Raw genomic sequence first — 57,671 nt, 5'->3', positions numbered from 1 at the left:
TCAAGTGGACCATGACCGACAGGTCCTTCAAGCCAAATTGAATTCATTGCAACAGATGCAAGCAGACTATACGGGTTACTATCAAGGCGTCCGAGCCGTTATGAACCAGCGTGACCACTTAGCTGGTATTGAGGGGACGGTTGCCGATTTAATTCAAGTGCCAGACGCGTATCAAGAGGCCATTGAGCTTGCTTTGGGGGCTGCCCTGCAACAGATTGTTGTGAGGGATGATCAAGCAGCCAAAGCGGCCATTGACTACCTCCGCCAGACTCGGTCGGGTCGGGCAACCTTCCTGCCCCGGCCCAATATAAAGGGCCGGTCGCTAGCCAGTCACTTGCTGGCGAAGGCGCAAGGGCAGGCAGGATTGATTGGTGTAGCCAGTGATTTAGTTCAAGCAGCGACCGAAAACCAGGCCATTGTCAAACAGCTCTTGGGAACGACCCTCGTTATGACCGATTTGCCGGCAGCCCAGGCTTTATCGAAGCGGCTCAACCAACAAGTGAAATTGGTCACCCTGACAGGTGATGTCATTCTACCAGGGGGATCGGTGACCGGTGGGCGTGATCATAAGGCTCGCCAGACCATGTTGGCCCGGCAAACACAAGTTAAGACTCTTGAGGCGGCCTACCAAGACAAGCAAGCCGTTCATCAAGACTTACAGACGAGTCTGAACAAGGACCAAGTGGCTTTACAAGCAATAGCCCAAGACCTGGTCAACCAGCGTCAGGCCTATCAGGCACTTAGCGAGCAATTTGAAGAGGCCAACCACCACTATCAAGGCTTAGTTCGTCAAGTCCAACAAAAAGAAAGGCAATTGATGGTCCTGGAAGATGAATGGACTTCCTTGCACTCGACTTACCAGGAGAGTCAACAGGAAGAAGGTCAGATCCAATCAGACTTAGACCAAATCCAGGCCCAGATTGACCACCTGAAGTCCAGTATGGAAGCACTCCAGCTCGATCAAAGCGACCGTCAGACTCGCAGTCAAGAACTTCAAGCAGAATTGAATCGAGTCGGCACCCATCGCCAAGTTTTACAGGTCGAAATCAAGCAGAAACTAAGAGATCAAAAAACCTTCCGAGACCAGCTAGCAGCACTGGACCAATTGATGGCAGACCATGCGAATCAAGTCCGACTCAACCAAGAAACGGTCCAGTCTCTGGAGTCCGATTTGGCTGGTGTTTTGGACCAGATTGAAGGATTAACCCAGGCCAACCAGGCCAGTCAAGACCGGTTGAAAGAAGCCAAGGCCCAGCGCCAGGCGATCAACCAGTCCCTGCGTGAAGTCCAAGCTCAAGCTTTAGACTTAGACAAGCACCTCCAAGGACTTTATCAGAAGGAGGCTAAGGCCCAAGCCCTCATCGAAAAGTATGACCGCTTGTTGGACCAAGACCTATCCTATCTCAGCGAGACCCATTCGCTTTCTTATGAGGCGGCTGTGGCTAAGGTTCAAGAATTCGGGGGTCTGGAGACTTCACTGGATCATGTGAAGAAACTGAAGCAGGCGATCGACCAATTAGGTCCGATTAATTTGGCAGCGATTGAAGACTATCAAGCCCTTAAAGACCGCTATGACCGGTTAACCGACCAAGAGAAGGACCTGGTTCAAGCCATGGACCAATTGCAAGCGACGATTGAAGAGATGGATCAAGAAGTGGCCAGCCGGTTTAAGGCAACCTTTGACCAGATCAATGACCAATTTCAGAAGACCTTTGTGCAATTGTTTGGTGGAGGACGGGCGCGCTTGGAATTGATCGACCCGGACCAGCTATTGGAAACAGGGGTGGATATTATTGCCCAACCTCCCGGTAAGCGGCAGCAGCACCTAGCTCTGCTTTCAGGCGGGGAGCGGGCCTTGACTGCCATTAGTCTCCTCTTTGCGATTTTGGAGACCAAGGCCGTTCCCTTTGTGGTGCTCGATGAGGTCGAAGCAGCCTTGGATGATGCCAATGTCTACCGGTATGGTCGTTACATCCAGACCTTTACCCAGGCCACTCAATTCATTGTGATTACCCACCGTAAGGGGACCATGGAATATGCGGATGTTTTATATGGGGTGACCATGGAGCAGACCGGTATTTCCAAACTAGCCAGCGTCCAACTGAATGAAGCCAGTGCCATGGCCCAAGGCGACGGATAGGTAACCGCCTCGAATGTCCACCAGTGGACCCAGAGGCTATCCCAGGGGTCATGCTGCAATCTCGATCGGCGTATCATGAGATACGCCTTTTTTGCTTATAAATGTGTTATAATAGATAGAGTAGTGAAGTGTTTAATAAAGGATCGATCAGATGATTAAATTAATCGCAACGGATCTGGATGGCACCCTCTTGGACCGTCATAAGCAGATCCCTCCAGCTAATTTACAAGCCATTGAATATGCCAGACAGAAGGGGGTCCAAGTGGTCTTATGTACGGGTCGTCCCTACCGGGCAGTGGAACACCTGCTGGACCAGGTGAGGCGGAATCCAAGCCATGAGGATTATTTGATTCTCTTCAACGGGGCTATGATCCGCCGGGCCAGTGATGGGGCCATCCTTCACCAGGCAAGCCTAGACCTGGAGGACCTTAAGCGTTGGCAAGTAGTACTCGATGCCTTAGCCTTGCCCTTAAATGTTATTGACCAAGACTGGGTCTATGAGCCCTTGACCTACCCACCAGGTCGTGAGTCTTTCTATGTCTCCAAGGTGACCCAGGCACCCAGCCAAAGGGTTGATTTTAAAGCTTTTCCACCCGATCAAACCTTTCTCAAGTTTGTGATCACCATTGATTCAGACTACCTGCAAGACCAGATGCAAAAGCTGCCTGAAGACTTAACTGCGGATTATAGTGTCTGCTTGTCCCACCCCTTCCAGCTTGAAGTGATGGCCAAGGGAGTCGACAAGGGGCAGGCCTTGAGACACTTGGGGCAAACCCTGGATATTTCCTTAGACCAGATGATGGCTATTGGGGACCAGATGAATGACTTAACCATGATGACCCAAGCAGGTGTTGGGGTGGCGATGGGCAATGCCGTCAGTGAACTGAAACAAGTTGCCGATTATGTGACAGGGGACCATAACCAAGATGGGGTGGCCCAGGCGATCTATCATTATCTCGATTAAGGAGTGAGACCATGGGATTATTTGACCGAATTAAGCGTGCTTTTACAGGGGAAGACAAGGTGGTCAAGGATCAAGACCTCGACCCGAAAGAAGCGATTGTCCTTGACAAGTATGAGCGCGGAATGGAGAAGACCCGCAAGTCCTTCTCTGAACGGATGAGTGACTTATTTACAGGCTGGCGGGAAATTGACGAAGACTTCTACGATGACCTGGAAGAAGCCTTGATTAGTGCCGATGTCGGCTTTGCCATGACCATGGCCTTGACCGATGCTATTCAAGAAGCGGTTGAAGAACGCAATGTCTATCAACCTGAGGCTGTTAAGCAAGTCATGCTGGAAGAGATGGTGGCGATATATGAGAAGGATGGGCAAGCGAGCCCTGCCCTGATCGAAAATCCGGATGGTCCTACTGTGATCTTGTTTGTCGGTGTCAATGGGGTTGGTAAGACCACCTCTGTTGGTAAGATCGGCTACAGCCTACAGCAGGCTGGCCATAAAGTCTTGATGGCAGCCGGTGACACCTTCCGGGCAGGAGCAGTCGAGCAGTTAAATGTTTGGGGACAACGATTAGATATTCCAGTCGTGACCGGAAGAGACCAGGGGGACCCCGCTTCAGTAGTCTATGATGCGGTCAAGAAGGCCAACGCTGAAGGCTATGACTACCTCTTGGTGGATACTGCCGGCCGCTTACATTCTAAGGCGAATTTGATGGCTGAACTAGCCAAGATGAAGCGGATTATTGAACGGGAGAATCCGAATGGCGTGCAAGAAGTTCTCCTCGTCTTGGATGCGACAACAGGGCAGAATGCCTTAATCCAAGCCAAGCAATTTAATGAAGCGACTGAGATTACCGGTCTGGTCTTGACGAAGTTAGACGGAACAGCCAAGGGTGGGGTGGTCCTATCCATCCGGCATGAATTAGATATTCCTGTTAAGTATATTGGCTTAGGGGAACAAGCCAGCGACCTGCAAGTGTTTGATGCAGAACATTACATGTATTCCCTTATCCGGGATCTCTTAGAAAAATAATAAAATGAGACCGTATTAGTGATTGAAAATACCACGATTTCAAGTTAAGATTAGGGATAAATCGTAGAGACACCAGTGGATGGTGCAGATTGAATGACTATGAATAATAGAGGGAGCCGACAAGATGAGTGAATTAGGAACGCGATTAAGAGAAGCGCGAGTGAATAAGGGTTACACCCTCAATACCCTTCAACAAATGACAAAAATTCAAAAGAAATACCTCCAAGCTTTAGAAGAGGGGAATTATGAGGAGGTACCGGGGAATTTCTATGTCCGGGCCTTTGTCAAGCAGTATGCGGATATGGTGGGCCTTGACGGCGACCTCTTGTTGCGTGAATATGCCGATGAATTAGAATTTCTAAATGCTCAAGACAAGAGGACCCAAGCGCCAGCTGACCAACCCCTCCCCAGTCGCGTGGCCATGCGGCATAGTGGTGAAGGGGATAACCGGTTGGAGATGATTCTTTCTTATATCCCGCTCTTTATCTTGACAGTGATTATCCTCTTAATTATCGTGATTCTAGCCTTTGCGATTCGTAAGGCTAATCAAGGGGACGTGGATTCGGATAACCAGCCAGTGACGGTCGCAACCAGCATTGTGGAATCAGTTGAACCGTCTTCCTTGGTTGAAGACTCTAACCAAGACGAGTCCGACCAAACAGAAAAAACGACCACCAGCCAAGAGATGATGGAAGGCATGGAACGGGTCGGGGATGCCATGATTCGCTTGGTTTCTGAACCAGGAAGCCTGAAGACTTATGAATTACAGGAGGATCCTGACCAGTACACCTTCGCGCTCGAGGCGGATGCCTTTGTTTGGTTCGGTGTCTACGAAGATGGCGTCATGGTGGTTGACCAAGCAGTGAATGCGGGCGAAAAATTTGAATACACACCAAGTAAACAAGCGCAAGAGATCCGACTCGATATGGGCTACCCTCAAGGTGGCAAATATAGCGTCAATGGTAAGACCTTACAAGTGGATTCTGCGGTTCCACTTTCACTTAAATTCGTTCGTACAAGTGGCGAAGACAGCCAATCGACAACGAAAGAAAGTCTGGATTTAGAAGAGACTACGACTACTGGTTACCAAGGGCCAGCAGTCTATGCGCCAGAAAGTGGGAATTAAGCCGTGAATATTGCCAATCAATTGACCTGCTTGCGAATCGCCATGATCCCTGTCTTCGTTCTCTTGATGTCCCTGCCCTTGGAATGGGGGACACTTGATCTTTTAGGTTCGCAGATTCCAGTTGCCTGGTTTGTGGCCGGCTTAGTCTTTGCCCTGGCTTCATTGACCGATTACTTAGATGGTTATCTGGCGCGGAAGCTGAATCTGGTTACCCCATTTGGGGTCTTTGCTGATCCGATGGCGGATAAGTTATTGGTCCTTGCTGCCTTGATTTTACTGGTTCAAGCCCAGGTGATTCCTGCTTGGATGGTGATTATCATTATCAGTCGCGAGCTCTTGGTCACTGGCCTCCGGGTCCTCTTGGCACGGGAGAACGGTCAAGTTCTGGCGGCAGCTTGGCCAGGTAAGGTTAAGACTTTCACCCAGATGTTTGCTATTCTCTTCTTTCTATGGAATGATTTAGGCTTTGCTTGGTTACCTTTCTCCATAGCCAAAGTCTTACTCTGGGTCTGCTTGGCCTTTACAATTTATTCAGGCGTTCTTTACTTCTACCATGGGCGCTTTGTCTTTAGGTCAAAAGCTTAAATTGTCTGCAATCTCGGTCTAGCTGGGATTGCTTTTCTTTTGCAACGATTAGCGCTTATTCGCTAGCAAGTGTGTACTTACTTAAGGAGGATTAGGATGCGAGCAGAAATCATTGCGGTGGGGAGTGAACTATTAAGGGGTCAAATAATGAATACGGATGCTTATGAGATTGCTAGACGGCTCAGCCAACTTGGCATCGACTGTCTCAACCAACAAGTCGTCGGCGATGACCGTCAAGCGATCAGCCAAGCCTTGAGTCTGGCCCACCAGCGAGCAGACTTGGTGATCTTAACCGGTGGTTTGGGACCAACCTTGGATGACTTGACCAAGGAGGTCCTGGCTGACTATCTCGGTGTGGACTTAGTCGTAAATACTTCTCAATGGGACTATATCCAATCCTATCTCAAGCAAAGAGGGCGTCTACCTAATGACCGTGACCAGCGCCAGGCCTGGACTTTTGCCGGGGGACACTGCTTCACAACCCAGCAGGGTTTAGCTTGTGGCAGCCTCTATCAGGCCGGGGCGACGACTTTCATCTGCTTGCCGGGACCTCCCCAAGAATTAATCAGTCTCCTTGACCTTTCGGTCATTCCTTACCTGCAAGACCAAGTCGACCTGGAGGAGACCCAGGCGATCTTAACTTTGAATTTTGCTGGACTGGGGGAGAGTCAGGTGATGCAGGCTTTGAGACCTTGGAGTGAGCATATAGACAATCCAGTTCTGGGGATTTATGCCAAGCCCTTGCATATTCAAGTGACCCTCCGAGCCAAGGGAACCAGTCAAGCTGCTTGTCAGCAGGTAAACCAGAGGCTTGCCCAGGAGATTATTCAAGCACTCCAACCCTATTATCTGGGGCAGGGGGACCAAGTGAGTCTGGCTTCCCATGTCTTGGCCCGCTTTAAAGATCGAGAATGGACCTTGGCTACCTGTGAGAGCTTAACGGGGGGCGGCTTGGCCAGTGAATTGACCGCTGTTGCGGGTGCGTCGCAAGTGGTAAAGGCGGGTTTTGTCGTTTATCAAGTCGCAAGTAAAGTTGATCTATTAGGGATTGACCCTGACTTGATCGAACAAGAATCGGTCTATAGCCATGCTTGTGCCCAAGCCATGGCGCAAAAGGCCTTAAATCAAGCGGGAACCGATTATGCGGTAAGCTTAACGGGCGTGGCGGGTCCAGGTCCCGACCAAGGCCATCCAGCTGGAGAAGTCTATATTGCTATCGCCAGCCGCCATCAACCCGTCCAATCCCAGGTCTATCTTTTTCCAGCTAGGTCGCGGGCTTATATTCGTCAAATGTCCGTCCAGCAGGCCCTTTGGCAGCTGATTCAAGTTCTCGGGTCCAGCTGTGAAGAATAATCGAACAATCGTTCGCTTATTGCTTGAAATCTTGATTCTGACCTGATAAACTAAACCATGTACAAGAATGGAGGATGAATATGGTAGATGAGAATCGTCAAAAAGCGCTGGATAAGGCGCTAAAAGATATTGAAAAGAATTATGGTAAGGGCGCGATTATGCGGCTAGGTGACCAGACGACCCTTGATATTGCCACGGTTCCTTCAGGGTCTTTGGCCTTGGATGTGGCCCTGGGTATTGGCGGTTACCCCCGTGGCCGGATTATTGAATGTTATGGACCTGAATCTTCAGGTAAGACGACGGTTGCCTTACACGCGATTGCCTCTGTTCAAAAGCAGGGTGGGATTGCGGCCTTTATTGATGCGGAGCATGCCCTAGATCCAAAATACGCGGCTAATTTAGGGGTGAATATTAACGACCTTCTGCTCTCCCAACCGGATACGGGGGAACAGGGCTTAGAGATTGCGGATGCTTTGGTCTCTTCAGGGGCTGTGGACATTATTGTGGTGGACTCTGTTGCGGCTCTTGTCCCACGTTCGGAAATTGAAGGGGATATGGGGGCTTCGCATGTCGGTTTACAAGCCCGCTTGATGTCTCAAGCCATGCGGAAGTTATCTGGTTCAATTAGTAAGACCAAGACCATCGCCTTCTTTATCAACCAAATTCGTGAGAAGGTAGGGGTGATGTTTGGAAATCCAGAGACCACGCCGGGTGGACGGGCCTTGAAGTTCTATTCATCCATTCGTCTAGAGGTTCGCCGTGTGGAGACCCTCAAGAATAAGGGGGAAGCCTACGGGAACCGGACCAAGATTAAGATTGTCAAGAATAAGATGGCTCCTCCTTTCAAGGAAGCCTTGGTGGATATTGTCTATGGTGAGGGTATCTCGCAAACGGGCGAATTAATCGATATGGCCGCTGATGTGGATATTATTAATAAGGCAGGTTCTTGGTACTCTTACCAGGACGAGCGAATCGGTCAAGGACGGGAGAATGTCAAGGAATACCTGGATGACCATCCAAATCTCCGTCAAGAGATTGAGCGCTTAGTCCGCCAGCACTACCAAATGCCCCTTGAGGACGACGAATCGCCACAGCCGGCTCAAGCCGAACAATTATCCATGACCGACGACTAAGAGAATTAGCCTCTTTATCAGAAACGACCAGATAGTTAAACAAAAAAGAAAGACCGAATGAACTTTCCTAACCAGTTAGGAGGTCCTGTTAAGGTGGAAGGACTTGCGTGACGGGACTGAGCAATGCCTGCGACAGGGGCTTTTGCTATGGGATGGTACAATCGGTCTTTTTAATTTGGCGTGCCTGTCAAGCGGAGACTTTTAAGTTCGTTTATCCATCCAACACTCACTGGCTATCCCAAGAGGCATCCCATCTCATTCGTTCAATTCTTGAAACTAAGGGTGGTTGACACTTTAGCTTTTTAAAAAAATTCCTGTTCAAGCATGCAAATGACTGGTCAAGGGTGTAGAATGAAGGCATGGAGGTGTAAAAATGATTTCAATTGACTCGCTACAAGTTGCTTATGGAGATAAGGAAGTCTTGAATATTAACCAGCCCATTCGCTTTAAGTCAGGGGAGAAGATTGGGATTATCGGATCCAATGGGGCCGGTAAGTCAACGCTCATTAAGGCCATCTTAGGCCTCATTCCTTACAAAGGACACATTCAAAGAGACGTTCATCACTCCCAGATGGCCGTTCATATGCAATTTAATAATTATTCGACCAGTGTCAAAACCCGCGATATTATTCAAATGGTGGCCAACAGCAAGATTGAAGAAGACCCCAAGCTGCAGGAACTCATTGACTTCTTTGATTTTTCCAAGTTATTAAATAAGACATTTAAGCAACTATCAGGGGGTGAGAAGCAGAAATTAACGCTGATTCTGGTGATGTGGCAGGACGCTCCCTTAACTATCTTCGATGAGGTGACCACAGGCTTAGACTTTGTGACCCGGCAGATGCTGATGGATAAGATCGTGGACTACTACCACGATAAGACGACTACGGTTCTCCTGGTCAGTCATTATTATGAAGAGTTAGAAAATATCTGTGACCAATTGCTTTATTTACACCAAGGAGATGTCCTCTTCTACGGCAATAAGAAAGACCTCTTCCAGACCTATTGTACCCCTTCTGTCATCTTGATGGATGACAATGAGACCACCCAACAACTAGTCGGTCCTAAGGACCGGATTACCAGCATGCCAAATAAATTAGCAGCTGGAATCAACGACAAAAATCAAGAGAAACAATTGGTCGAGGCCTTGATTGATGCTGACCAGGCCTTTGAAAGGGTTAATGATTCTATTGAACTGACGGTCTTAAATGCCTTAGAAAAGGAGGGCTATCATGAATAAGCATATCTTCAATTATGAAATGAAATTGGTCCTGACCAATTATTCCTGTGTCTTTTTTGGCCTCGTCTTTCCCTTATTGATGGGGGCTTTAGTGGTGATGATGCTTAATGTCCAAGTGCCTGAACCTTTTCGAGAGCCAGCCAAGCAGAGTGTCTTATTCACGATGAATATTATTTCGCCTCTGTCCATCTTTTTAGTCGGTCACGCCACGATAACGGCTAAGGATATGGAAGAGGGGGTCTATGACCGGTTGGAGCTCTTCTCGATCAAGCAATTTACCCTGGCGCGCTACAAATTTCTGGCCTATTTCTTGTTTTTCCTCGTCTGTAATTTGATCTATTTCACGGTCATGGTGTGGGTCTTTGATATTCCGGCATCTGTCATTGAAATCTTACGCCATCTTGGCTATGTGACCCTCTTAAATATCGGCTGTTTCTTTATCGCTTATGCTATCTGCCTCTTTACCAAGAAATACTCCATCTCCTTTGCTATCACGATGGCCATTTATTTCGCCATCATGATCTTTAGCGGTATGATGGGGATTCGGGTAGAAGATATGCCTGAAGGACTCCAGAAGATTGTTTCGATCTTACCAACGAGTCATTTCTCGTCCTACGACTATCTCAAGGAAATTCAAACAGGGACGATTAACGCCTCTTTCCTCATTGGACTCCTGGTCTTGGTTGGCTTGTCCATGGCCTTGATGGCCTTAGCCATCTTCAAACAGCGTCGTAAAAATGCCTAGTTACAAGGCTTCACCAGGTTGGCACTTCCAATCGGGCTTGGTGGCCTTGTTAGAGGGCAAAGAAGGCTTTTCGCTTTTAATCCTCTTTTGCGAATAAGGAAGAATTATTTGACACATCTTCGTAATAAACGTATTATTAAGGGTGTGGATTACCACATTCATTATATTTGTTTATAATTAATTTAAAATATAGATACGGAGGTGACTCTAATGGACTTAATGTCTTTCGCCTTCGCTATCGTTGCTTTAATCCTAGGATTTGGTATTGGCTATTTTGTAAGAAAGAAATCAGACGAGAAGAATTTAGCAGGAGCTAAAGCAAATGCTGAAGCCATTGTTGAAGATGCGATTTCTCAAGCCCAAACGCTCAAGCGAGAAGCTTTGTTTGAAGCGAAGGAAGAAAATATTCAGTACCGAAATGAAATTGAATTGGAACTAAAAGATCGACGGCAAGAAGCCACGCGATTTGAGAACCGTCTGATTCAAAAAGAAGAGAATCTAGAGAAGAAGAGTAATACCCTAGATAATCGTGAAAGTCTCTTAGAAACGAAGGAAGCCGATTTCCTGAAGCGGCAGGACCAATTAGCCGAGGAAGAAGGCCGGATTGCCCAATTAATTGAAGAGCAAGAGGCTGCCCTGGTGAAGACGTCCATGTTATCACGTGAGGATGCCAAGGAAATTATTTTGAAGCAAACAGAAGAATCCTTGTCAAATGAGATCGCTGTGATGGTGCGTGATGCGGATCAGAAGGCCAAGGAAGAGGCCGATCGGAATGCCAAGAACGTCATTCTGCAAGCCATCCAGCGCAGTGCAACCGATCTGGTGGCGGATAATTCGGTCTCAGTCGTGCATTTGCCTAATGATGATATGAAGGGTCGAATTATCGGTCGTGAAGGACGTAATATTCGCTCACTTGAGAGTCTGACAGGAATTGATTTGATTGTGGATGATACTCCTGAAACAGTCGTGATCAGTGGTTTTGATCCTATTCGGCGACAAATTGCGAAACTTGCCTTAGAGAAGTTAATCCAAGATGGTCGTATTCACCCCGCACGCATTGAAGAAATGGTTGAACGTGCGCGTAAGGAAATGGATGAGAAGATCCGTGAAGTGGGTGAAGAAGCGGTCTTTGAAGTAGGCATTCATTCGATCCATCCTGACTTGATTAAGATCATTGGCCGCTTGGCTTATCGGACTTCTTATGGCCAGAATGTTCTCAATCACTCAATTGAAGTTGCTAAATTGGCAGGTGTCATGGCCGGTGAATTGAACGAGAATGTAGCGCTTGCTAAGCGTGCAGGCTTACTGCATGACATCGGTAAGGCCCTTGACCAAGAGATCGAAGGATCTCACGTTGAGATTGGGGCTGAAATTGCGAACCGGTATAAGGAATCCGCCCTGGTGGTAAATGCGATTGCTTCCCACCATGGGGACACTCGACCAACTTCTGTGATTGCTGAATTGGTTGCAGCAGCGGATGCCTTGTCAGCAGCTCGACCAGGTGCACGGAGTGAATCACTCGAGAATTACATTCGTCGACTTCAACAATTGGAAGAAATTGCTAACGATCATCAAGGGGTTACCCAATCTTATGCGATCCAAGCTGGACGTGAAGTTCGGGTCATTGTTGCACCCGACAAGATCAATGATGCGCAAGCAGCCGTCCTCGCACGCGATGTGAAGAAGCGGATCGAAGAGGAAATGCAATATCCAGGTAATATTAAAGTAACGGTAATACGCGAAACGCGAGCAGTTGAATATGCTAAATAAAGAAAAAACTAGGACGGATGTCCTAGTTTTTTTTGTATAGGCCCTATTCCCCCGCATAAGTATATTGGTATTCGTAAACTCTCAGCAAATTATTCTTAGGATCGGTCTTGACCTTGAAGACAAAATGGTGATCACGGTGGTCTTTAGACCGTGTTCGGGGCAGGATGAAGTAATTCAGTTGGCCAGCTGCCATGGTTCGAAGGAGGTCATCTTCAATAAAAACGAGGGGAACGGAAAGGGTAGAGTAGCGGTAATAATCTTCTTCAAATTGGCGGTAATTATCGCTGAAATAGTCAAATTGAATCGTATTCTGTTGAAAATGGTGGGCTTCCATGCGCTGACTCCTTTCCCTGGTTACTCTGGATGTAATGATATTGTATAACGAACAAACGTTCGTGTCAATTCGCGATGAATATTGATTTCTAGTAAGCTTTTTATTTGTAAGCGGATTCAGTAAATGTTATCATTAAATTGTTATAAGAATCTCATGATGATTAAAGGGAAGGAGGGCAGTAAATGGCTTAAATAGATTGATCGAATCATAGTTTATAGGTTCTTACTATTTAAAAAAATGAATTGTTTTTTTATGAAAAAGATGATGTTAAAGATAGCCATGAATTAATTAAGGGGGAAGATTATGTTAAATAAGACAAAAGAATCGGATCCGAAATTATATCAGATTGTAATGAATGAGCTTGCGCGTCAGAAGGAAAATATTGAAATGATTGCCTCAGAGAGTACTGTCCCCATTGAAATTATGGAATTGTCAGGATCTATCTTTACGAATAAGACTTTAGAGGGATATCCAGGCAAACGTTATCAGCAGGGAAGTGAAAATGCAGATGATCTAGAGCTTGAAGCAATCAAGCGAGCTAAAGAATTATTTAATTGTGAACATGCTAATATCCAACCCTATTCAGGAACGACAGCCAATTATTCTGTATATGCCAGTATTTTAGAAGCTGGAGATACTGTTTTATCAATGCAATTAGATCAGGGAGGACATTTGTCACACGGATCTAAGGCAAATTTTATGCATAATTTTTTTAATTTCGTTCATTATCCTTTAAGCGAACAAACCGAGCAAATAGACTATGACCAGCTTGAAGTCTTAGCAAAAGAACATCAACCTAAATTAATTATTGCGGGTGGGTCTGCTTATCCTCGGTTAATTGATTATGAAAGAATATCACAGATTGCTAAAGAAACGGGTGCTTACTTTATGGTTGATGCTGCCCATATAATTGGACTCGTTGCTGCTGGTGTTATTCCTTCACCTGTCCCTTACGCCGATTTTGTTACCGCATCAACAACTAAGACTTTCTCTGGACCTCGTTCAGGTATTATTTTATGTAAGGAGGAGCATGCTAAGAAAGTTGATCGAGGTGTATTTCCTGGAGCGCTAGGATCCATGCATCTTCATACAATGGCTGCTAAATGCTGGTTGTTTAATTACTGTAAAACAGATCATTATCAATCAATTATGTCTCAAGTACTCAAGAACGCTAAAGCTTTAGGTGAACGACTTGAAGAATTAGATTTTCGTCTTGTTGGTGGTGGAACAGATACACATTTATTACTGGTAGACTTACGATCAAAAAATATTTCAGGTAAAGAATTAGATGAGACATTAAATCGGATTGGCATCACAGTTAATAAGAACCAAATTCCATCAGATCCTTTGGGACCTAATGAAACGAGTGGTATCCGAATTGGAGTAACAGCGACCACTCAAAGAGGTATGAAAGAAAATGAAATGAGAGATATTGCAGATATTTTCAATCAAGCAACCATTCATTTTAAAGAGGATACAAAATTAGAAGAATTAGAAGAGAGAGTCAAAGATCTTTCGAGTCGATTCCCACTTTATTCTGAAGATGACTTAAAGTATCTAATGCAGTAAGTGATTAAAAGAAAGGAGATACTATGTTAGAAGCAAATATTATTGAAAGTAGAGGACTTCAGCTCTTATCCATCCTTGAGAGACCAGAACCTCAAAAAGATAACAAGACACTTGTCTTTTTCTGCCATGGCTTTGTGGGTCATAAAATCACGCCTCATCGTATGATACCGAAAATCCATCATCAACTCGTTGATAGAGGTTACACTGTTTGTCGAACAGATTGTGTTGGTTCAGGTGATAGTCAGGGTGATTATTCATATATGACGATACCCGGACAAGTCGAAGATTATTTAGCAGTGATTAATAGTTTAAAATCTCAAGTCAAATGGGAGAAGTTGATTTTACTAGGATATAGTATGGGTGGAACGACTTCAACCCTTTTAAGTCATCATGTTAAACCAGATGGATTAGTTTTATGGTCCCCTGTATCAAATCCACTGTGGAATTTTCATCACATTTTAGGATCAGATCTCTTTCAGGCTGGAATGTCCGGTCAAGACATTTCGATTGACGCAGATGAAGTCAGCCCAAACTTTTTTGAGAATATTGATGAGCTGTTACCTTTAGAGATTATCAAGCAAGCAGAGTTTCCAATTCGAATTATTCATGGTACTTGTGATGAAGATGTCTTGCCAATTAACGGTTGGCTATACAATTTCTATGCTAAGGATGGTAAGGTCCACTTCGTTGAAGGAGCAGGGCATACATATGAAAAGATTCAATATCAGAAGGAGCTTTTTGACTATACGATGAAGTTTATACAGGAAATATAGATAAGGAGCGATAGAAATGAATGCAACATTAGAAAATATTGCTAGCAAGATATGGGACATGCCGTTAATTTTTCTAATATTGGGTGTTAGTGTGTATTTTTCTATTTTAATGAAGTTTCCACAATTTACTCAATTTAAGGAAATGTTTCGGTTATTGAAAGAAAGAGGAGAATCAGAGCAGGGTCTATCTCCATTCCAATCTTTTATATTTACTGCTGCTCGGACCGTAGGTGTAGGGAATATAGCGGGTATGGCTACCGGTATTTATTTTGGTGGACCAGGAGCTATTTTTTGGCTATGGGTTCTTGCACTATTCGGTTCGAGTGTTGCTATTATTGAAGGGACTCTGGCCCAAACCTACAAAAAAGTGATCAATAATGAATATAAGAGTGGACCTGCTAACTATATGGCGGAAGGTTTTTCAAACCCCAAAATTGGTAAGGTTTTTGCGATTCTCTATTCAATTATTACCACCATTTCTTTAACGTTTTTGATGTCTGGGGTTCAATCTTATTATATCGTCGAGGGATTGCATGAAGCATTTAAAATACCAACCCTTCCATTAGCGATTGTATTTACAGTTATTTTAGGGATTGTCATCTTTGGTGGATTAAAGAGGATGGGAAGAACAGCACAAAAAATTTCACCGATTGCTGGTTTACTTTATGTTGTAATGTCACTTATTGTGATCTTGCTAAATATTACAAAACTTCCTGAAGTTGTGGGACTGATTTTCCGGTCAGCATTTGGTAATGACGCAATTTTTGGTGCCATGCTAGGAAGTGCTTTACAGTGGGGGATTCGTCGAGGTGTCCATGCAAATGAGATTGGAATTGGAACATCAGCAATTACTTCTGCTACTTCACAGGTTAAACACCCTGCCCAACAAGGATTGCTTGGTGGAATGAGTGTTTATATTGGAACACTCTTTGTCTGCACAACTACGACTTTTATGATTTTAATGACTGGAACATATAACGTTGTGAATCCTTCAGGACAGGTTGTTTTTGAAGGGGTTAAAGGTTTAAAATATGGAAATCCATTTGTGGCTGAAGCAATCCAGTCGGTCATCCCTATTCCAAATATTGGGAATATCTTTGTAGCACTCGCGATCTTAGTTTTTGCCTTCGTGGCTTTGACAGCTTTTTATCTTTATGCGGAAAGTAGTTTCTCATATATCATTGGGGATAATAAGACTGCCTTTACCATTCTAAAAATTTGTTTCTTAGGCGCTGTATTTGGAGGGACACTAGTCGTCTCCGATACAATATGGGCCCTCGCCGATATTGGGAATGGTTTGATGGCCTGGACAAATATTTTGGCACTCCTATTTGTAGGACATAAGGGAGCCAAAATTGTTGGTGATTATATAACAAAGCGAAGACAAGGAGAATCCGAGCCAGAATTTGATCCTGATCAAGTCGGAATTGATTCGGACACCGTCATTTGGAAGAAAGAGAACTCTAGATAGTTTCTTATTAGGATAAAATAATATCAAATGAGAGTACGCTATGGGTTAATCAAAAGTTGTAAAAAAGTTTAAAATAAATGAGTTAATCATTATATGAAATTGATCTAGAGACCAAAACACCGAATGTGTGATCCTAGGAAGTCAAAAGGGTATTCTTACCTATAGCCAATGATGCTTATGATGTAGATGGTAGGGACCTCCTGGTACCACCTCGCTTTGGGTGGACCTTCTTCAGTGAACCAACATTCGGTGTGTCTTGTTCTTAAAAATTTAAATTTTAAAATATCCCTAAAAGCAAAACGAAACCCCTCCCAGCTTGGAGAGGGGTTCTATTTGATGGTTGGAATGATTCACCCACCTGTTGAATGTTGCTTCCTGTTATATACTCATTTGCTAGCCCGCCTTGATTGGGGGAAGGCAGAGAGTTTTAGAGGAGGTTGGCGGTTTTGAGTTTTTCTATGACTTGGGTCACATGATGGTTAGTGCGGACGGTCATCTGGGGATTCTGCCGGGCTAAATAACCGAGACCAGTGGTCACCACATGGCCGAGGTAGTCCATCTGAGTGAACTTGGCCAGGGCAACCAGGGGACCGACCAGGTCTTCCAAACTATCAGGCGGGGTGGAGGCTTGGTTAAGGACCGTCTCCTTGGCTGAGCAAGTGAAGGATACGATCAATTTCTTGCCCACCAGGGGACCTCTCCCTTGTTCGATCCCATGTGAGAAACCAAATTGGAAGACTTCTTCAAGCCACCGCTGGAGGTCGGAAGGGATTCCATACCAGAAGATAGGAAATTGTAAGATTAAGTAGTCCGTTTGTGTCAGCCGGGCTTGTTCTCTGGCACGGTCGATTTGATAATCAGGGTATTCCTGAGCGAGGCAGACACAGTCTAAGTCTGGTATTTGTTGGCAGAGTCCCTGGACAATGGCTAAAGTAGCCTTGGAATCTTCCATTAGGTAGGGGTGTCCGACGATGAGTAAGCCTTTTGACATGGGGTGCTCCTTTCATAAATCCCGCCTGACTCACAAAAAGGAGGAGGAGTACAGCTGGCAACTCCTCCTGGTACAATGGACCGGTTGATTAAATCAGATCAGATGCGTGTAATGCGCGGTCAATCTATAATTCTTTCGGTTCGTATTCGACTTCGCCTTCTTCAGAAATCTCAAAATCCGATTGTTCAAATTGGTTGAAATGGTTGGTCGTGGTTCCAACATTAATCTCGAGGTATTGTGTGTCATCTGAATAGGTAAAGACAAATTGTAAACTCTTTAATAAGTAAGTCTCCTTATCAAAGGAAATGAACATCCCTTTCGAGAGTTGATCGGGTGAGATCCCTGTGACTGAGAGGTCGTAATGGGGCTGCATGGCTGAGAAGAGGTCAACGTCCTGGTTATTATTAACGATAATGTAGAGGTCGTCATGCTCATAGACTGAGAAATCATCCGAGATAGCAACAATTGTGTCAATTAATCGGTGGAAATCAGGGTCCATTTGGTAATTTCTACTTCCATCCGTGTAATCTTCCTTTTTTTGCCAATCGGGATTGTCTGAATCGCGTGTATAGAGGGCTTTAACGTTCGTTGGGAGTAAGAGGTCTTGAGTGAACTTATTTTGTTCATTTTCTTCTTGGATTTTGAAAATGTAACCACCTTGGAGGTTCAAATGATCATCGTAGAGCAAATCCATGAACGCGTTGGCGACTTTTTGTTTTTTAGCTTCACCATTTTCTACCTTAATGGTTAGTTTATTTTCGAGTGTGACAGACCGAACCTCCTGGTTCGCTGCCTGGACTTCCTTCATTAGGTCGGCCATGGGCAGGTCACTTTCAGGCAGGTCGACATCTATATTCTTCTGGTCTGTCGCTTCTTGGCTTGTTGATTCTTCAACCGCTGCTTCCTGCTGAGCATGGGCCAGGGTGTGACCACTTAAACTAGCAAGTAGGGTCAGAATGGTGAGGGATTTCAAGAGTTTTAGTTTTTTCATGGCGAGGGCCTCCTTTAGGATAGGATCGGTGAATCAGTGCTTAAGGTCCGGATTTGGGCCATCTATTCTTGACTCGTTTCTTCTTGACTGGCTTCTTGATCAGCTTCTTCTTGATCTGTTTCTTCTAGACTTGATTCTTCTTGGTCCACTTCTTCTTGATCTATTTCTTCTTGACCAGGTTCCGATTGGTCCATTTGATAATCGGAGGCGTTCAGTTTGTCCCATTCACTCATGATGGCAACGGCCGACATCTCTAGACTGGAACTGCCATCGTCATAGGTCATGACGAACATGAGGTCTTCGAATAAGAGGGTGTCTTTATTAATGGAGAGGAAGACTCCTTGATGGAAGGCCTCTGGCTCCATTCCAGTTAATTGAAGGTCAAAGTGGGGTTGGAGGACGTGGAAGAGGTCTGCATCCTGGTCTTTAGTAATTAAGATGTAAGAGTTGGCATCTTCATAGAGGGTATAGTAGGACTCTAATTCTAAGAGGTCTGCTAAGAGGTGATGATAATTAGGGGTCAGGAAGTATTGGTCTTGGTCTGTGTATTCAGTGCTGTCTTTCTCCCATTCTTCTTCATTAAAGCGGGTGTAGATTGTCTTCTCGTTGGTTGGCATCAGTTGCTCCCGGATCATTTGCTCGCCATTTTGATCATAAAGTGAGTAAATATAGGCACCATCTACTTGGCCCTCCTCACCATAAATGGCTTCCATGACCGCTTTTTGATTGAAGAGATCTTCTTCCCCTTCCTGGGAAACTTTGGAATCTAATTCAATTTCTTGAACTACAGACTGAACAGACTGGTTGGCTTGAATGATATCATCCATGAGGTCTTCCAGTGAGGCCTCACTTTCGATCAGGTCCAAGCCTTCCTCATTGGTGACTGAGGTGTCTTCAGTAGCTTGATCTTCTTGAGCATGGGTCAAGGGAGGGCAGAGGAAATTAGCGAACAGGGCGGCGAGGGTCAATTTCTTGAGAAAAGTCATCTTGTTCATTATGTCCACTCCTTTATATTGAACTTAATGTCAGTTTAATGGAAGATTTTACGGGATACAATTGATATGCTTAAAAGCGGAAACGGTGTTACAAACTAAAGGCCAAAAAGACCGAATGGGTTACTCCCCATTCGGTCTTTGTTGCTAGTCCAAGCGTCGATCCTGCCTAATTAGAAGGGTGTCCAAGATCGCTTTTATTTAAAAACAGGATTCAGCCTTATTCAATGAATTGCTTCCCTTGAGGGAAATATTAAAGTAAGTCTTGACCCGTTAAGGCACGTCCGGTCCATAATTTCAAGACGTCGACACCTGGTGCCATGATTTGGCTGGCATAGGCATCACGAAGGAGGCGTTCAATGGCATTGGCCTTGTTATAAGACTTGCCACCTCCGACCCGCATGGCAATCCGTGCCGCCTCGATGGCACCTTCAGAAGCGAAGACGCGGGCTGAAAAGACTCTTGGAACAGCATCTTCATCACCATTGACAATCGCTTCGGCAGCATCGCGGGTTGCTGCCCGAGCTGCATTCGCAAGGTTGTAGATGTCAGCCAGGTGAATTTGGACTGTTTCTAAGTTTGCTAGCGATTTACCATCTGGATACTTGCGGCTGGTGGTGTGGTGGCTGGCTTCTTGGAAGAGACTCATGCTGAGGCCAGAGTAGACCGCTGCTAATCCCAGAACGAAAGGCACTGCGACATCGGTGAAGACTTGGTCTTGACCAGAGCCAGGGGCACCGACCCGCCATGAGTGATCAAGGATGGTGTCAACATTCATTGGAGCAGAGGCATTTCCACGCATACCCAAACCGTTCCATTCAGCCATTTCGAAGCTCACGCCCTCTGATTCGATTGGAACCACCCAGTTATCAATGGCGCCTTCTTGTTCAGCAGGAGCTAGCACTAAATAGTAAGAGGCATTCTCAGCGGAGGTAACCATGGATTTGCGGCCAGTTAAGTGGACTTTCCCTTCTAAGAATTCGGCTTTCATTTCAGGAATATAGAAGTGAGTTCCAGTTCCTGCTTCACTATAAGCTAGGGCTAAGAAGTGGTTGTTGTCCATTACGTCGCGGCAGATCTTCTCAACCAGTTCATCGCTGCCATTATTGACAACAACATTTAAGGCCACGTTGTGCATCATATAGCAGAGCCCCACACTTGCGGAGGCTTGTGAGAAGGCCATGCAGACTTCAGCATGTTCCTTGTAGGTTAAGCCCTTGCCACCGAACTGAGTCGGAACGAAGAGTTGTAAGAATCCTGCCTTGCCAATTTCAGCGAAGACTTCCTTGGGAAACTCTTTGCTTTCATCAATTTCCTTGGCAATCGGATCAATATGTTCCTGGGCAAAGGCTAAGGCTTCTTGATAAATGGTGGTCATATAACATACTCCTTTTCATAATAATAGCGATAATCTGAGGTCGACTACATGGCAATCTTAGCATATCGATCAGGGTCCAACAACGCTTTCATTTATAGGGAATAATAAGAAATTGATTCACTTTTTATCAATTATCACTATAAGGTACGGTCAATATGTGGTCTTAATTAGAGGTTAATGGCTACATCATTAGATCCGGCCTTGTTCTTGAATAAGAAATAGATAAATAAAAATTTTTAATAAGTATCAAAGTCATCCAGCTTAGCGAGTCAACTTCTTGAAGGCCATTTAGGATTGTGCTAAATTCAAGTCAGCATGTCAGAATTTAGGAGGAAAATATGGAAAAAGTGACGATCGGTGCAGTGATCTACTCACCTCAGGTAAAAGTTGTATGGGACATTATTGCAGATTACTTCCGTCAGGAGGGAATGGAGCTCGACTTGATCTTCTTCAGTAATTATAAAGACCAAGTGGACTATCTCTTAGAAGGCAAGATTGATATTGCCTGGAATTCACCCCTTGCTTATGTGATGTCCGACATTCGTTCAAATGGGAAACTGGGTTATTCCTATATGCGGGATACAGACCAAGACCGTCACTCTGTCCTGGTCGTGAAGAAAGACCAAGGCATTCAAGCGGTTGCCGATTTGAAGGGCAAGAAGATTGGCTTCGGAGCTTTTGATTCACCTCAGGCGCGCTTGATTCCGATTCATTTCTTGAAGGACAATGGCCTTGAATTCGACCAAGACTATCAAGAAGAACGCTTTGACATTGGGGTTGGTCTCCATGGGGACCACGTCGGAGGCGAGAAGGATGCCTTTGAGGCTTTGAAGGCTGGCGACCTGGATGCAAGTTGGATGTTAGACTTGAACTGGGAAGCTTGGGTAGCCGATGGTACAATTGATCCCAATGTTTATGAAGTCCTAGCGGAGACCCCAAACTTTGACCACTGTATCTTCACTCTGCGTGAAGGGTTCGACCCAGAAGTCTTGAAAGAATGGGAAAGACTCTTGGACAAGATGGATTACAACAATCCAGACCACAAGGAAATGATGGACTTAGAAGGCTTAAAGAAATGGGTACCTGGCCGGTTAGAAGGCTTCAAACAGCTGCAAGAAGCGGTGGCTTACTTAAACTATAGCGAAGAATAGTAACTTGAGCAGACTGGATCCAGCTTGTGGGTCCAGTTTTTTCTTAGGAGGATGACCATGGAATCGAGATTTTTGACGTCGTTAATTGGCAGCTGGCCCCGGTCAAGGCAGGTCTTAGTTGCCAATAAGAAGTATCGTAATGGGCAATTAGAAGAGGCGGCCTACCGGGACTTGATCAAGAAGGAGACTGAACACCTGGTCCGCATGCAAGAAGCAGCGGGGATCGATTGGATTACCTGCGGGGAATTGACCCGAGACAACTATGTCTCCTTCGTCTCCGATAAGTTAGACGGGGTGACCTGCTTGAGTATGGCGGAGATGCTAGACTATGTGGAAGATAAGGCAGCCTTTGAAGAGATCTTAACCATTCTGGATGTGCCGGCCTTAAGTATTAAGAATGCGATCTGTAATGGCAAGGTCCGCTACCAGAAGGGGATTGCGGTCGATGAGGCTAGACTGCTGAAAGAATTGACCGACCAACCGATTAAGATTACCCTACCAGGGCCCTACCTGATGACACGGTCAATGTGGTTACCGAATCTTTCGGGTCAGTACTACGCCAACAAGGAAGCCCTCGCCCAGGATGTGCTAGCGGTCCTCAAGCAAGAAGTGGACCACTTGTGTGAAATCGGGGTCGACCTGGTTCAATTTGATGAACCGGTCCTAACCGAAGTGGTCTTCTCGCAAGGAAAGACCCGGACCTTTATGTGTGCGGCGCTTTCCGAAAAGAAGGATCCCAGTGAAGAGTTGGCCTTTGCGACAGCCATCTTGAAGGACCTCTTTGCTTATATCAAGGACAAGCCCATTAAGGCCGGCCTCCACATCTGTCGGGGAAATTGGAGCCGGGATGAGAGCATCCTTTTAACCGGGTCCTATACTCCTCTCATCGACTTACTCCACCAAGTGGATGCGGATGTCTATTTCCTAGAATTCTCTACTCCACGAGCGGGTGAAATTGCCTCTCTCTATCAAGATCCAGCGATGAAGGAGAAGATTCTCGGCTTGGGTGTCATGAATCCACGATTGGATGAGACAGAAAGTCTCGATCAGATTCTCAACCAGGTCCATAAGGCCTTAGCCTTCACCAGTCCTGACAAGGTCTGGTTAAATCCTGATTGTGGCTTTGCCACCTTTGCCAACCGGGCGGTGAATTCGGAGGAATTCATTGCCAACAAGTTGGAGACCCTCCACCAAGCCAGCCAAACCCTAAGAGAAGAGTATGATGCATGTTAGAAGAATCAACCTATTACCACTACCAATACCGGGTTATTTCAACGGACTTAAAGGAAATCAAGCATTACGCGGATAAGTTCCAGGTCTCCGTCACGGAAGAGGTCTCCTTTGATATTGACCGCCACCAGGCGACCAGCTTGGATCATTTCCATATTGCTATTTCCTCTTCGATTCTCAAGGCCATCATTGCCTATGACCAAGCCCATTTAAGAGACATTCAAAAGATCGAAGGTGTTTTTCAATTTCAGCTCACCGACCCCTTGTCCTATCTAGGGGTGGTTGGGATGCAAGGGAATCCTAAGATTGACCGAGTTTCGGCCAAGATCTTCTTGGAATGTGATGGCTTGATTGAAGATGCTGAAGCCTATGCCATGGAAGCCTTGGGCGGTTCGGTTGTCTACCAGAGTGTCAACCAGGCGCTTGACTTTGACTTTGTCTTTGAAGCCATCCTCTAGTAGCGGACCGAAGGAAGGCTTAGGAATCATTAACAAGAAATAAAGACCGAATGCTTCATCAGGAATGGGCGGAGTGCCTATATTTTTCCTCGATGGTGCATTTGGTTTTTTAATTTAGCGATTCCATCTTCAAGGAAGACTGTCTGTTTATTATCCCAGGGGACCGGCTTATCTTTTGCATGATTTTTTGGTAAAATAGAGGCTAACGACGATTAGTGGATTAGAAAGAGGAAACCATGAGACTACTATTTATTGGGGATATTGTAGGGGAGGCAGGTCTTCAGGCCTTGCGTCACCACTTGCCAGGCATCAAGCGCCAGTACAAACCGCAAGTCACGATTGCTAATGGGGAGAATGTGACCCAAGGGCGAGGGATTAGCGAAAAGCATTATAAAGACCTGTTACAGCAGGGGATTGATGTGATCACCTTAGGCAACCACGCCTTCGACCAGCGGCAGCTCTTTGACTATATTCACCAGGCCCATTGTCTGGTACGCCCCTTGAACTTACCAGAAGCCACACCTGGCCAGGGTGTGCATTATCTCAAGGTCAATGAGGTCGAATTAGCGGTGGTCAATGTCTTGGGCAATGCCTTCATGACGGCGACTGTCTTGCCATTTCCTAACTTAAAGGACCAGATCCAAGCCATCCGGGACCGGACACCGAATATCTTAATTGACTTTCACGGGGAATCGACCAGTGAGAAGCAGGCCTTTGCTTATTGGTTGGATGGACAGGTGTCGGCTGTGGTCGGTACCCATACGCATGTCCAGACCCACGATGAGCGGATCCTCCCTCAAAAGACGGCCTTTATCAGTGATGTCGGTATGACAGGTGCTTGGGATTCGATTATTGGCTTCCAGGTGGAGACCGTCCTCAAACGCTTCACCAGTCAACTACCGACCCGGTTGGAAGTGGCCAAGACAAAGCCTTTGGTCTTGAATGCGGTGGTCATCGAAGTGGACCAGGCAACGGGTCGGGCTAAACGGATCGACCTGGTGCGTGAGATCGGATAGGAAGGAGAATTAAGATGGCTAAGCGCAGCGATACACCTATGATGCAGCAATATTATCAGATTAAGGATCAATACCCTGATGCCATCCTTTTCTACCGTCTGGGAGACTTCTATGAGATGTTTGAAGAGGATGCCCTGGTGGCTTCCAAGGAATTAGAGATTACCTTAACCTCCCGCAACAAGAAGGCCGACCATCCAGTAGCCATGTGTGGCGTTCCTTATCACTCTGCCACGGACTATATTCGCCGCTTAATTCAAGCGGGCTATAAGGTCGCGATCTGTGAGCAGCTGGAAGACCCCAAGGTTACTAAGGGCATGGTCAAGCGGGATGTGGTCCGGGTGATCACACCAGGAACGGTCCTAGAAGATACAGCCCTGGACCAAAAGAAGAGTAACTACCTGGCTGCCCTCAGTAAGCAGGAGGGGACCTACACTCTCGTTTATACGGATATTTCAACCGGTAAGACCCGGCTAACCCATACAGATGACTGGACCCAATTTGTCAGTGAATTGCAGACCATCCAGGCCAGTGAGTGGCTCTATGACCCTAGTGATTTGAATGGGTTGACCCAGCAAGAATTTGAAGGCCTGCAAGCCAGTCTCACCAGCTACCAGTCTGCATTTAACGCCCAAGCCGACTCTTCTCATCATTTCTTCCGCTTGGAGGATGCCAAACCCCACGAAGCAGGCCTGCTGGATTATTTATCGCAGTATCTATGGGCCACCCAGAAGCAGTCCCTGGATTATTTGCAGGAAGTCGACCGGTATGAATTGAGCCAGTACCTGCAGATGAATCTTTATACCAAGACCCAGCTCGAATTAACCGAATCCTTGCGGACCAAGCGGCGCAAGGGGTCGCTCTTGTGGCTGATCGACCAGACCCAAACCGCAATGGGCGGCCGGCTACTCCACCAGTGGTTGGATAAGCCCCTCTTGCGCAAGGCCCCCTTGCTGGACCGGCACCGTAAGGTCAAGGCTATGATTGACCATTACTTTGACCGGGTCAACCTGGTTGAGACGCTGAAGTCGGTCTATGACTTAGAGCGTCTTGTCACTAAGATCAGTTTGAAGACGGTCAATGCCCGTGAATTGGACCAGTTAAGGGCGACCCTGCGGCAAATTCCGGCCCTCAACCAGTCGCTGAACCGGATGAACCAGGAGGAAGACGGCCTCTTTGAAGGCCTCCCGACTTTTACGGACCTTCTCGACCGAATTGACCAGGTCTTGGTTGAAGAGCCACCAATCAGTGTGGCAGAAGGACGGTTGATTAAGCCAGGCTACCATGAGACCTTAGACCAATACCGGCAAGCGCTGGACCAGGGCCAGACCTGGCTCTTAGACCTCCAGGCTAGAGAGCGCGAGCGCACAGGGTTAAAGACCCTGAAAGTTGGCTATAATAAGGTGTTTGGCTATTATATTGAAGTCAGCCGGATCCAGGCTAAGGACCTAGAGGATGACCGTTATATCCGCAAGCAGACCCTGACCAATAATGAACGGTTTATCACCGAAGAATTAAAAGAGATTGAGACCAAGATTCTGACCGCCCAAGACCAGGCGACCGCCTTGGAATACCAGCTCTTTGTGGACTTGCGCGACCAAGTCAATCAGTATGGTCAGTCCCTCCAGGACTTGGCGCAAAGGGTGGCAGAATTGGATGTCTTGGCCAGCTTTGCGGCCCTAAGTGAGGCCGACCAATTTGTTCAAGCCGAGATTGTGGACCAGGCCAAGGACTGGCACATCGAAGCCTCCCGCCATCCCGTCTTAGAGAAGGTCTTAGGCAGCCAGAAGTTTGTCGCTAATGATGTCGTGATTCAGCCGGACCAGTTTGTTCTCTTACTGACCGGACCTAACATGTCTGGTAAGTCAACCTATATGCGGCAGATTGCCTTCTGCGTGATCTTGAACCAGATTGGGTGTTTTGTTCCCGCCAAATCAGCCAGCTTACCGCTGGTGGACCAGATCTTTACCCGGATTGGAGCTTCGGATGATTTGACCAGTGGCCAATCCACCTTCATGGTAGAGATGGTGGAGACCAATTATGCCCTGCAGCATGCTACTGAGCGTAGCTTAATCCTCTTTGATGAGATCGGGCGGGGGACTGCGACCTTCGATGGCATGGCCTTGGCCGAAGCGATTCTCTACCATCTCTGTCAAAAAGTGCAAGCGGCAACGATCTTTTCCACCCACTACCATGAGTTAGTCGACTTGACCGACCGGTTAGATGCCTTGCGTAATATCCATGTCGGGGCGATTGAAGAATATGGTCAGCTAGTCTTCCTCTATAAGATCCTGCAGGGGCCGGCGGATAAGTCTTATGGCTTACATGTGGCCCGCTTGGCTGGCTTGCCTGATGACTTGATCAACCACAGTCAAGAAGTCCTCAATGAATTGGAGAGTCAGGCGCAGAACTTGAGAAAGCCCAACAACCAGGCGATTCCTCTCTTCAATCTGCCGGCTCAACCTGCTAAGGCTAGCCCTTCCCAGGTGGAGGCAGACCTGGAAGCGGCAGACTTAAACACCATGACCCCCTTAGATGCCTTAAACTTCCTCGCCCAATTAAAGGGTCAACTTAAGTCACAAGACAAGGAGTGATCAGAATGGGACAGATTAAACAGATGTCGACTGAATTGGCGAACCAGATTGCTGCTGGTGAAGTAGTGGAGCGTCCCGCCTCAGTGGTCAAGGAATTAGTTGAGAATGCGATTGATGCCCAGGCAGATACCATTCAAATCGAAGTGGTGGAAGCGGGGATCCAGAAGATCTCTGTGACCGACAATGGCTGGGGCATGGACCGGGAAGACCTGGAGCTGGCCTTCTTGCCTCATGCCACCTCCAAACTCTTTAACCGGCATGACCTCTTTAATATCCATTCCTTAGGCTTTCGTGGGGAAGCCCTGGCTTCGATTGCTTCTGTCGCCAAGGTCCAAATCGATTCCACCCTCAACCGCGACGGCACTGTCAATGAAGTGGGTTATCAGATGAGCCTTCAGGAAGGGCAAGACCCTGTTATCCGGACTTGTCCGCCTCGACCTGGGACCCATATTGAGGTGACCTCGCTCTTTTACAATACACCGGCTCGGTTGAAGCATCTGGCCTCTTTGCGAACGGAGATGCGGCATATTCTGACTGTGGTCCAGGACTTAGCTTTGGCCCATCCCCAGATTGCCTTTCAATTAATGGCCGACCAGAAAGTAGTCTTGAGGACCAGTGGCAAGAAGGCCTTATTAGAGACCATTGCCAACCTCTACCAACCGGCCTTGGCCCGCCAGTTGATCGCGATCTCTGGCCAGAGTCGCAACTTTAACCTGTCCGGCTACCTGTCGCCACCACAAGTTACCCGAACGTCCAGGGCCTGGATCCACTGGATGGTCAATGGGCGATCCATTAAGAGTCCCGTCCTCACCAATGTCTTATTGAAGGCCTATGGCCGGCAGTTAATGGTGGGGCGGTTTCCCATTGCCTTTCTCGTCATTGAAGTGGATCCACGCCTGGTCGATGTCAACGTCCATCCGACCAAGCAGACAGTCCGGATGAGTCTAGAAGAAGAGTTAGCTGATCTGGTGGTGGAGGAGGTGCAGGCCGGACTCTCCCAAGTCAATACCGTCCCTGAAGCGGGGGAAAGTCTGCTGAAAGAAGGCCAACTAGGACCCAGTTTAGAGACCAGTCCGCCAGCTGGGGCCAGTCCTACTTGGACCCGGTACCGACCCCAGCGGGGGGCTTCCTTGAGTCAACCTGGACCTGGTTCCCTCTTTGAGCAAGAAGGTCCGCATCCCACCACACAAGATGGTATGATTAGAGAAGCAACCCAACCCCTTCAGCAGTCAGACCCGGTTCCAAAGGCGAAGCCGGTCGGGATTGACTTTAGGAGCTTGCGCTATGTGGGCCAAATTCATGGGACCTACCTGGTGGCAGAAAGTCCGGAGGGTTTCTACCTCATTGACCAACATGCTGCCCAGGAGCGCCTGCGGTACGAACGCTTGATGGCTGAGGACACCCTCGTCACCCAACAGCAGACCCTCTTGGTGCCCCTGGTTTTTGAATTCGATGCTCGGATGGTTCAATTATTGGAAGACCACCAGGATCGGTTAGAGGCCTTGGGGATTGACTTACAAGCCTTTGGGCCCCGAACTTACCAGCTCAATGCTTATCCCATTTGGTTAGAAGTCGATGAGTTGGACCATTTGATTCCTGACTTGATTGAACGGATGGACCGCGAGCCAAACTTGACGATCAACCAGCTGCGTGAAGCTTCGATTGTTATGCAGTCTTGCAGGGGAGCCATCAAAGCCAACCAGGCCCTGAGCCGTGAAGAAGCGACGACTTTGATTGAAGCCATGCAGACCCTGGAAGACCCCTACCACTGTCCCCATGGACGACCTGTTTTTGTTGCCTTTAACCAGGAAACGATTGAGAAATTATTTAAGCGAATCATGGATAGTCACCAAGGAGGAAATTATTATGAGTAAGAAAGATTACCAAGAACAAATCAAGGCCTTAGATCCAGAACAATACCGCATCACCCAAGAAGCAGGAACGGAATGTGCTTTTACAGGGGAATATGATAACTTCTATGAAAAGGGCCTTTATGTCGATGTGGTCAGTGGGGAACCCCTCTTCTCAAGTAGCCACAAGTATGATGCCGGTTGCGGTTGGCCAGCCTTTACCCGACCCATTGCGGCAGATACCTTGACGGAGCATGACGACCATTCCTTAATGCGCAAGCGGATTGAAGTGCGGTCTAAGGACAGTGAATCCCATCTGGGTCACGTCTTCCCCGATGGCCCACAAGATCAAGGCGGCTTACGCTATTGTATTAATTCCAAGGCCTTGCGCTTTATTCCTTATGAGGAGATGGAGGCTGAAGGTTACGGTCAATACAAGGATTTGGTGGAATAAATGTATGACTATCTAAGAGGCCAACTCAGCCAGATTCACCCTAATTATCTGGTCGTCGAAGTGCAAGGGATTGGCTATCAGATTTGGACAGCCAATCCTTTTCGCTGGCAGGACCAGATTAAGACGGAGGTGACGATCTACCTTGAATTAGTGGTGCGGGAGGATTCCTTCAAACTCTATGGCTTTATTAATGACCAGGAGAAGGACCTCTTTAACCGGTTGAATAAGGTCTCAGGAATTGGACCCAAGTCCGCCTTGGCGATTCTAGCCCATGAAGACCCTCAAGGCTTGATCCAAGCCGTTGAGTCGGGCGATGCCAAGTACTTGATGAAGTTCCCGGGGGTCGGTAAGAAGACGGCTCAACAGATGATTCTCGACTTGCAAGGCAAATTAGCCATCGATGTCGAGGAGGCCCAACCAGTTCAACCAGCCAACCAACCGATCCTGGAAGAGATTAAGCAAGCCTTACTGGGTCTTGGCTATTCGCAACGGGAAGTAGACCGGATTCTGCCAACCATTCAAGAAGCCAAGCCAGTTAAGACCCAAGAAGGGTTGAGTCTGGCCTTCAAGCTCTTAAGAAAGTAAAAAAACAAGAAAAAGGAAGGTGATTACATGGAAAAGGACCGATTGGTAGACGGTGACTATCAAGCAGAAGATGAGCTGGGGGGGCTGTCCCTAAGACCCCACTACCTGCAGGAGTACATTGGCCAGGACAAGATCAAGCAAGAACTGACCATTTACATCCAAGCGGCCCGTAAGCGGCAAGAAGCCCTCGACCATGTCCTCCTCTATGGACCACCTGGACTGGGTAAGACGACCATGGCCTTGGTGATTGCTAATGAATTGGGTGTCAAGATTCAGACCACCTCCGGTCCAGCCATTGAGCGGCCCGGTGACCTCCTAGTCCTCCTCAATGAATTAGATGCGGGCGATATCCTCTTTATCGATGAGATTCACCGCCTGCCGCGGGTGGTGGAAGAAGTCCTTTATTCCGCCATGGAAGACTATTATGTCGATATTATGATCGGTCAAGGCCCGTCTGCGCAGCCCATCCACTTCGAATTGCCTCCCTTTACCTTAATTGGGGCGACCACCCGAGCGGGGATGTTGACCCAGCCCTTGCGGGACCGGTTCGGGATTATGGCCCATATGCTCTACTATCAAGACCAGGACCTCTATGAGATAATTAAGCGGTCTGCCCAAGTCTTTGGCGTGACCATCGAAGACCAAGCCGCCTTAGAGATTGCCCGGCGCAGCCGGGGGACCCCGCGGGTGGCCAACCGGATCTTGCGCAGGGTGCGCGACTTTGCCCAGTTCCAAGACCAGGCAGAAATCGGCCATGACCATGCCAACCAGGCGCTAGCCGTATTGGAAATTGATGGCTATGGCCTGGATGCCCTCGACCGGCGGTTATTAACCAGCATGATTGAATTCTACCAAGGCGGGCCGGTCGGGATTGGCACGATCGCGGTGAATATTGGGGAAGATGTGGTGACTATTGAGGATATGTACGAACCCTACCTCTTACAAAAGGGCTTCATTCAAAGGACTCCCAGAGGGCGGGTTGCCACAGACTTAGCTTACCGCCACCTCGGTTATCCGCCTGTTGACTCAGATAAATAAGAGAAAGAAGAATAATATGACCTTATCAACCAAAGATTTTGACTATGAATTACCCGAAGACTTAATTGCCCAGACCCCCCTCAAGGACCGGTCGTCTTCCCGGCTCTTGGTCCTGGACCGCCAGGCGCACACGCAAGAAGATACCGACTTCAAGCACATCCTAGACTACCTTCAACCAGGGGATGCCCTGGTCGTGAATGAGACCCGGGTCATTCCCGCCCGCCTCTTTGGCGTCAAAGAAGATACGGGTGGCCATATTGAAGTGCTCCTATTAAAGAATATTGAAGGCAACCAATGGGAATGCCTGGTCAAGCCCGGCAAAAGGGCCCGGGTCGGTACTCGGTTGACCTTCGGCCAGGGCGGGCCGCTCAAGGGAGAGATCATCGCTTCCATGGACCATGGTGGTCGGATTATTGAATTCTCCTACGAGGGCGTCTTTCTAGAAGTCCTGGAATCGCTCGGTGAAATGCCCTTGCCGCCTTATATCAAGGAGCGCTTGGATGACCCCGACCGGTATCAGACCGTTTATGCCAAGGAGAATGGTTCAGCGGCTGCTCCGACGGCAGGTCTGCATTTTACCCCTGAATTATTGGACCAAGCCCGGGCCAAGGGGATCCAGGTGATTCCTATTCTCCTTCATGTCGGTTTAGGGACCTTTCGACCCGTCTCGGTCGACCAAGTCGAAGACCACCAGATGCACGCGGAATTCTACCAAGTTAGTCAAGATGCCGCTGACCAGATTCAAGCGGTGAAGCAGGGGGGCGGCAAGATAGTAGCTGTTGGAACGACAACGGTTCGAACCTTGGAGACCGTCGCCCAGCAACATGACGGTCAGATCGTGGCGGCTTCCGGCTGGACAGACATCTTTATTACGCCAGGCTTTGAATTTAAGCTGGTGGACCATTTGATTACCAACTTCCACCTACCCCAATCGACCCTGGTGATGCTGGTCTCAGCCTTCTATGACCGGCAAGCGATTCTAGCGGCTTATCAACATGCTGTTCAAGCCAAATACCGGTTCTTCTCCTTCGGGGATGCGATGTTAATCTTATAAGGAAGGGGTGGGGCGCATGCTCTTCAATACTCAAAGCGCCTATTCATTCTTACAATCGACCCTGGACCCTAAGCGCTATGTCGCCAAAGGGAAAGCCCTCGGCTATACCAGCCTTGGCTTAGCCGATCAGGGCGTCCTCCATGCCAGCTTGACCTTCTACCAGGCTTGTCGGCAGGCAGGGATCAAGCCCTTAATTGGCATGATGACCCCGCTACCGGGCAAGGTCCAAGTCGACCAAGTCTATCCTTATCTCCTTTATGCCCTGGATGACCAGGGCTATTTGGCTTTGATTCAAGTCTCCAAGGCCGTCAATGCCAGCCAAGCGTCTGATTTGGCCTGGCAGATCATCCAAACCTATCGCGACCATCTTGTCTTGATCAGTCCTGGCCGCCAGGGTGAGATCGAGCAAGCCCTCCTTCATGATGACCAAGACAAGGCGGTTGCAATCTTGAACCAACTCAAAGCAGCGGGACTGACCGACCACTTCTATCTGGGCATGTCCATCTATCCCTTTAATAAGCTAGAGGCCCAAGGGCTGATTGACTTTGCCCAGGCGATGGACCTGCGCCTGGTAGCCAACCAGGCTATTGAGGCCCTGGAAGCTGAGGACGGGCCTGCCTTGAAGGTCTTACAGGCCCTGCATGCCAACGAAACGCTGGATGGTTCGGTGTTTGACTACCGGACTTCTCACTATCTCTATGGCTATCAAGAATGGCGGGCCATGTACACCAAGCAAGGGTTGGGCTATGTCCTAGAGAATACGGAGGCCCTGGTCGATCAAATGGACGTGACTATTCCCTTGAACCAATCGCTTTTGCCACATTTTGAGCCGCCAGCGGGGCAAAAAGCGGCCGACTATCTCCGCCAGCTCTGCTTACAAGGCTTAGACCGGATCAAGCAAGGTGACAATCCTTCCTACCAGGACCGGCTGGACCATGAGCTGTCGACCATTGAAGCCATGGGCTTTGTCGATTATTTCTTAATTGTCTGGGAGATGCTGGCTTACTGCCACCGGCAGGGGATTCGCACGGGTCCGGGCCGGGGGTCAGCGGCTGGTTCCCTAGTGGCCTACCTTTTACAGATTACCCGGGTGGACCCCATCCAATATGACTTGTTGTTCGAGCGCTTTCTCAACCCTGAACGTTATAATATGCCCGATATTGACATCGATATTCCCGACAATAAAAGAGATCAAGTCCTGCATTATCTGGAAAACCGATATGGCCATGACCAGGTGGCCCAATTGATTACTTTTGGGAGCTTTGGGGCTAAACAAGCCCTGAGGGACAGCCTCCGGGTCCTGGGTTATGATCGACAGACCCAATCAGTTTGGTCCAAGGCCATTCCGCAAGAGTTGGCCATTAGTCTGGACCAAGCCTATGCTAATTCCAGCGACTTAAGAGCCTTGGTGGCAGCCTCCAGTGACCAGGCTGCTGTCTTTGACCTGGCCAAACGACTTGAAGGCTTACCACGTCACACTTCGACCCATGCGTCAGGGGTGGTCATTGGCGACCAGCCCTTGTCGACTTGGATCCCCATTCTTGACCGTCCAGGCCAATTGCAGATCACGCAATACGCCATGGAGGAAGTTGAAGCGGTCGGTCTTTTGAAGATGGACTTCTTAGGCTTAAGAAACCTCCAATTGTTGGACGAGGTCTTGCACCTGATTCAAGTCAACCAGCAACAAGATCTGGATCCGCAAGCCTTTGACCAAGCCGACCCTAAGACCTTGAGCCTTTTCCAGCAGGGTGAGACTCTGGGGGTCTTTCAATTTGAATCCCAGGGCATCCGCCAGGTGTTGCGCCAAGTCCATCCGGATTCTTTTGAGGAGATTGTGGCGGTCAACGCCCTCTACCGTCCAGGTCCCATGCAGCAGATCCGCCACTTCATTGCCCGTAAGCATGGCAAGGAAGGTGTGGATACCCTCCACCCCAGACTGGCAGAGATCCTGCAGCCAACCTACGGGATTATTGTCTACCAAGAACAAGTCATGCAGATCTGTCAGGTCATGGCCAACTTCTCCTTGGGGCAAGCTGACCTCCTAAGAAGGGCCATGGGCAAGAAGCAAGTCGCGATCATGGACAAGGCCAAAGACCAATTTATCCAAGGCGCTTTGGCTAACGGTTTTAGCCAAGAAATGGCCGACAAGGTCTACCACTACATCTACCAATTTGCCAATTATGGCTTCAACAAGGCCCATGCCGTGGTCTATTCGACCCTGGCCTACCAACTCGCCTATTTGAAGGCCCACTATCCCTTAGAATTCTCTACCGCTCTGGTCAACCAGGGGCGGTCGCAACAACAGAGCCAGGGAGATTACCTGCGTCTGGCTCAAGACCAGGTCGGCCCCTTTTTAAGGGTGGATATCAACCGGTCGCTATTGGAGTTTGCCATCGAAGGTGGGCAGATTCGGATTGGCTTGATGGCCGTCAAGGGCATGCGCCAGGACTTTGCCAAGGCGGTCTTGAATGAACGCAACCTGGCTGGCCCCTTTATTGATTTTCAAGACCTCTTGCGGCGGTTGCCGGACAAGTATTTGAAGGAAGACCTGATCCAGGCCCTGATCGATGCAGGGGCCCTGGACGGCTTTACCTATAACCGGGCCACCCTGACCGCCAATCTCACCAACCTCTTGCAGTACCGCAAAATTTCTGGCAACCAGATTGCCTTACTAGCCGAAATTGAGCCCAAGATTGCCGCTCAGAAAGACTGGCCCCTGGCTGAGAAGATTAAGCGAGAAATCAAGGCACTAGGGCCAGGACTAGCCACCCACCCCCTTGATAGCTACCAGGGGCTGATTAGGTCCAGCCAGTCGGGTTTGATGACCAGTCAAGACTTCTTCCAGCAGGGCTTAAACCGACGGGCCGTCCTCCTCTTATTGGTTGAAGAGGTACGGGTCATTGAGACTAAGCGGGGAGACTTGATGGCCTTTGTGACCGGGTCTGATAGTCAAGGTCAAGTCAAGCTGGTGGTCTTTCCGGAAGCCTTCACCCGTTACCAGTCCTTCTTGAAGGAGGGGCAGGTCATTCAGGTGACTGGCCGGGTAGACAAGGACCGCCAGCAAGCCAAGCAACTCATCGTTCAAACCATCCAACCACCGCCAGCTCTCACAGCGGCCAGCGAGACGACCGACCAGCCTACTTATCAGAAGGTCTTTATTCGGTTGGATCCAGCTCGGTCTCAGCCACCGCTCGACCAACTCAAGGAGATCGCTCTGGCATATAGTGGCCCCTTAGCCATTATTCTGGTCGACTCGAACCAGAACACCTGGCAATTGGATGCCCCCTACCAGATCTCATCCGCCTACCGGGCCCAACAAGCCCTCTATCAGCTCTTCGGTAAGGACAATGTGATTTTTCGCTAAGCGGTTAACCATCAGTCAGAAAAGAACACCCCCCTAGGCCTTTCATGCGACAGGGGGGTTAAATCGTGGTAAGATAGACCTAGCAGAAAAATATCATAGATTCAATTGAGAGGATATAGAAATGGAGCTGGTCCAATGCGACGTTTAGCTGTTTTGACGAGTGGTGGAGATGCACCTGGAATGAACGCGGCCATTCGGGCGGTCGTCGAAGAAGGCCTACACCACGAAGTGGATATTATTGGGGTTCAACATGGCTTTAAAGGCTTGGTCGAAGGAGACTACCTGCCCTTAGGGATTAACCATGTTTCCCAATCGATTCGAAGAGGGGGGACGCTCTTATATTCGGCCCGGTTTCCTGAATTTAGGGAATTAGACATGCAGAAGAAGGCGGTCGACCAGATGACCCAGGCCGGGATTGAGGGCTTGATTGTCATTGGCGGAGATGGGTCCTTCCAAGGGGCCTTGGCCTTAACCAAGTTAGGCTTCCCCGCGGTTGGGATTCCCGCAACGATTGATAACGATATTCCGGGGACAGAATATACGATTGGCTTTGATTCCGCCATGTCAGCCGCTACGACAGCCATTGATAACATCTCGGACACGGCTGCTTCCCATAACCGGACCTTCGTGATTGAAGTGATGGGGCGGAATGCAGGGGATATTGCGATTTGGGCCGGTGTGGCAACGGGAGCGGATGCGATTTTGATTCCGGAAGAGGAATTCTTCATGGGCGACATCGTCCGTCGAGTGCGGTCATCGCGGTCCCATGGCAAGGACCATGGCATCATCGTCCTGGCCGAAGGGGTCATGGGCGTGGAAGAATTTGTCAAGGAGTATGCCAAGGAAGCCCCCGAGCAAGATGTCCGTGGTGTCAATTTGTCCCACATCCAACGAGGTGGTAGCCCGACTGGGCGCGACCGAGTCTTTGCTACCTTGATGGGGGCCAAGGCGGTGGACTTAATCTTACATGGTCAATCCGGCATTTATTTAGGTATTAGCAGTGAAGAGTTGGCTGTCTTTGATATTGTAGAGACCCTGGAAAAGAATGAACATAAGGTGCGGGACGACTTATTCGAGTTGAACCAAGCCTTGACGGACCGCTATTAGTCGCAAGCGAAGGAGCGTAACATGAAAAAAACTAAAATTGTCTGTACCCTCGGACCAGCTACCGACACCAAAGAAAACATGATCGAACTCTTGAAAGCCGGCATGAATGTCGCCCGGTTTAATTTCTCCCACGGAACGCAAGAGGGGCACTTGGCCCACTTCCAGGCCTTCAAGGCTGCCTGTCAAGAAACGGGCATCGTGGCGGCCATGATGCTCGATACCAAGGGCCCTGAGATTCGCACCCACCAGATGACGGGGGATGGCTTTATGCTCGAACGCGGCCACACGGTTCGCATTGCCATGGAGGAAGTCCTAGGCACGCCGAATAAGATCTCGGTCACCTATCCCAACTTAATTGATGATGTCAAGGTCGGCGGCCATATCTTGATCGATGATGGCCTGATCGACCTGGTGATTACAGAAATTGACCAGGGCCAGCGAGAAATTGTGACGTCTGTCTTGAACTCCGGCATGATCAAGAACCAAAAAGGGGTCAACGTGCCTAATATTTCCTTGAACTTACCAGGGATCACCCCCAAGGATGAAGCAGATATTCGCTTTGGTTGCCAAAATGGTATTGACTTTATCGCGGCTTCCTTTGTACGGACGGCTTCCGACGTCATGGAAATTCGGGCTGTCCTCGAAGATGAGGGCCGGCCCAATGTCAAGATTATCTCTAAGATCGAGAACAAGGAAGGGGTCGATAATATCGAAGATATTATTGAAGTCTCCGATGGGATCATGGTGGCGCGTGGTGATTTAGGGGTTGAAGTGCCGACTGAAGATGTGCCCCTGATTCAGAAGATGATTATTAAGAAGTGTAATCGAGCTGGTAAGCCGGTTGTCACAGCCACTCAGATGCTGGATTCTATGCAGCGCAATCCGCGACCCACGCGAGCGGAGGCGGGGGATGTTGCCAATGCGATTTTTGATGGGACCGATGCGGTCATGTTGTCAGGTGAGACCGCAGCAGGCGACTATCCGGTGGAAGCGGTTCGGACCATGGCATCGATTGCGGTGCGGACTGAAGACCAACTGCAAGGGCAAGACGCCTTTACCTTGAAGGCCTTCGATAAATCCGATTTGACGGAAGCAATTGGTCAAGCTGTTGGCCATACGGCTAAGAATCTAGGTATTGGGACGATTGTCGCAGCAACTTCCTCCGGCCATACGGCCAATATGATCGCCAAGTACCGGCCCTCTGCTAATATTCTGGCGGCAACCTTCGACGAAGAGACCCAGCGGTCCCTCTCCCTCGTTTGGGGAGTTCAGGCCTTTGTGATTGATAAGCCAGGTTCAACGGATGAGATGTTGGATTCGGCTACGCAAATGGCTGTCGAGGAAGGCTTTGCCAAGGAAGGCGACTTGATTCTGATTACAGCCGGAGTCCCAGTCGGCCAATCGGGCACGACCAATATTATGAAGATCCAGTTGATCGGTACTCAACTAGCCACCGGTCAAGGCATCGGCAACGGTAACTTTATCGGCAAGGCAGTCGTGACTTCCGACCCTACCGTGGCCAACCAACAAGTGGGTATCGGCTCCGTCCTGGTCACCTATGAGACCGACAAGGAATTTAACCCAGCTCTAGACAAGGCGGGCGCGATTATCTGCGAAGGGGGAGGCATTACCTCGCACGCGGCCTTGGTTGGTTTAGAACGCGGGATCCCGGTTGTAGTGGCCTGTGAAGGCGCGATGGAAGCCATCAAGGATAAGGAATTGATTACCGTTGATGCCAGACGGGGACTTATCTACCGCGGGGCCACCGTCAGCTTCTAGTCAAAAACCATTTACCAGGCAGGTCCAAATTCAGGGCCTGCTTTTTTCTTAGCAGTGTCTTTGGTCTTGTCTTTCACCTCCCTTGCGGAATATGATAAAATGATCAAAAGGAAAGGACGAGGGGTAGATTATGGACCAATATGGAAGCATCGTGACCGCCAAGGTCACGGACGAGAATCAGGGGCATTACTTTGCCCAATATCAAGGCAAGACCTATGCCATTAACAAGCAAGAATTAGCCGAAGACGAGAGGCTTGAAATCGGTGAAGCCATCGAAGGCATGATCTATGAGGATAAGGACAAGCAGGCCATCCTCCAGGTCAACCTCCCCGATATTCGCCCAGGCTATTATGGTTGGGGCCAGGTAGTAGCGGTTCGAACCGACTTGGGGGTCTTTGTCGATGTCGGCTTGATCAACAAGGAAGTAGTGGTCTCACTCGATGACCTGCCCGACTTAAAGGACCACTGGCCCCGCAAGGGAGACAGGCTCTATCTGACCTATACCATCGACCGTAAGAACCGGTTTTGGGGGCAATTAGCCAGTCAAGAAGACCTGGTGGCCATCACTAAACCAGCCCCCCAGCGGTTGATGAATCAAGATGTTACCGCCACCATTACCCACTTAAAGATCGAGGGAGTCCAATTAATGACCCAGGAGGGTTTTCGGGCCTTTATCCATGAAAGCGAATGGATCCTAGCACCGCGCTTAGGCCAAAAAGTGGCGGCCCGGGTCATTAAGGTTCACCCTGACGGGAGCTTGAACCTATCCTTGAAGCCACGGGCCCATGAAGCGATTGAGGATGATGCCACCATGCTCCTCCGTCTCTTATCCAAGTCGCCTCAAGGCTTCCTGCCCCTGCATGACAAGTCGGACCCAGAAACCATTAAGTCTCAACTGGGCATCAGCAAGGCCCAATTTAAACGGGCCATCGGATCGCTCTTGAAGAATCGTCAGATCCGCCAGGTCAAGGGCGAAGGGGTCTATTTACTGAACGATACAGATGACCAGGCCTAGGGGCTCTTATCTAGCAGACTTTACCAGAGGAGGTGAGTGATTGGCTCATTCACTTGATGATTACCTGGAAGACTTCCAGCGCTATCTCTTAATTGACCAGGCCAAGGCGGCCAACACCATCCAGTCTTATGGGCTGGACTTGGCTAAATTTAAGGCTTATTATGACCGCAACCCCATAGAGTTCACCAAGATTGACTATCCTTATGTTCAAGGCTTTCTGGCTGATTTGAGTCAACAGGGCTACCAGGCCTCCTCGATGGCGCGGATGTTGTCGTCGCTTAGACAGTTCTTTCACTTTCTCTTGAAGGAAGGAGTGGTGGACCAGGACCCCATGCAGTTGGTGGAAGGGCCCAAGCAGGCCAAGCACCTGCCCAAGACCTTAAGCCTCAAGCAAGTTGATGACTTACTAGCAGCACCCGATCTTGCTACAGCGATCGGGATCCGGGACCGGGCTATTCTGGAAGTCCTCTATGCGACAGGCCTGCGGGTCTCAGAGTTAACTCAGTTAAATCTTAACCAAGTCCATGTCGACTTGGGCTTTGTTTCAACGGTCGGTAAGGGAAATAAAGAGCGGATCGTCCCCCTGGGGGAGGAGGCGACCTATTGGTTGGACCGCTACCTGCAAGAAGTGCGACTGACCTTTGCAAGAGCTGGCAAGTCGCCCAGCCCAGCCGTCTTCTTGACTCAGCGGGGTAAGGGCTTTACCCGCCAGGGGATCTGGAAGAATTTGAATAAGTATGTCCAAGAAGCGAAGATCCCCTTCAAGGTCTCACCGCATATGTTGCGCCATTCCTTTGCGACCCACCTGTTGGAGAATGGGGCAGACTTGCGGCTCGTCCAAGAACTCTTGGGCCATGCGGATATCTCCACGACCCAGATCTATACCCACTTGAGTAACAAGCGGCTACAAGCGGTCTATCAGGAATATTTCCCCCATGCCAAGGAGGAAGAGGGCGAGGAATCGTCCTGACATCTACAAGAGGATGGGTCCGATGAATTGCTGCTAGCCATAATAAACGGTATTAAAAGAAAGATTAAATATAGGAGGTTCAATGATGTTTAAACGGATACACCTGATTGTGATGGATTCAGTTGGGATCGGACAGGCGCCGGACGCCGCGGACTTTGGCGATGAAGGGGCGCATACCTTGGGCCATATTGCCGAGGCGATGGACTTAAACTTACCCCACTTGCAGGCTTTAGGCTTGGGTAATATTGCCCCAATCAAGGGAATTGAGCCAGTCGATCCAAGCCAGGGATACTGGTGCAAGCTGGAGGAAGTTTCCGCCGGTAAGGATACCATGACCGGCCACTGGGAGATCATGGGCTTGCGGATCGACCAACCCTTTAGGGTCTTTCCAGAGGGCTTCCCCCAAGAATTAATTGACAAGCTTGAAGCATTTGCCAACCGCAAGATCGTCGGCAACAAGCCCGCTTCAGGAACTGAAATTATTAAGGAATTAGGCCCCCACCAATTAGAAACAGGTGACTTGATTGTCTATACCTCAGCGGATTCAGTCTTACAGATTGCAGCCCATGAAGAGGTGATCCCGCTTGAAGAGCTCTACCGGATCTGTGAATATGCCCGCGAGATCACCTTGGAAGATCCCTATATGATCGGACGGATTATCGCCCGCCCTTATGTGGGCCAAGCTGGAGACTTTACCCGTACGGCTAACCGGCACGATTATGCCTTAGATCCCTTCGGAGAAACAGCCTTGAATTTCTTAGACCAAGGCGGCTATGAAGTCGTTGCTATCGGTAAGATCCAGGACATCTTCAATGGGGCAGGAATTACCCAGGCCATTCGGACTAAGAGCAATATGGATGGGGTCGACCAATTAATCAAGGTCCTCCAGCAAGACTTCCAAGGGCTATCCTTTACCAACTTGGTGGACTTTGACGCCTTATATGGCCACCGGCGGGATCCTTTAGGATACGGTCAAGCTCTGCAGGACTTTGATGCCCGTCTGCCGGAGATCATGGACCAAATGGGTGAAGAGGACCTCCTGCTGATTACGGCCGACCATGGGAATGATCCGACCGCTCCAGGAACCGACCATACCCGCGAATACGTTCCGCTCTTAGCCTATGGCAAGCAATTGAAGGAGGCTAAGAAGTTAGAGGCGGCTTACTTTGCTGACATCGCGGCCACTATCTGCGATAACTTCCAAGTCCAAGCCCCTGACCATGGCCAATCATTCTTAAGTCAATTAAAGTAGGAGGAAGACGATGCAATCACAAACCCATGACACAAAAGCGCTTGGATACTTGAAGCAAAAAGGGATTGAATCGGCTCAAGTCGGACTGGTTCTCGGATCTGGCCTGGGTGATTTGGCCGATGAGATTCATGATCCGATCCGGGTTCCCTATGAAGCCATTCCAAACTTTCCTACTTCAACCGTGGAAGGGCATGCCGGGCAACTAGTCTATGGCCAGTTAGGGGGCCAGACTGTTCTGGCCCTGCAAGGACGGTTCCATTATTATGAAGGCTACGGCTTGGAGGAGGTCACTTATCCTATCCGGCTCTTTAAAGATCTAGGTGTTCAGACCGTGATCTTGACCAATGCGGCAGGTGGGGTTAATGAAGCCTTCCAGCCGGGTGATTTGATGGTGATTACCGACCATCTGAACTTAACGGGTGCCAACCCCTTGATCGGCCCCAACCACCCCCATGGTCCACGCTTTGTCGATATGAGTCAGACCTATTCCAAAAAAGGCCAAGCCCTTCTGCATGAAATTGCGCAAGAAATGGATTTAACCCTGCAAGAGGGGGTCTATACTTGGTTAACCGGTCCAACCTATGAGACTCCGGCTGAGATTCGGGCAGTGCGGGCCCTAGGGGGCGATGCCGTTGGGATGTCGACCGTTCCCGAAGCGATTGTGGCGCGTCATGCCGGTTTGGAGGTTGTGGGGATTTCTTGTATTACCAATCTGGCAGCTGGTATGCAGGCCCAGTTGGACCATCAGGAAGTGATGGAGGTCTCTCAACGGGTTAAGCCTCGCTTTAAGCAACTGATTCAAACCTTCCTTACCCGCTGGGATTGTGAAGTATAGTGGCATTAGGATTAATGAAAAGGCAAGCGAACCATCAATCAGGCTGGTTCCATGCTTATCATAGGGACAGCCTTTCAATGCTAAACTTTTCGAGCTAGTCTATTTGGATTAAGTGATGTAAAATAACTAAAAATTAAAAGGCAAGATAACCGTCAATCAGTCAGGTGTCACTGCTTATCATAGGGGACCTCCCTTCAAAGCTGTCGCTTTTCCGGGCTAGGCCCACTAGGCAATGCCTAAACGGTAAACCGTAAGGCATTGCACGCTACGTGGCCCTTCCTCCTTCCTATGATGGAGCAGTGGAACCTGACTTTTATTGACGGATTTTCTGCCTTTTTTTAATTAGGGCTTTTGTAATTAATTCCAGTTGGATAAAAAGGAAAGGCTTGATTAAAAGAGTGTCAGTAAAATGACGGGTCCTATAATTTAGCTAGCTAACGTGACAGACACATTCAAAGATAAATAAGAGGCTAAACAAATATAAAAGAGACCTTGCTTTTATTAGTTCACATCAAGAATGGGGATTATAAATAGAGACGGAAAGAAATCTAATCGATTTCGACATAATAAGAAGCAGACAATATTATGGGTACTCCGATCATTTCAACTCGAAAGAAGAGACTTCCTTATTTTGGCAATGATTCAGTAAGATTGTGAAAATCAAAGAAGGCCGTTCAATGTTTAATCAAAGGAAAGAGGACGATCGGGGCAGCTTGCAAGGCCTTACGGTTTACCGTTTAGGCCTTGCCTAGCGGATCGAGCCCGGAAAAGCATGCTTTGGAGGGCGGTCCCCCTTGATTAAGCATTGAAAGGACCTTCTTTAGATGATCATTTCCAAAAATTAAATGATAATTGCCGTGGCCTTGACTAACTGATCGAGCCCGAAAAAGCTTGGCTTTGGAGGGTAGTCTCCTTTGATTAAGCATTTGAGGCGGCCTGCTATTTTTTGTTTAACTTTCATTTGTTTTCCTTTTTATCTGACAGAATTCTTCACAGATTGGGACATTTCTTGAATTTTTTTGGAAGTCATGATAAGATCACACAGTAAATTGAAAGCTAGTGGAGGTCGCTTAAATGTTATTAAGCTCGACAAACAAAAATGAAAAAGTAGTGCTTGGACTCTTATCGCTCTCAATTAATAAGGATGAGAACTTAACCGCCAGCGACCTGCTGGCCGAGTACCGAGAGACCGAAGGGATGACCCTTTACTTATATAAGGATCCCGCTACCGATAACTTCGTGGGCTTAGTGGGGGTTGAACACCGTCCATTGACTCATGAGGCGGGGGAGGGTCCAGACCAGGATGAGCGGATCTTAATCAACCGGATGTCGGTGATTCCGTCTTTTCCGGTTGACCAAGTGGCTTATGAGATGTACAAGGACTTGAAGCAACAATATCCGCAAGCTCAGATTGCAGGAGCCATCCAATATCAGATGCAGGATCCTGTGGCTGATTTGGCGGCGAAATACCGGCAAGAACAAGTAGTGTGAGTCTGAGTCGATGAGTGAATCTAGTCAAGCATTAACCATTCGTTTAACGGCCTTTGAGGGGCCGTTTGATTTGCTTTTGCATCTGATTAAAGAGCTAGAAGTTGATATTAATGATATCCCCATGGCCCAAGTGACCGACCAATACCTGGCCTATGTCCACCAAATGCAGCCCCTAGACCTCGACCTGATTGGGGACTATCTGGTCATGGCCGCGACCCTCTTAGAGATTAAGAGCCGGCTCTTGATACCAATTGAGCCCGACCAAGCAGACCTGGAGGGGGAATGGCAGGACCCGCGTGAGAGCTTAGTTCAACAGCTCTTGGTCTACCAACAATTCCAAAAGGTAGCCGATGCCTTAGAGGACCATCAGGCCACTCGGTCTGCCAACTACAGCCGGCCACAGACCGACTTGTCCGCCTATCAAGCCGATATTCCTCTGCAAGAAGGGGAAGTGAGCTTGGACAGCTTAAGTCAGGCCATGCTGAATGTCTTGAAGCGGCAGCTGGACCGGCAACCGGCCCAGAAGGAAATTCACCAGGACCAGGTATCGATTCCGGATAAGATACAAGCTATTCGGTCCCAGTTAGCGAGCCTGGATCCAGGAGACCGGATTGAATTTAACCAGTTATTGCGAAATGCGAGCCGGCCAGAGATTATCGCCTCCTTTATGGCGGTGCTGGAATTAGTTCGGCAACATGAGGTCCAATTTATTCAAGAAGGGCTTTACGCACCGATTCAGATTATGCGAAGAGAGGAGGGGGAACCTTGATTAAAGAACTTGCAGCGATCCTCTTTCTAGTAGGTGAAGAGGGGGTCAGCTTAAAGACCCTGGCTCAGACCTTGGACCAAGACCCGGCAGCCATTAAGGAAGGGCTTCAAGCATTGAAGGCCAAGCTTGAAGCCTGGCCCGATTCCCCCGTCAAGCTGGTTCGGTTTGGGAATCATTACCAATTGATCACCCATTCGGAATTAGCCGGCTTAGTGGAGCGGTTTGCCCAGTCACCCCTCCAACAAAAATTAACTCGGGAAGCGATCGAAACGCTGGCGATTGTTGCCTACCGGCAACCGATTACCCGGATGAGTGTCGACGAGATCCGAGGGGTCTCTTCTCAAGCCATGTTGCAGAAACTGGTGGGGCGCGATTTGATCCAAGAAGTCGGCCGGATTGATGGGCCTGGACGCCCAGTTCTTTATGGGGTGACCGATTATTTCTTAAATTACTTCGGCTTGGAGAGTCTAGAAGACTTGCCACCGATTGAAGAATTAGCCCTCAATTCCCAGACCACCTCTGAAGCCCTTTTTGACGTCAAGCAATGGGAGGTCCAGCTGTTTGATGAAGAGGCCTGAAGAAATCGTCTGTGGCTGATAAGGGTGAATAGGACTGAGTCATAAGGGGCCACTCCCAACTCTCAGTCTTTGTAACAAGAGCTTGGTGAGACTGAGTAGGCTGATTAAAGTGAGTCCCGACATAAGGAGGAAATATGGAACGATTACAAAAAGTCATGGCCCATGCTGGCATCGCCAGTCGCCGTAAGTGTGAAGCGATTATCCAAGCTGGGCGGGTAAAGGTCAATGGCCAAGTTGTGACCGAGCTCGGCGTCCAAGTGGCAACGACCGACCGAATCGAAGTCGATGGGGTTCCTATTTATAAGGAAGAGCCGCGCTATATCCTGCTCTACAAGCCTAAGAATTACTTGTCAGCCGTTAGTGATGACCGGGACCGGCCGGTGGTGGTCGATTTATTGCCAGAGGTGACGGAGCGGATTTATCCGGTTGGGCGGTTGGACTTTGATACGACCGGACTCTTGTTGTTAACCAATGATGGCGAGTTCGCCCACCTGATGATGCATCCTAAGTTTCAAGTGGCTAAGGTCTATGTGGCCAAGCTGGAAGGGATTCCGACCCCGCAAGCCTTGAAACAACTGGAAAAAGGGGTCCTAGTCGATGGCAAGAAGACCTCCCGGGCTCGAAGCCGTCTGCTCCACGCCAACCGGGATAATCAGACCGCTGTGGTGGAACTGACCATCCATGAAGGCTGGAACCACCAGGTTAAGAAGATGTTTGAAGCCATTGGCCATCCTGTCACCAAGCTCAAAAGGGAACGGTTTGCCTTTTTAGGTGTGCAGGACTTACAAGCGGGTGACTGGCGCGAATTGACTGCCTTTGAAGTGGATAAGCTCAAGAAGATGGCGCAGGATCCCTAGGCTCCCCTGCTTATCATGGGAGATCGTCCTTTAAAGCGATGGTTTTCGGGCAAGTCTACTTGAATTAAGTCATGCAAAAATAAAAAATTAAAAGGCAAGTGAACCGTCAATCAGGTTCCACTGCTTATCATAGGGGACTGCCCTTCAAAGCTGTCGTTTTTCCGGGCTAGGGCCACTAGGCAATGCCTAAACGGTAAAACCGTAAGGCATTGCACGCTACGTGGCCCTTCCTCCTTCCTATGATGAAGCAGTGGTACCTGACTTTTTTGACGGATTTTCTGGCTTTTTTAATTAAGGCTTTTATATTTAATTCCACTGGACAAAAAGGGAAGGCTTGATTAATAGAGCGTCGGTAAAATGACGGATCTTATGATTCAGCTAGCCAATCTAACCCATATCTTTAAAAATACAATCTGATAGAAAAGTAGCTTGCTTTTATAGGATTACATCACATAGTAAGAAGCAGAATATTTTTGGATAGCCAAATCTCTTTAACTCGACAAAAAGGCACTCCCTTATTTTTGATAATGACTGAGCAAGATTCAAAATAAATAAAAAAAGACAGTCCCCATGTTTAATCAAAGGACAGTGGACGATCTGCGCAGCTTGCAAGGCCTTACGGTTTACCGTTTAGGCCTTGCCTAGCAGATCGAGCCCGGAAAAGCTTGCTTTGGAGGGCGGTCCCCTTTGATTAAGCATGGGGCTGGCCTCTTTTTTAGTTTTTATCCCTAACTATCATGTACCATTTCCCATGAGACATAAGGGCAGTGCCTGGCCCTTGTTTATTTTTCAAAATAGGGATATAATGATGACAAAATATCATACGTCTTCGGGGCAGGGTGAAATTCCCGACCGGCGGTATAGTCCGCGACCTTGGGCTGTCAGGCATCGTCTTGGCCCAGGTTGAACTGGTGTGATTCCAGTACCGACAGTAAAGTCTGGATGGTAGAAGCGGATAACACACGTTTATTTGACGTACCCAGCCATTATCCTAACTTCTATTTGAGGTGGATAATGGCTTTTTGTGTGATCTCCCATAAGACGTGAGAGGAGAGACAGACATGAAGAAAATTCCTTTGCAGCGAATGGTTCTTTTGGCAATCCTTGGGGCTTGGGCCTTGATTATGCGGAGCTTTGACTTTCCCATCTTGCCTTATGCTCCCTTTCTAAAGGTGGATACATCAGACTTGGTGGTCTTGATCGGGCTCTTAATTGCGGGACCCAAGGGCTTAATCGCCGTAGCGGGGGTTCGAGATGGCGCGCATTATCTCTTAACCGGGGGTGAGGGCGGGATTCCAATTGGGATCATCATGAGCTTTTTAGCTTCCTTATTGATGTTCTTACCGACCCATTTTGTTCTGACAAAAGGGAAAGGGTTGGCCAAGGGTCCCAGTCATTTGTTGATGGCCCTAGGCTTAGTGACCTCCTTGACGGTGGGGATGGGACTCTTTAACTACTACCTGGCCCTGCCGATTTATATCCGGGTGATGCACTTTCCCATTGACCATTTCTTGAATTATGTCATGACCCTGATCGTCCCCTTCAACCTGATCAAGGGCAGCTTAATCGCAATTGGACAATGGGGGGTTCTTTCCTACCTGGCACCCGTGATTGACCGTCTGGTTGGAATTTATCCCGCCTACTGTCCCCGAGACTTGCCAGAAGCTAACCAGCTGGCCCATGACCGGGGTTAAGGGGTTGCTGATACGGAAGATGAAACCGTCTTGCTAGCGTCACGGGATTGTCAAGACTTGGGATATTGAAGGGGGAGTCCTTCTTGGCTCAAGGGGTCAAACAAGGATCTGTCAAGCTTTTTGTGAGATTTTATTTGCTAAAGACAATCTTTTTGTTATAATGAGAATAACTAAATTGGCAACCCAGGCTCTTTAGAGGCTATGTCCGAAATAAAAAGGCTGAGAAGGGCTTTAGACTGGGGATGTAGGAGGATGCAAGATGGCGAACGATCATGATAATTTTGATTCATTCAATTCTAATCGCAATGATTATGAATCGCGTAATGACACCATGCACAATAATTATGAAGGCTACGAGTCTGACCCAATAAATAATCAAAAACAAGTCAAGTCTAAGAAGTTTACCGCTCCTTGGAATAATAAGTTTGGTGAAGATGAGAACTTTAAGAACCGGCAATACTCGCGTTCAGCAAGGAATCAACCCGAGAAGGAAGCAACTGCTCTGTCGAAAGTCTTGCTTTTCGTCTTAATCCTAGCCTTGGTTGCGCCGTTTATTCTCTATGCGGTGGTGAACTCGCAGCGCAATAGCGAACCGATTGAACCCAAGACCACCCAACAGGTCAAGGTGTCCACGACGACGACAGTGGAAGAAACAACCACCACTAAGGAAAAAGAAACAACCGAAGAAGAGACACGTGAGTTGGAAACGACGACAACCAGTGAAGAACAGGTGACCACGCAAGCGCCACAACCACAGGTGACGACAGCGGCTCAAACCCAAAGATACCACACGGTCGCAGCCGGGGAATCTTGGTGGTCCATCTCGCAAGCCTATGGGGTTGATGTCTATGAATTAGCAGCAGCCAATGGTACTTCAATTGAGGGATCACTGATGCCAGGCTCTCAAATTATCATACCTTAATAAAGATAGAATGATGCGGGCTAGGGAACTCTCCCTGGCCCCTTTTTTAATGATCGTAGGGTCTTATTGAAAAGAAACCAGCTTGATAAAAGAAAGGAAAATGCCGAATGTTACAAATTGCTATTGATGGTCCTGCCGCTTCCGGCAAGTCGACCGTAGCCAAGCGGTTAGCCGACCGCTATCAACTCTTATACCTTGATACGGGTGCCATGTATCGGGCGATTACCCTGGCTTGTCTGTTGAACAAGATTAATCCCAATGATCCCCATCGACTTCAAGAACTCTTGCGGGCTTGTCGGATTGACTTCGACCAGGAGGAAGAGGGACAGCGGGTCTTGGTGAATGGTCATGATGTGACCGACCAAATTCGAACTAGTGAAGTCGATCAAGCCGTCTCTGAGGTCTCCGCCCAAGCCCTGGTTCGCCAGGAGATGGTCAAGCAACAACAAGCAATTGCCAGGCAGGCAGATGTGGTCATGGATGGCCGAGACATTGGAACCAAGGTCTTGCCCCAGGCCGACTTGAAGTTCTACCTGGTTGCATCCAGCCGGGTGAGGGCCCAGCGCCGGTTTGCAGAGAACCAGTCCAAAGGGTTAACCGATTTGACCCTGGACCAAATTGAAGAAGAGATTAAGGCGCGCGACCATTATGACCAGAATCGGGACCATAGTCCTCTGGTCAAGGCAGCCGATGCGATTGAGATTGATACTTCGGACTTATCCATTGACCAAGTGGTGGAAGTGATGAGTCAAGCGATCGATCGCTTACGGTCATAGGCGGTGCGGATGCAATCAAAGCAGGCGGCCCCATCTATTTAAGGATTGAGGCGCTCGTCTTCACCTTTCGATTCCCATCTTTAACGATTAAAGGAAGGACGGCATAGGGAGTGACGGATGCTGAGATATTTCTTTAACCTTTGCCTTTAAATTGAATTAAAGAGGAGAAGGACTAGACGATTGTAAGGCTTTTTGTTATAATGTTACTCAGAGTGCTTATATATTTAACTATATTGGCAACAATTTTTTAGGTAACGCTTAGGAGGAACTGGTAGAATGTCAGAGTTTGTTGAGAACAACGAAGTAAAAGAAGAAGAAGTAAAAGAAGAAATTGAGAACCAAGAAGAGCAAGTAGTGAGCGAAGAAGTTGAAGCACCTGCTGAAGAAACAAAAGCAGTAGAGGAAGCAACAGAAGCGCCAGCTGAAGAAGAACCAGCTGAAGAAGTAGAAGAACCAGCTGAGGAAGCTGAGGAAGCTGAGGAAGCAGACCACAGCGAGTCCATGACTTCAATGGCAGATGCTTTAGACAGTGTCTTGGATATTAAAGTGGGCGACTTAGTGACTGGAGATGTGCTTGCTTTTGATGAGAATAACCAAGTCCGGGTCGCAATTAAGAATAGTGGCGGCCTAGAAGGCGTGATTCCTCGTAATGAATTAGCAGCTACTCGCGTGGAAGATCCTTCAGAAGTTGTCAGCATCGGTGATGAAATTGAATTGGTTGTTGTGAAACCAATTCAAGACAAAGAAAATGGCAACTACTTGTTATCTAAGAAACGTGTTGATGCACGTAAGGTTTGGGAAGAACTTGCTGAGAAGGTAGAAGCAGGCGAAACCATCGAAGCCCCTGTCAAGGAAGTAGTCAAGGGTGGTCTTGTGGTGGATGCGGGTGTCCGCGGCTTCGTTCCTGCCTCAATGGTTGAAGACTATTTTGTCGATGACTTCACACCTTACAAGGGTCAAACCTTAGAATTCAAGATTGTGGAATTAGATCCAAACGATAACCGTCTAATCCTTTCTCATAAGGAAATTGCACGTGCCAAGCGTGAAGCAGAACGTCAACAACGTCTTGATGAATTAGAAGAAGATTCAATTGTTGAAGGAACCGTTGCTCGTTTAACCAACTTTGGTGCCTTCATTGACTTAGGTGGCGTGGACGGATTGGTTCACATCAGCCGGATTGCGCATGACCATGTGAAGCATCCAAGTGATCGTTTAACAGTCGGTGAAACCATTAAAGTGAAGATCTTGTCTGTCGATAAAGAAGAAGGACGGATCTCTCTATCCATCAAAGATACCCTACCTGGGCCATGGGATGATATTGAAGAGAAAGCTCCAGAAGGTTCTGTTCATAAGGGAACTGTTAAGCGTTTAACAAACTTCGGTGCTTTTGTGGAAGTCTTCCCTGGAGTTGAAGGACTTGTTCATATCTCACAAATCTCTCATGAACACATCGAAACGCCTCAAGATCGTTTAACAGAAGGACAAGAAGTTGACGTCAAGGTCTTGTCTGCTGATCCTGAAGCACAACGTCTATCCTTATCAATCAAGGCTTTATTAGACAAGCCTGAAGGATTTGTTGAAAGAGAAGAGGAAGGTAACGAACGTCCTCAAAGAGCGCGTAAACCACGTCCAAGCCGTCGTCAAGAACGTCCTCAAGCGAATAAGGGACAAGCACCTGCAGGTTCTTCAACTTCATTGAATGATTCTGCTACTGAAGGAAGCTTCACGCTTGGAGATATGTTAGGTGATTCACTTAAAGCCTTACAAGACGATGCTGAATAATTAAGTCTTTAGACGATTTACTTCCAATTATTCTTTCTTACATTGGCTCACTCCCAATCAAGAAGGAATAATTGGTTTTTCTTTTGAATACCAATTTTTATGGAGGTGAAAGAATGGAAATACCTGTTGTCGCTATTGTAGGCCGACCCAATGTTGGCAAATCAACCCTCTTTAACCGGATGGTAGGTGAGCGCCTGTCGATTGTGGAAGATTATGAGGGCGTGACCCGGGACCGGATCTATGCGACGGCTTCCTGGTTGGGACGCGAATTTCGCTTGATTGATACAGGCGGGATTGATATGAGTGACGAACCCCTCATGCAGCAGATCAAGTATCAAGCAGAGATAGCCATGGAGGAAGCGGATGTGATCCTCTTTGTGGTGGGGTCTCGTGAAGGAGTGACGGATGCGGATGAGGCAATCGCCCATTACCTGCACCGCAGTGAGAAGCCGGTCGTCCTAGCTGTGAATAAGGCCGATAATCCCGAACAACGGGCGACGGCCTATGAATTCTATTCCTTGGGCCACGGCGATCCGTACCCGATTTCTTCGACCCATGGAACGGGAACGGGGGATCTGCTAGACCGCTTGTTGGCCCTCTTACCAGAAGAAGCAGGGGAAACGGATACCCAAGAACGGATCAAGTTCTCCTTTATCGGCCGGCCCAATGTTGGCAAGTCCAGCTTGGTCAATGCCGTCCTTCAAGAAGAGCGGGTTATTGTCTCGAATATTGAAGGGACCACCCGGGAAGCCGTCGACACGGACTTTGTCAGTCAGACGGGACGACCCTTTACCATGATTGATACGGCCGGGATCCGTAAGCGGGGTAAGGTCTATGAGAATACTGAGAAATACTCTGTCATGCGGGCTTTGTCCGCCATAGACCGATCTGATATTGTCTGCCTGGTCCTGGACGCTGAGACTGGCATCCGTGAGCAGGACAAGAAAGTAGCGGGGTATGCCTTTGAAGCCAATAAGGGGATTGTCATTTTGGTCAACAAATGGGATGCGGTCGATAAGTCGGACAAGCTCTTTGAGACCTTCACCGATGACATTCGCCGGGAATTCCAATACTTGCCCTTTGCCCCCATTCTCTTCGTGTCGGCCAAGACTGGACAACGCCTAGCCAAGCTGCCTGAATTAATTGAAGAGATCTACGAGAACCGCCACCGCCGGATCCAATCGTCACTCTTGAACGATGTCTTAATGGATGCGATCGCGATGAACCCAACTCCGACCGACAAGGGCCGCCGCTTGAAGATCTTCTACATGACCCAGGTCGCTGTCAACCCACCGACCTTCGTCATCTTCGTCAACGATCCCGAACTCATGCACTTCTCTTATGAACGCTTCATTGAGAATAAGATGCGGGAGGCTTTCTACTTTGATGGGACGCCCTTAAAGTTAATTGTCCGTGAACGGACCTAAAGATTAAAAAAACCTGGCTTTATTCCTTTTGGAGTTAAAGCCAGTTTTTTTGATAGGTGATAGCGGATAATTTGCATGGCCTATAATGAATCAGTTTATCTTAATCAAAAATTAACCTGAACACCCTGTAAATTAGTATTATTTCGAAAATTCCATTGTCTAAAAGATTGACAATATTATATAGTTTATTTACAATATGTGTAATCAGATGTTTCATGGTCATTTTCTTTGAATGAGTATGGTCTGACGAATTTATTTACTTGAGGAGGATTTTTATCAGATGGTAGGAAAGAATAATCATGAAGTCTTGAATAAAAAGGCCGGACGCCAGGTCAACCGCTATGGTTTCCGTCGTCTAAGTGTGGGAGTAGCTTCAGTGGCAGTCGCTGGGCTTTTATTTGCGTCTAATGTCGCACTAGTTCAGGCACAAGAAACTGGTGAAGCACCAACCGTAGAATTAGGTGAGACAGTTGACGAAACAACAACGAATCCTGATGAAAGTACAGAAACAGATGTCGATGGAGAAGTTACAGAAGCACCAGAAGCTCCTAAAGCATCAGAAGCTTCAGAAGCCAATACAGAAAAAGAACCCTTTAAATTTAGCGCTGGCCAACGTGCACAGCTAAAAGAAGCGAACTTCACTGAAGCAGAAATTAATGACTTAGAAGCAGAAATCGCTGCCAGTCATGATGCAAGCTTTGATGCGACAGCGCGGATCGAGCAAGCGATTGCAGCCAATAAAGAAGTAGCTGAGTCAGTTGATGAAGCGAATGTCGTTTCTGAACCGACATTCTATTCAGCTTCTAACACTTCAGTACAAAATGATACTGAAATCCATGAAACATCTGAAGGGGATAACTTAGAGGTTACACCAGAAGACAATCCAGATAATCAAAATGCAGGAAATGAAAATGTTGGAGATAAAATTATCACAACATTTTCAGTTCCTGAAACAGACCAAAAAAGTAATTCTGAGGAAAATAATGAATTAGATGATACATCTGACCAACTTAAATTCTCAGAAGAGCAAAGAAAAGCCCTAGCTGAAGCTGGTATTTCTGAAGAGAGAATTGATAATCTAGAGAAATCTGCAAATGCTTTGAAGGATGATCCAAATCATTTTACGAACCTAGATGATTCCGTAGCAGATGCTATTGCTAAACAAAATGCGGATAATAAAGGAATTGCTACAAGAGATGCTGCCGCACCAGAAGATACATCAACAGATGCTGATGCAAAAAATGCAGTACACGGCTTTGTAGGTGTCCTAGTCGGCGGCGACATCAACGCTGATCTAGCAGCTGAAACTGGCCAAAGATTTAAGCCGATAGAAGGGGTAAAAGTATACTTCCAATGGTATGAAAAAACGGGAAATAGGACTTCTCCGACTTATTACGCAGTTTCAGGAGCTGACGGACAATTTCATATTAAAGTTAAGCCCTACATCGGCCGAGATCGAAAATTAGTAAAATTCGATGCGGATACAAGTTCATCAGCTGGCGAAGAATCCTACAAGATGTGGGTAGATGAATCTACTATTCCAGAAGGATATCAACTCCAATACTCTACAGGAGAAGGTGTAGAATTTACAGATAGAAGAGTTGCAGGCGGTGGCTATAACCTAGGACCTAATACTCTTGTAAACTACAGAGTTCTTCTAATGGAAAAACAAAATGAAGGAAAGATGCACAAAGGAACTACCGAAACAGAACCACAAATTTCTAAAACAGGTCAAGGAGCTGTATGGGGAAAAGTTTCTTGGGACTATGAATCTGCAGGCGGTGTTCAATGGGGTATGGTATCAACTCCTACATCTCCAGCTAAAGATGTAACAGTAACTGCATCCTACCTATCTGACTATGCATTGAAACAAATTTATAGTAAAAAAACAGCGAATATGCTTGGTCTTTCCAAACCAAGTGATATTCGTGGCTCAGGTTGGACCTTCAAACTTGAAACCCAATTACAAGACTGGATCGCCGAGCAAGTAGCTAAAGAGAAAGATAAATGGATAGCAGAAACAGTAAGTGCAGTTACAAATTTCGAAGGGGACTACAAGATCCAATTTAAGGGAACTTGGGGTCCTCATAGAAATACTTCTGCAGTAGCTGAATACGAAAGAGTAGCAGGAAAATACTATGCTGGAGATATCCATACATGGACAAAAGAAGAAGTAGATCGACTTGGTGAAGTTGCAGAAAATGCTACAGATGGATCATTCTTAACAGGTGCACTTGACTGGAATGAAAAACACGTTAACTCTGACTGGTTATTTATTTCTACTAAAGATACAGATGATGTGGTAAAGAGGACTCCATGGAACTACAACTGGTACACAGGCTCTGACAATGGCTGGGGTATCCATGGTGGTTGGGCTCAATCAGCTTTTGGTGTATCTACAGTCCAAGCTGCTAACTCTACAAGAGCTGACTTTAACTTTGCACCGGCAGAAATTAAGTTTAACATAATAAACTTTGATACCCAAACAAATACTGCAATACCAGGAGATGTAGCAGTAACTAAGACTGCAGGTCTTCCTCACAAAAACACTAATGATTCTTTTAAAATCGTTTGGTATGACCAAGATGGAAACATAGTAAAAGAAGAACCTACACAAAAGCCAACAGCAACAGGTGCATTAGCAGAAGCAACTTATGATAAAACAGGTGTTACTGAAACAAAAACCTTTATAGCAAAACTTCACTATGTTAAACCAGGTGGAGGTCTAGGACAAGTTTTAGCCCAAGATGCCTTTACTGTTAAGGTAGGTAGGATTGTAGTGTCTGCCTATGATGATGTAAATATCGCAAACCCTGCAGCTAATGATAAATCTATGAAGGGTGCAACATACAAGGCTGAAGGTCTTCCAGAAGGACTTACAATAGATAAAAACACAGGTACAGTATCAGGAAATGCGAAAGTTCCTGGAAAGTACACTGTAACTGTTACAACCTCTATTCTTGATGAAGATTATGGTGAAACAATGGAAGGAACATCTAACTACCCAGCCCTTGTTACAGACTCGCCACTAGAACATGGAGAAGTTGGCCTTGATTACAATAAGACTGTAAAACCAGCAGAAGTTGAAGGTTATGTATTTAAAAATGTTACTTCCAAATTCATAGATGACAAAGCTATCGAAGGCCTAACAATTACGGGAGATCAAATTACAGGAACCCCAAAAACAGAAGTTGCAGCTACTCAAGAAGGTCCAAATGTAGAAGTAACCTATGATATCTACAAGCTAAATTCTAAGGGCGAAGAAGTCCTTATAAAAGAAGGTCACAAGGATTTAGTACCTTTAGAAATCACCAAGGCAGCTGCTAAAGCACCAAAATATGAACCAGCCTATGCAGACACAGATGCAACACCAGGCACAGAGGTAACTACAGATGCTCCTAAGTTCCTAGACCAAAAGAGTGAAGCTGATCCAAAACCAGAAGCCAAACCACAACCAACCGGTGTAAAATTTGCTTTAGGCGATGGAGCTCCAACAGGTGCAAGTGTTGATGAAACAAATGGTAAAGTGGCTTACAAACCAACTGCAAGAGATGCCAACACGACTGTAAATATTCCAGTTAAGGTAACCTATTCTGATGGAACTATTGATGAAACTCTTGCTAAAATCAAGGTTGGACAAGCCCAAGCTGAATCTTACCAACCAGAATATACTGAAGCTGAAGGAAAAGCAGGAACAGAAGCAACAGTAACTGCTCCAAACTTCAAAGACGCAAAAGGCCAAGAAACAACAAAACCAGTAGGTGTTGAATTTACTATAGGTAAAGATGCTCCAACAGGTGCAACAGTTCATAAAACAACTGGTGAAGTTAAATACACACCATCAATCAACCAAGCTGGTCATACAGTAAATATTCCTGTAACAGTAACTTACAAGGATGGCTCAACAGACGAAGTGAATGCCCCTATTAAGGTTGCACAAGGAGATAACTTAAACTACGAACCGGATTACAAGTCAGTCGTAGCCCAAGTTAAATACCCTGTAACAGTGGAAGCTCCAAAATTCCTAGACCAAAAGAGTGAAGAAACAATAAAGCCTATAGCAAATCCACAACCGACAGGCATGACCTTTGCCATAGAAGAAGGCTTTACAGTTAATGGTGAGATAGAAATAAACCCTAGCACAGGTGCAATTTCCTACACAGCAGTAGATGTTGATAAGAACACTGTAATTGAAGTACCGGTAATAGTAACTTACGCAGATCGTTCGTCTGAAAAAATTACTGCAAAAATCGACGTTCCATCTGATGCGAACTTCTACGATCCAAAAGCTGTACCATTAACAACTGAACAAGGGGCTGTTCCAGCTGCCAAAGATGGCGTTAAGTTTGAATTTACTCCTCCAGCAGATACAAATTATGAATGGCAAGCAGTGCCGAAAGTTAATGAAGCTGGCGAAACAACAGGCATAGTAAAGGTATCTTATCCAGACGGAACTGAAGACCTTGTAGAAGTTCCAGTAACTGTAAACCCAAGCGCTTCTAAGAAAACAACTGTTGACGATACAAACATAAAAACAGTAGACCCGACAGATCAAAAACAAGGAACTGGAATTGTTGTTACAAATCCAGATGACACAACAACAGTTTCTGCTAAGGATAAAGATGAAAACAACGTACCGTCAGTAATCAATAAAGAAACCGGCGAAATCGAAGTTACTCCTGGAACAGATGTAACTGGTCCAATCACTGTAACCGTAACAGATAGTGATCTACCGGAAGGTAAGAAAGACATTGAAGTTCCAGTAGCAGAAAAAAGTGAATAACCTAAAGTTACAGCACCAACAGCCGGAGACCAAACAATCTCAGGAACAGGCGTTCCTGGATCAAAGATTACCCTAGCTATTGAAGGCGGAGCAGATTCAGAAGATACACTGATTGCTAAAGATGTAGTAGTAGGACAAGACAAAAAATGGACAGCAGAAGTACCAGCTGGTGTAAACCTAAATGCATATGACATAATTCTTGCAACACAAACTGAACAAGGTAAATCTGTATCAGATCAAACACGTGTAATAGTAAAAAA

General features: G+C 47.5%; 45 protein-coding genes and 1 riboswitch (1 of these 46 running past the window's edge). Of the genes, 40 read left to right on the top strand and 5 right to left on the bottom strand.

Going from position 1 to position 57,671, the window contains the following annotated elements:
• From smc to rny, 10 genes are all read left to right on the top strand, one after another.
• Positions 1 to 2,140 carry the 3' portion of a chromosome segregation protein SMC gene (smc, locus tag HMPREF9708_RS00225; RefSeq protein WP_006307901.1) on the top strand. The gene continues 1,430 nt to the left of window position 1, outside the view, so the window shows 2,140 of its 3,570 coding nt (coding positions 1,431–3,570); its start codon lies off the left edge, out of view; its stop codon occupies positions 2,138 to 2,140.
• A gap of 151 nt (positions 2,141 to 2,291) precedes the next feature.
• Positions 2,292 to 3,104, top strand: a complete 813-nt coding sequence (locus HMPREF9708_RS00220; protein WP_006307899.1) for a Cof-type HAD-IIB family hydrolase — start codon at positions 2,292 to 2,294, stop codon at positions 3,102 to 3,104.
• Positions 3,105 to 3,115: 11 nt separating this feature from the next.
• Entirely contained in the window at positions 3,116 to 4,132 is a 1,017-nt protein-coding gene (gene ftsY, locus HMPREF9708_RS00215; RefSeq protein WP_006307897.1) for a signal recognition particle-docking protein FtsY, read from the top strand.
• A 124-nt stretch (positions 4,133 to 4,256) separates the two neighbouring features.
• Entirely contained in the window at positions 4,257 to 5,258 is a 1,002-nt protein-coding gene (locus HMPREF9708_RS00210; protein WP_006307893.1) for a helix-turn-helix domain-containing protein, read from the top strand.
• A gap of 3 nt (positions 5,259 to 5,261) precedes the next feature.
• On the top strand, positions 5,262 to 5,843 hold the full coding sequence (gene pgsA, locus HMPREF9708_RS00205) for a CDP-diacylglycerol--glycerol-3-phosphate 3-phosphatidyltransferase (RefSeq protein ID WP_006307891.1): 582 nt from the start codon (positions 5,262 to 5,264) through the stop codon (positions 5,841 to 5,843).
• 96 nt (positions 5,844 to 5,939) lie between these two features.
• Positions 5,940 to 7,196, top strand: coding sequence for a competence/damage-inducible protein A (locus HMPREF9708_RS00200; RefSeq protein WP_006307889.1), 1,257 nt, complete (start codon positions 5,940 to 5,942; stop codon positions 7,194 to 7,196).
• Between the two features lie 80 nt (positions 7,197 to 7,276).
• A complete protein-coding gene (recA, locus tag HMPREF9708_RS00195) occupies positions 7,277 to 8,329 on the top strand; it encodes a recombinase RecA (RefSeq protein ID WP_006307883.1) in 1,053 nt (350 codons plus the stop codon).
• 373 nt (positions 8,330 to 8,702) lie between these two features.
• Positions 8,703 to 9,569 carry an ATP-binding cassette domain-containing protein gene (locus tag HMPREF9708_RS00190; RefSeq protein ID WP_006307882.1) on the top strand — a complete coding sequence of 289 codons (867 nt, stop codon included), beginning with the start codon at positions 8,703 to 8,705 and terminating at the stop codon, positions 9,567 to 9,569.
• Positions 9,562 to 10,314, top strand: a complete 753-nt coding sequence (locus tag HMPREF9708_RS00185; RefSeq protein WP_006307881.1) for an ABC transporter permease — start codon at positions 9,562 to 9,564, stop codon at positions 10,312 to 10,314. The genes HMPREF9708_RS00190 and HMPREF9708_RS00185 overlap by 8 nt, the downstream gene beginning before the upstream one ends.
• Before the next feature lie 210 nt (positions 10,315 to 10,524).
• On the top strand, positions 10,525 to 12,084 hold the full coding sequence (rny, locus tag HMPREF9708_RS00180) for a ribonuclease Y (RefSeq protein ID WP_006307880.1): 1,560 nt from the start codon (positions 10,525 to 10,527) through the stop codon (positions 12,082 to 12,084).
• A gap of 43 nt (positions 12,085 to 12,127) precedes the next feature.
• Here rny and HMPREF9708_RS00175 read toward each other — a convergent pair whose 3' ends face one another.
• The gene (locus HMPREF9708_RS00175; protein ID WP_006307879.1) at positions 12,128 to 12,418 is read right to left on the bottom strand and encodes a DUF5960 family protein; all 291 of its coding nucleotides are present in this window, start codon (positions 12,416 to 12,418) and stop codon (positions 12,128 to 12,130) included.
• Positions 12,419 to 12,721: 303 nt separating this feature from the next.
• On the opposite strand from HMPREF9708_RS00175, the gene HMPREF9708_RS00170 reads away from it, so the two are divergent.
• Genes HMPREF9708_RS00170 through HMPREF9708_RS00160 form a run of 3 tightly spaced genes read left to right on the top strand, consistent with a single transcriptional unit; the run spans position 12,722 to position 16,231 of the window.
• On the top strand, positions 12,722 to 13,987 hold the full coding sequence (locus HMPREF9708_RS00170; RefSeq protein WP_006307877.1) for a serine hydroxymethyltransferase: 1,266 nt from the start codon (positions 12,722 to 12,724) through the stop codon (positions 13,985 to 13,987).
• A 23-nt stretch (positions 13,988 to 14,010) separates the two neighbouring features.
• Positions 14,011 to 14,760: an alpha/beta hydrolase gene (locus tag HMPREF9708_RS00165; RefSeq protein ID WP_006307875.1), complete on the top strand. Its 750-nt coding sequence runs from the start codon at positions 14,011 to 14,013 to the stop codon at positions 14,758 to 14,760.
• 16 nt (positions 14,761 to 14,776) lie between these two features.
• Positions 14,777 to 16,231 (top strand): alanine/glycine:cation symporter family protein, encoded by a 1,455-nt coding sequence (locus HMPREF9708_RS00160; protein WP_006307874.1) that lies wholly within the window; start codon positions 14,777 to 14,779, stop codon positions 16,229 to 16,231.
• Positions 16,232 to 16,658: 427 nt separating this feature from the next.
• Here the strand turns inward: HMPREF9708_RS00160 and HMPREF9708_RS00155 are convergent, their stop codons facing one another.
• The 4 genes from HMPREF9708_RS00155 to HMPREF9708_RS00140 form a co-directional block, all read right to left on the bottom strand.
• Positions 16,659 to 17,222, bottom strand: a complete 564-nt coding sequence (locus tag HMPREF9708_RS00155) for an NAD(P)H-dependent oxidoreductase (RefSeq protein WP_006307872.1) — start codon at positions 17,220 to 17,222, stop codon at positions 16,659 to 16,661.
• Positions 17,223 to 17,346: 124 nt separating this feature from the next.
• The gene (locus HMPREF9708_RS00150; protein ID WP_006307870.1) at positions 17,347 to 18,213 is read right to left on the bottom strand and encodes a hypothetical protein; all 867 of its coding nucleotides are present in this window, start codon (positions 18,211 to 18,213) and stop codon (positions 17,347 to 17,349) included.
• Positions 18,214 to 18,275: 62 nt separating this feature from the next.
• Positions 18,276 to 19,208: a hypothetical protein gene (locus HMPREF9708_RS00145; protein ID WP_006307868.1), complete on the bottom strand. Its 933-nt coding sequence runs from the start codon at positions 19,206 to 19,208 to the stop codon at positions 18,276 to 18,278.
• A 250-nt stretch (positions 19,209 to 19,458) separates the two neighbouring features.
• Entirely contained in the window at positions 19,459 to 20,583 is a 1,125-nt protein-coding gene (locus HMPREF9708_RS00140) for an acyl-CoA dehydrogenase family protein (RefSeq protein ID WP_006307866.1), read from the bottom strand.
• A gap of 338 nt (positions 20,584 to 20,921) precedes the next feature.
• Here HMPREF9708_RS00140 and HMPREF9708_RS00135 point away from each other — a divergent pair, with 338 nt between their 5' ends.
• The 27 genes from HMPREF9708_RS00135 to HMPREF9708_RS00005 all read left to right on the top strand — a co-directional run bounded on the left by HMPREF9708_RS00135 (position 20,922) and on the right by HMPREF9708_RS00005 (position 57,411).
• Positions 20,922 to 21,734, top strand: a complete 813-nt coding sequence (locus tag HMPREF9708_RS00135; RefSeq protein WP_006307864.1) for a phosphate/phosphite/phosphonate ABC transporter substrate-binding protein — start codon at positions 20,922 to 20,924, stop codon at positions 21,732 to 21,734.
• 57 nt (positions 21,735 to 21,791) lie between these two features.
• The gene (locus HMPREF9708_RS00130; RefSeq protein ID WP_006307863.1) at positions 21,792 to 22,967 is read left to right on the top strand and encodes a cobalamin-independent methionine synthase II family protein; all 1,176 of its coding nucleotides are present in this window, start codon (positions 21,792 to 21,794) and stop codon (positions 22,965 to 22,967) included.
• Positions 22,961 to 23,422 (top strand): hypothetical protein, encoded by a 462-nt coding sequence (locus HMPREF9708_RS00125; protein ID WP_006307862.1) that lies wholly within the window; start codon positions 22,961 to 22,963, stop codon positions 23,420 to 23,422. Before HMPREF9708_RS00130 ends, HMPREF9708_RS00125 begins: the two co-directional genes overlap by 7 nt.
• 236 nt (positions 23,423 to 23,658) lie before the next feature.
• Positions 23,659 to 24,438 carry a TIGR00282 family metallophosphoesterase gene (locus tag HMPREF9708_RS00120; RefSeq protein ID WP_006307861.1) on the top strand — a complete coding sequence of 260 codons (780 nt, stop codon included), beginning with the start codon at positions 23,659 to 23,661 and terminating at the stop codon, positions 24,436 to 24,438.
• A 14-nt stretch (positions 24,439 to 24,452) separates the two neighbouring features.
• Complete coding sequence (gene mutS / locus HMPREF9708_RS00115) at positions 24,453 to 27,029, top strand: DNA mismatch repair protein MutS (RefSeq protein WP_006307860.1); 2,577 nt, start codon at positions 24,453 to 24,455, stop codon at positions 27,027 to 27,029.
• Positions 27,030 to 27,034: 5 nt separating this feature from the next.
• Positions 27,035 to 28,903, top strand: a complete 1,869-nt coding sequence (gene mutL, locus HMPREF9708_RS00110) for a DNA mismatch repair endonuclease MutL (RefSeq protein WP_006307859.1) — start codon at positions 27,035 to 27,037, stop codon at positions 28,901 to 28,903.
• A complete protein-coding gene (msrB, locus tag HMPREF9708_RS00105) occupies positions 28,896 to 29,333 on the top strand; it encodes a peptide-methionine (R)-S-oxide reductase MsrB (protein ID WP_006307858.1) in 438 nt (145 codons plus the stop codon). Before mutL ends, msrB begins: the two co-directional genes overlap by 8 nt.
• Entirely contained in the window at positions 29,334 to 29,918 is a 585-nt protein-coding gene (gene ruvA, locus HMPREF9708_RS00100; protein WP_006307857.1) for a Holliday junction branch migration protein RuvA, read from the top strand.
• 27 nt (positions 29,919 to 29,945) lie between these two features.
• Positions 29,946 to 30,956, top strand: a complete 1,011-nt coding sequence (gene ruvB, locus HMPREF9708_RS00095; RefSeq protein WP_006307856.1) for a Holliday junction branch migration DNA helicase RuvB — start codon at positions 29,946 to 29,948, stop codon at positions 30,954 to 30,956.
• A 16-nt stretch (positions 30,957 to 30,972) separates the two neighbouring features.
• Positions 30,973 to 32,010: a tRNA preQ1(34) S-adenosylmethionine ribosyltransferase-isomerase QueA gene (gene queA, locus HMPREF9708_RS00090; protein WP_006307855.1), complete on the top strand. Its 1,038-nt coding sequence runs from the start codon at positions 30,973 to 30,975 to the stop codon at positions 32,008 to 32,010.
• A gap of 16 nt (positions 32,011 to 32,026) precedes the next feature.
• Positions 32,027 to 35,374 carry a DNA polymerase III subunit alpha gene (locus tag HMPREF9708_RS00085; RefSeq protein WP_006307854.1) on the top strand — a complete coding sequence of 1,116 codons (3,348 nt, stop codon included), beginning with the start codon at positions 32,027 to 32,029 and terminating at the stop codon, positions 35,372 to 35,374.
• Between the two features lie 135 nt (positions 35,375 to 35,509).
• On the top strand, positions 35,510 to 36,481 hold the full coding sequence (locus HMPREF9708_RS00080) for an ATP-dependent 6-phosphofructokinase (RefSeq protein WP_006307853.1): 972 nt from the start codon (positions 35,510 to 35,512) through the stop codon (positions 36,479 to 36,481).
• A gap of 21 nt (positions 36,482 to 36,502) precedes the next feature.
• Positions 36,503 to 38,260: a pyruvate kinase gene (gene pyk / locus HMPREF9708_RS00075; protein ID WP_006307852.1), complete on the top strand. Its 1,758-nt coding sequence runs from the start codon at positions 36,503 to 36,505 to the stop codon at positions 38,258 to 38,260.
• A 130-nt stretch (positions 38,261 to 38,390) separates the two neighbouring features.
• Entirely contained in the window at positions 38,391 to 39,275 is an 885-nt protein-coding gene (locus HMPREF9708_RS00070; RefSeq protein ID WP_006307851.1) for a CvfB family protein, read from the top strand.
• A 40-nt stretch (positions 39,276 to 39,315) separates the two neighbouring features.
• Positions 39,316 to 40,245: a site-specific tyrosine recombinase XerD gene (gene xerD / locus HMPREF9708_RS00065; protein ID WP_006307850.1), complete on the top strand. Its 930-nt coding sequence runs from the start codon at positions 39,316 to 39,318 to the stop codon at positions 40,243 to 40,245.
• Positions 40,246 to 40,330: 85 nt separating this feature from the next.
• On the top strand, positions 40,331 to 41,497 hold the full coding sequence (gene deoB / locus HMPREF9708_RS00060; protein ID WP_006307849.1) for a phosphopentomutase: 1,167 nt from the start codon (positions 40,331 to 40,333) through the stop codon (positions 41,495 to 41,497).
• Between the two features lie 10 nt (positions 41,498 to 41,507).
• Positions 41,508 to 42,332: a purine-nucleoside phosphorylase gene (locus HMPREF9708_RS00055; RefSeq protein ID WP_006307848.1), complete on the top strand. Its 825-nt coding sequence runs from the start codon at positions 41,508 to 41,510 to the stop codon at positions 42,330 to 42,332.
• Between the two features lie 1,074 nt (positions 42,333 to 43,406).
• On the top strand, positions 43,407 to 43,823 hold the full coding sequence (locus HMPREF9708_RS00050) for a hypothetical protein (RefSeq protein WP_006307846.1): 417 nt from the start codon (positions 43,407 to 43,409) through the stop codon (positions 43,821 to 43,823).
• 10 nt (positions 43,824 to 43,833) lie between these two features.
• Entirely contained in the window at positions 43,834 to 44,592 is a 759-nt protein-coding gene (locus tag HMPREF9708_RS00045; protein ID WP_006307845.1) for a segregation and condensation protein A, read from the top strand.
• Positions 44,589 to 45,170, top strand: coding sequence for an SMC-Scp complex subunit ScpB (scpB, locus tag HMPREF9708_RS00040; protein ID WP_006307844.1), 582 nt, complete (start codon positions 44,589 to 44,591; stop codon positions 45,168 to 45,170). The genes HMPREF9708_RS00045 and scpB overlap by 4 nt, the downstream gene beginning before the upstream one ends.
• 134 nt (positions 45,171 to 45,304) lie before the next feature.
• Complete coding sequence (locus HMPREF9708_RS00035; protein ID WP_006307843.1) at positions 45,305 to 46,027, top strand: pseudouridine synthase; 723 nt, start codon at positions 45,305 to 45,307, stop codon at positions 46,025 to 46,027.
• Between the two features lie 821 nt (positions 46,028 to 46,848).
• Positions 46,849 to 46,985, top strand: a riboswitch (FMN riboswitch).
• 103 nt (positions 46,986 to 47,088) lie between these two features.
• A complete protein-coding gene (locus HMPREF9708_RS00030) occupies positions 47,089 to 47,721 on the top strand; it encodes an ECF transporter S component (RefSeq protein WP_006307842.1) in 633 nt (210 codons plus the stop codon).
• A gap of 259 nt (positions 47,722 to 47,980) precedes the next feature.
• Entirely contained in the window at positions 47,981 to 48,643 is a 663-nt protein-coding gene (locus HMPREF9708_RS00025; protein WP_006307841.1) for a LysM peptidoglycan-binding domain-containing protein, read from the top strand.
• Between the two features lie 107 nt (positions 48,644 to 48,750).
• Positions 48,751 to 49,419 carry a (d)CMP kinase gene (gene cmk, locus HMPREF9708_RS00020; RefSeq protein ID WP_006307840.1) on the top strand — a complete coding sequence of 223 codons (669 nt, stop codon included), beginning with the start codon at positions 48,751 to 48,753 and terminating at the stop codon, positions 49,417 to 49,419.
• A 501-nt stretch (positions 49,420 to 49,920) separates the two neighbouring features.
• The gene (gene rpsA, locus HMPREF9708_RS00015) at positions 49,921 to 51,201 is read left to right on the top strand and encodes a 30S ribosomal protein S1 (RefSeq protein WP_040447865.1); all 1,281 of its coding nucleotides are present in this window, start codon (positions 49,921 to 49,923) and stop codon (positions 51,199 to 51,201) included.
• A gap of 113 nt (positions 51,202 to 51,314) precedes the next feature.
• Positions 51,315 to 52,628: a ribosome biogenesis GTPase Der gene (der, locus tag HMPREF9708_RS00010; protein ID WP_006307838.1), complete on the top strand. Its 1,314-nt coding sequence runs from the start codon at positions 51,315 to 51,317 to the stop codon at positions 52,626 to 52,628.
• 280 nt (positions 52,629 to 52,908) lie between these two features.
• Positions 52,909 to 57,411 (top strand): Rib/alpha-like domain-containing protein, encoded by a 4,503-nt coding sequence (locus tag HMPREF9708_RS00005; RefSeq protein WP_006307837.1) that lies wholly within the window; start codon positions 52,909 to 52,911, stop codon positions 57,409 to 57,411.
• Positions 57,412 to 57,671: the final 260 nt, after the last annotated feature.

This window comes from Facklamia languida CCUG 37842 (genome assembly GCF_000245795.1).
In the GTDB taxonomy this organism is placed as follows: domain Bacteria; phylum Bacillota; class Bacilli; order Lactobacillales; family Aerococcaceae; genus Facklamia; species Facklamia languida.
The sequence above is the reverse complement of the archived record's forward strand: the minus strand, read 5'-3'. Positions and strand labels throughout refer to the sequence as shown.

What these genes read in the sequence shown, in the direction of transcription:
- cmk (WP_006307840.1), top strand. Translation starts at nt 48,751, where the DNA reads ATGTTACAAATTGCTATTGATGGTCCTGCCGCTTCCGGCAAGTCGACC.
- HMPREF9708_RS00025 (WP_006307841.1), top strand. Translation starts at nt 47,981, where the DNA reads ATGGCGAACGATCATGATAATTTTGATTCATTCAATTCTAATCGCAAT.
- mutL (WP_006307859.1), top strand. Translation starts at nt 27,035, where the DNA reads ATGGGACAGATTAAACAGATGTCGACTGAATTGGCGAACCAGATTGCT.
- HMPREF9708_RS00070 (WP_006307851.1), top strand. Translation starts at nt 38,391, where the DNA reads ATGGACCAATATGGAAGCATCGTGACCGCCAAGGTCACGGACGAGAAT.
- HMPREF9708_RS00190 (WP_006307882.1), top strand. Translation starts at nt 8,703, where the DNA reads ATGATTTCAATTGACTCGCTACAAGTTGCTTATGGAGATAAGGAAGTC.
- HMPREF9708_RS00185 (WP_006307881.1), top strand. Translation starts at nt 9,562, where the DNA reads ATGAATAAGCATATCTTCAATTATGAAATGAAATTGGTCCTGACCAAT.
- HMPREF9708_RS00145 (WP_006307868.1), bottom strand. Translation starts at nt 19,208, where the DNA reads ATGAACAAGATGACTTTTCTCAAGAAATTGACCCTCGCCGCCCTGTTC.
- pyk (WP_006307852.1), top strand. Translation starts at nt 36,503, where the DNA reads ATGAAAAAAACTAAAATTGTCTGTACCCTCGGACCAGCTACCGACACC.
- deoB (WP_006307849.1), top strand. Translation starts at nt 40,331, where the DNA reads ATGTTTAAACGGATACACCTGATTGTGATGGATTCAGTTGGGATCGGA.
- mutS (WP_006307860.1), top strand. Translation starts at nt 24,453, where the DNA reads ATGGCTAAGCGCAGCGATACACCTATGATGCAGCAATATTATCAGATT.
- ruvB (WP_006307856.1), top strand. Translation starts at nt 29,946, where the DNA reads ATGGAAAAGGACCGATTGGTAGACGGTGACTATCAAGCAGAAGATGAG.
- HMPREF9708_RS00080 (WP_006307853.1), top strand. Translation starts at nt 35,510, where the DNA reads ATGCGACGTTTAGCTGTTTTGACGAGTGGTGGAGATGCACCTGGAATG.
- ftsY (WP_006307897.1), top strand. Translation starts at nt 3,116, where the DNA reads ATGGGATTATTTGACCGAATTAAGCGTGCTTTTACAGGGGAAGACAAG.
- HMPREF9708_RS00210 (WP_006307893.1), top strand. Translation starts at nt 4,257, where the DNA reads ATGAGTGAATTAGGAACGCGATTAAGAGAAGCGCGAGTGAATAAGGGT.
- HMPREF9708_RS00220 (WP_006307899.1), top strand. Translation starts at nt 2,292, where the DNA reads ATGATTAAATTAATCGCAACGGATCTGGATGGCACCCTCTTGGACCGT.
- HMPREF9708_RS00125 (WP_006307862.1), top strand. Translation starts at nt 22,961, where the DNA reads ATGTTAGAAGAATCAACCTATTACCACTACCAATACCGGGTTATTTCA.
- HMPREF9708_RS00160 (WP_006307874.1), top strand. Translation starts at nt 14,777, where the DNA reads ATGAATGCAACATTAGAAAATATTGCTAGCAAGATATGGGACATGCCG.
- HMPREF9708_RS00150 (WP_006307870.1), bottom strand. Translation starts at nt 18,213, where the DNA reads ATGAAAAAACTAAAACTCTTGAAATCCCTCACCATTCTGACCCTACTT.
- HMPREF9708_RS00050 (WP_006307846.1), top strand. Translation starts at nt 43,407, where the DNA reads ATGTTATTAAGCTCGACAAACAAAAATGAAAAAGTAGTGCTTGGACTC.
- HMPREF9708_RS00035 (WP_006307843.1), top strand. Translation starts at nt 45,305, where the DNA reads ATGGAACGATTACAAAAAGTCATGGCCCATGCTGGCATCGCCAGTCGC.
- HMPREF9708_RS00175 (WP_006307879.1), bottom strand. Translation starts at nt 12,418, where the DNA reads ATGGAAGCCCACCATTTTCAACAGAATACGATTCAATTTGACTATTTC.
- HMPREF9708_RS00155 (WP_006307872.1), bottom strand. Translation starts at nt 17,222, where the DNA reads ATGTCAAAAGGCTTACTCATCGTCGGACACCCCTACCTAATGGAAGAT.
- ruvA (WP_006307857.1), top strand. Translation starts at nt 29,334, where the DNA reads ATGTATGACTATCTAAGAGGCCAACTCAGCCAGATTCACCCTAATTAT.
- queA (WP_006307855.1), top strand. Translation starts at nt 30,973, where the DNA reads ATGACCTTATCAACCAAAGATTTTGACTATGAATTACCCGAAGACTTA.
- HMPREF9708_RS00200 (WP_006307889.1), top strand. Translation starts at nt 5,940, where the DNA reads ATGCGAGCAGAAATCATTGCGGTGGGGAGTGAACTATTAAGGGGTCAA.
- rpsA (WP_040447865.1), top strand. Translation starts at nt 49,921, where the DNA reads ATGACTTCAATGGCAGATGCTTTAGACAGTGTCTTGGATATTAAAGTG.
- der (WP_006307838.1), top strand. Translation starts at nt 51,315, where the DNA reads ATGGAAATACCTGTTGTCGCTATTGTAGGCCGACCCAATGTTGGCAAA.
- HMPREF9708_RS00085 (WP_006307854.1), top strand. Translation starts at nt 32,027, where the DNA reads ATGCTCTTCAATACTCAAAGCGCCTATTCATTCTTACAATCGACCCTG.
- recA (WP_006307883.1), top strand. Translation starts at nt 7,277, where the DNA reads ATGGTAGATGAGAATCGTCAAAAAGCGCTGGATAAGGCGCTAAAAGAT.
- HMPREF9708_RS00135 (WP_006307864.1), top strand. Translation starts at nt 20,922, where the DNA reads ATGGAAAAAGTGACGATCGGTGCAGTGATCTACTCACCTCAGGTAAAA.
- HMPREF9708_RS00120 (WP_006307861.1), top strand. Translation starts at nt 23,659, where the DNA reads ATGAGACTACTATTTATTGGGGATATTGTAGGGGAGGCAGGTCTTCAG.
- HMPREF9708_RS00170 (WP_006307877.1), top strand. Translation starts at nt 12,722, where the DNA reads ATGTTAAATAAGACAAAAGAATCGGATCCGAAATTATATCAGATTGTA.
- HMPREF9708_RS00130 (WP_006307863.1), top strand. Translation starts at nt 21,792, where the DNA reads ATGGAATCGAGATTTTTGACGTCGTTAATTGGCAGCTGGCCCCGGTCA.
- HMPREF9708_RS00140 (WP_006307866.1), bottom strand. Translation starts at nt 20,583, where the DNA reads ATGACCACCATTTATCAAGAAGCCTTAGCCTTTGCCCAGGAACATATT.
- rny (WP_006307880.1), top strand. Translation starts at nt 10,525, where the DNA reads ATGGACTTAATGTCTTTCGCCTTCGCTATCGTTGCTTTAATCCTAGGA.
- HMPREF9708_RS00005 (WP_006307837.1), top strand. Translation starts at nt 52,909, where the DNA reads ATGGTAGGAAAGAATAATCATGAAGTCTTGAATAAAAAGGCCGGACGC.
- HMPREF9708_RS00030 (WP_006307842.1), top strand. Translation starts at nt 47,089, where the DNA reads ATGAAGAAAATTCCTTTGCAGCGAATGGTTCTTTTGGCAATCCTTGGG.
- HMPREF9708_RS00165 (WP_006307875.1), top strand. Translation starts at nt 14,011, where the DNA reads ATGTTAGAAGCAAATATTATTGAAAGTAGAGGACTTCAGCTCTTATCC.
- msrB (WP_006307858.1), top strand. Translation starts at nt 28,896, where the DNA reads ATGAGTAAGAAAGATTACCAAGAACAAATCAAGGCCTTAGATCCAGAA.
- HMPREF9708_RS00045 (WP_006307845.1), top strand. Translation starts at nt 43,834, where the DNA reads ATGAGTGAATCTAGTCAAGCATTAACCATTCGTTTAACGGCCTTTGAG.
- HMPREF9708_RS00055 (WP_006307848.1), top strand. Translation starts at nt 41,508, where the DNA reads ATGCAATCACAAACCCATGACACAAAAGCGCTTGGATACTTGAAGCAA.